At 73.4% G+C, this 56,044-nt stretch carries 53 protein-coding genes, 3 tRNA genes and 1 pseudogene (1 of these 57 cut by a window edge); 27 read left to right on the top strand and 30 right to left on the bottom strand.

The window, feature by feature from the left end:
- On the bottom strand, positions 1-638 hold the 5' portion of the coding sequence (locus tag H1A17_RS03360; protein ID WP_145917299.1) for a hypothetical protein. The gene continues 376 nt to the left of window position 1, outside the view; 638 of the gene's 1,014 nt are visible here — the first part of the coding sequence; its start codon is at positions 636-638; its stop codon lies beyond the left edge, outside the window.
- 123 nt (positions 639-761) lie between these two features.
- Here H1A17_RS03360 and H1A17_RS03355 point away from each other — a divergent pair, with 123 nt between their 5' ends.
- From H1A17_RS03355 to purD, 3 genes are all read left to right on the top strand, one after another.
- On the top strand, positions 762-2,051 hold the full coding sequence (locus H1A17_RS03355) for an adenylosuccinate synthase (RefSeq protein ID WP_145917300.1): 1,290 nt from the start codon (positions 762-764) through the stop codon (positions 2,049-2,051).
- Positions 2,052-2,246: 195 nt separating this feature from the next.
- Positions 2,247-3,173: a type IV toxin-antitoxin system AbiEi family antitoxin domain-containing protein gene (locus H1A17_RS03350; protein ID WP_194821033.1), complete on the top strand. Its 927-nt coding sequence runs from the start codon at positions 2,247-2,249 to the stop codon at positions 3,171-3,173.
- 240 nt (positions 3,174-3,413) lie between these two features.
- A complete protein-coding gene (purD, locus tag H1A17_RS03345) occupies positions 3,414-4,664 on the top strand; it encodes a phosphoribosylamine--glycine ligase (RefSeq protein ID WP_145917302.1) in 1,251 nt (416 codons plus the stop codon).
- 44 nt (positions 4,665-4,708) lie between these two features.
- On the opposite strand, the gene H1A17_RS03340 is transcribed toward purD, so the two are convergent.
- From H1A17_RS03340 to H1A17_RS03325, 4 genes are all read right to left on the bottom strand, one after another.
- Positions 4,709-5,884 carry a serine hydrolase gene (locus H1A17_RS03340; protein ID WP_228542842.1) on the bottom strand — a complete coding sequence of 392 codons (1,176 nt, stop codon included), beginning with the start codon at positions 5,882-5,884 and terminating at the stop codon, positions 4,709-4,711.
- 93 nt (positions 5,885-5,977) lie between these two features.
- Positions 5,978-7,543 carry an AMP-binding protein gene (locus H1A17_RS03335; protein WP_145917303.1) on the bottom strand — a complete coding sequence of 522 codons (1,566 nt, stop codon included), beginning with the start codon at positions 7,541-7,543 and terminating at the stop codon, positions 5,978-5,980.
- A 149-nt stretch (positions 7,544-7,692) separates the two neighbouring features.
- Positions 7,693-8,907 (bottom strand): acyl-CoA dehydrogenase family protein, encoded by a 1,215-nt coding sequence (locus tag H1A17_RS03330; RefSeq protein ID WP_145917304.1) that lies wholly within the window; start codon positions 8,905-8,907, stop codon positions 7,693-7,695.
- A 2-nt stretch (positions 8,908-8,909) separates the two neighbouring features.
- Positions 8,910-9,362, bottom strand: a complete 453-nt coding sequence (locus H1A17_RS03325; RefSeq protein ID WP_145917305.1) for an SCP2 sterol-binding domain-containing protein — start codon at positions 9,360-9,362, stop codon at positions 8,910-8,912.
- 78 nt (positions 9,363-9,440) lie between these two features.
- On the opposite strand from H1A17_RS03325, the gene H1A17_RS03320 reads away from it, so the two are divergent.
- A complete protein-coding gene (locus H1A17_RS03320; RefSeq protein ID WP_194821032.1) occupies positions 9,441-10,079 on the top strand; it encodes a TetR/AcrR family transcriptional regulator in 639 nt (212 codons plus the stop codon).
- A gap of 16 nt (positions 10,080-10,095) precedes the next feature.
- Here the strand turns inward: H1A17_RS03320 and H1A17_RS03315 are convergent, their stop codons facing one another.
- The 7 genes from H1A17_RS03315 to H1A17_RS03285 form a co-directional block, all read right to left on the bottom strand.
- Positions 10,096-10,713, bottom strand: coding sequence for a DedA family protein (locus H1A17_RS03315; protein WP_145917307.1), 618 nt, complete (start codon positions 10,711-10,713; stop codon positions 10,096-10,098).
- Between the two features lie 73 nt (positions 10,714-10,786).
- On the bottom strand, positions 10,787-12,100 hold the full coding sequence (locus H1A17_RS03310) for an adenylosuccinate synthetase (protein ID WP_309236688.1): 1,314 nt from the start codon (positions 12,098-12,100) through the stop codon (positions 10,787-10,789).
- Positions 12,097-13,056, bottom strand: a complete 960-nt coding sequence (locus H1A17_RS03305) for a hypothetical protein (protein WP_194821031.1) — start codon at positions 13,054-13,056, stop codon at positions 12,097-12,099. The genes H1A17_RS03310 and H1A17_RS03305 overlap by 4 nt, the downstream gene beginning before the upstream one ends.
- A gap of 10 nt (positions 13,057-13,066) precedes the next feature.
- A complete protein-coding gene (locus H1A17_RS03300) occupies positions 13,067-14,107 on the bottom strand; it encodes a serine/threonine protein kinase (protein ID WP_145917310.1) in 1,041 nt (346 codons plus the stop codon).
- Positions 14,104-14,856, bottom strand: coding sequence for an NUDIX domain-containing protein (locus H1A17_RS03295; protein WP_194821030.1), 753 nt, complete (start codon positions 14,854-14,856; stop codon positions 14,104-14,106). The genes H1A17_RS03300 and H1A17_RS03295 overlap by 4 nt, the downstream gene beginning before the upstream one ends.
- Positions 14,857-15,003: 147 nt before the next feature.
- Positions 15,004-15,894: a MaoC/PaaZ C-terminal domain-containing protein gene (locus H1A17_RS03290; RefSeq protein WP_375372785.1), complete on the bottom strand. Its 891-nt coding sequence runs from the start codon at positions 15,892-15,894 to the stop codon at positions 15,004-15,006.
- 230 nt (positions 15,895-16,124) lie between these two features.
- Positions 16,125-17,573, bottom strand: a complete 1,449-nt coding sequence (locus H1A17_RS03285) for a 3-oxoacyl-ACP reductase (protein ID WP_145917313.1) — start codon at positions 17,571-17,573, stop codon at positions 16,125-16,127.
- Between the two features lie 56 nt (positions 17,574-17,629).
- On the opposite strand from H1A17_RS03285, the gene H1A17_RS03280 reads away from it, so the two are divergent.
- From H1A17_RS03280 to purB, 4 genes are all read left to right on the top strand, one after another.
- On the top strand, positions 17,630-18,922 hold the full coding sequence (locus tag H1A17_RS03280; RefSeq protein ID WP_194821028.1) for an acetyl-CoA C-acetyltransferase: 1,293 nt from the start codon (positions 17,630-17,632) through the stop codon (positions 18,920-18,922).
- Between the two features lie 143 nt (positions 18,923-19,065).
- Positions 19,066-20,010, top strand: coding sequence for a TNT domain-containing protein (locus H1A17_RS35455; protein WP_194821027.1), 945 nt, complete (start codon positions 19,066-19,068; stop codon positions 20,008-20,010).
- Between the two features lie 112 nt (positions 20,011-20,122).
- Positions 20,123-20,377 carry a hypothetical protein gene (locus H1A17_RS03270; protein ID WP_145917316.1) on the top strand — a complete coding sequence of 85 codons (255 nt, stop codon included), beginning with the start codon at positions 20,123-20,125 and terminating at the stop codon, positions 20,375-20,377.
- Positions 20,378-20,531: 154 nt separating this feature from the next.
- Complete coding sequence (purB, locus tag H1A17_RS03265; protein WP_145917317.1) at positions 20,532-21,956, top strand: adenylosuccinate lyase; 1,425 nt, start codon at positions 20,532-20,534, stop codon at positions 21,954-21,956.
- 310 nt (positions 21,957-22,266) lie between these two features.
- On the opposite strand, the gene H1A17_RS03260 is transcribed toward purB, so the two are convergent.
- Together H1A17_RS03260 and H1A17_RS03255 are read right to left on the bottom strand one after the other, a co-directional pair.
- Positions 22,267-22,833 carry a YbjQ family protein gene (locus tag H1A17_RS03260; protein WP_194821046.1) on the bottom strand — a complete coding sequence of 189 codons (567 nt, stop codon included), beginning with the start codon at positions 22,831-22,833 and terminating at the stop codon, positions 22,267-22,269.
- Between the two features lie 24 nt (positions 22,834-22,857).
- Positions 22,858-23,541, bottom strand: a complete 684-nt coding sequence (locus H1A17_RS03255; protein WP_194821026.1) for a DUF1986 domain-containing protein — start codon at positions 23,539-23,541, stop codon at positions 22,858-22,860.
- A gap of 463 nt (positions 23,542-24,004) precedes the next feature.
- Between H1A17_RS03255 and purS the strand changes: the two genes are divergently transcribed.
- The 4 genes from purS (at position 24,005) to H1A17_RS03235 (ending at position 28,580) form a co-directional block, all read left to right on the top strand.
- On the top strand, positions 24,005-24,265 hold the full coding sequence (gene purS, locus H1A17_RS03250) for a phosphoribosylformylglycinamidine synthase subunit PurS (RefSeq protein ID WP_145917320.1): 261 nt from the start codon (positions 24,005-24,007) through the stop codon (positions 24,263-24,265).
- Positions 24,262-24,945, top strand: a complete 684-nt coding sequence (purQ, locus tag H1A17_RS03245) for a phosphoribosylformylglycinamidine synthase subunit PurQ (RefSeq protein ID WP_088641952.1) — start codon at positions 24,262-24,264, stop codon at positions 24,943-24,945. Before purS ends, purQ begins: the two co-directional genes overlap by 4 nt.
- A gap of 70 nt (positions 24,946-25,015) precedes the next feature.
- The gene (gene purL / locus H1A17_RS03240) at positions 25,016-27,820 is read left to right on the top strand and encodes a phosphoribosylformylglycinamidine synthase subunit PurL (protein WP_194821025.1); all 2,805 of its coding nucleotides are present in this window, start codon (positions 25,016-25,018) and stop codon (positions 27,818-27,820) included.
- Positions 27,821-27,824: 4 nt separating this feature from the next.
- Positions 27,825-28,580 (top strand): 2-phosphosulfolactate phosphatase, encoded by a 756-nt coding sequence (locus H1A17_RS03235; RefSeq protein WP_145922501.1) that lies wholly within the window; start codon positions 27,825-27,827, stop codon positions 28,578-28,580.
- Positions 28,581-28,655: 75 nt separating this feature from the next.
- Here H1A17_RS03235 and H1A17_RS03230 read toward each other — a convergent pair whose 3' ends face one another.
- Positions 28,656-30,836, bottom strand: a complete 2,181-nt coding sequence (locus tag H1A17_RS03230) for a carboxypeptidase-like regulatory domain-containing protein (protein ID WP_194821024.1) — start codon at positions 30,834-30,836, stop codon at positions 28,656-28,658.
- Positions 30,837-30,986: 150 nt separating this feature from the next.
- On the opposite strand from H1A17_RS03230, the gene H1A17_RS03225 reads away from it, so the two are divergent.
- The 5 genes from H1A17_RS03225 (at position 30,987) to amcA (ending at position 35,692) form a co-directional block, all read left to right on the top strand.
- Complete coding sequence (locus H1A17_RS03225) at positions 30,987-31,340, top strand: sterol carrier family protein (RefSeq protein ID WP_145917323.1); 354 nt, start codon at positions 30,987-30,989, stop codon at positions 31,338-31,340.
- A 167-nt stretch (positions 31,341-31,507) separates the two neighbouring features.
- Positions 31,508-33,043, top strand: a complete 1,536-nt coding sequence (gene purF, locus H1A17_RS03220) for an amidophosphoribosyltransferase (RefSeq protein WP_145917324.1) — start codon at positions 31,508-31,510, stop codon at positions 33,041-33,043.
- A gap of 59 nt (positions 33,044-33,102) precedes the next feature.
- Positions 33,103-34,257, top strand: coding sequence for a phosphoribosylformylglycinamidine cyclo-ligase (purM, locus tag H1A17_RS03215; protein ID WP_088641956.1), 1,155 nt, complete (start codon positions 33,103-33,105; stop codon positions 34,255-34,257).
- Between the two features lie 129 nt (positions 34,258-34,386).
- Entirely contained in the window at positions 34,387-35,490 is a 1,104-nt protein-coding gene (gene amcB / locus H1A17_RS03210) for a cyclophane-forming radical SAM peptide maturase AmcB (protein WP_305070099.1), read from the top strand.
- The gene (gene amcA / locus H1A17_RS03205) at positions 35,459-35,692 is read left to right on the top strand and encodes a multiple cyclophane-containing RiPP AmcA (RefSeq protein WP_145917326.1); all 234 of its coding nucleotides are present in this window, start codon (positions 35,459-35,461) and stop codon (positions 35,690-35,692) included. The genes amcB and amcA overlap by 32 nt, the downstream gene beginning before the upstream one ends.
- Positions 35,693-35,873: 181 nt before the next feature.
- Here amcA and H1A17_RS03200 read toward each other — a convergent pair whose 3' ends face one another.
- Complete coding sequence (locus H1A17_RS03200; RefSeq protein ID WP_088641959.1) at positions 35,874-36,092, bottom strand: DUF3073 domain-containing protein; 219 nt, start codon at positions 36,090-36,092, stop codon at positions 35,874-35,876.
- Between the two features lie 340 nt (positions 36,093-36,432).
- Positions 36,433-37,515 carry a Glu/Leu/Phe/Val dehydrogenase gene (locus H1A17_RS03195; protein WP_194821023.1) on the bottom strand — a complete coding sequence of 361 codons (1,083 nt, stop codon included), beginning with the start codon at positions 37,513-37,515 and terminating at the stop codon, positions 36,433-36,435.
- Between the two features lie 214 nt (positions 37,516-37,729).
- Here H1A17_RS03195 and H1A17_RS03190 point away from each other — a divergent pair, with 214 nt between their 5' ends.
- Positions 37,730-38,569, top strand: a complete 840-nt coding sequence (locus tag H1A17_RS03190; protein ID WP_145917328.1) for a hypothetical protein — start codon at positions 37,730-37,732, stop codon at positions 38,567-38,569.
- A gap of 251 nt (positions 38,570-38,820) precedes the next feature.
- Positions 38,821-39,030 carry a BldC family transcriptional regulator gene (locus H1A17_RS03185; protein ID WP_007073996.1) on the top strand — a complete coding sequence of 70 codons (210 nt, stop codon included), beginning with the start codon at positions 38,821-38,823 and terminating at the stop codon, positions 39,028-39,030.
- A 103-nt stretch (positions 39,031-39,133) separates the two neighbouring features.
- Here H1A17_RS03185 and H1A17_RS03180 read toward each other — a convergent pair whose 3' ends face one another.
- Positions 39,134-39,523, bottom strand: coding sequence for a PPOX class F420-dependent oxidoreductase (locus tag H1A17_RS03180; RefSeq protein WP_145917329.1), 390 nt, complete (start codon positions 39,521-39,523; stop codon positions 39,134-39,136).
- A 43-nt stretch (positions 39,524-39,566) separates the two neighbouring features.
- Between H1A17_RS03180 and H1A17_RS03175 the strand changes: the two genes are divergently transcribed.
- Positions 39,567-40,349, top strand: a complete 783-nt coding sequence (locus H1A17_RS03175) for a bifunctional 2-polyprenyl-6-hydroxyphenol methylase/3-demethylubiquinol 3-O-methyltransferase UbiG (RefSeq protein WP_145917330.1) — start codon at positions 39,567-39,569, stop codon at positions 40,347-40,349.
- Positions 40,350-40,380: 31 nt separating this feature from the next.
- Here H1A17_RS03175 and H1A17_RS03170 read toward each other — a convergent pair whose 3' ends face one another.
- Positions 40,381-40,683, bottom strand: coding sequence for a hypothetical protein (locus H1A17_RS03170; RefSeq protein ID WP_088641963.1), 303 nt, complete (start codon positions 40,681-40,683; stop codon positions 40,381-40,383).
- A gap of 168 nt (positions 40,684-40,851) precedes the next feature.
- On the opposite strand from H1A17_RS03170, the gene H1A17_RS03165 reads away from it, so the two are divergent.
- Complete coding sequence (locus H1A17_RS03165; protein WP_194821022.1) at positions 40,852-41,706, top strand: 3-hydroxyacyl-CoA dehydrogenase family protein; 855 nt, start codon at positions 40,852-40,854, stop codon at positions 41,704-41,706.
- Positions 41,703-42,446, top strand: coding sequence for an enoyl-CoA hydratase/isomerase family protein (locus H1A17_RS03160; RefSeq protein WP_145917332.1), 744 nt, complete (start codon positions 41,703-41,705; stop codon positions 42,444-42,446). Before H1A17_RS03165 ends, H1A17_RS03160 begins: the two co-directional genes overlap by 4 nt.
- A 43-nt stretch (positions 42,447-42,489) precedes the next feature.
- On the opposite strand, the gene H1A17_RS03155 is transcribed toward H1A17_RS03160, so the two are convergent.
- Positions 42,490-43,842, bottom strand: a complete 1,353-nt coding sequence (locus tag H1A17_RS03155; RefSeq protein WP_145917333.1) for an ABC transporter substrate-binding protein — start codon at positions 43,840-43,842, stop codon at positions 42,490-42,492.
- 183 nt (positions 43,843-44,025) lie between these two features.
- Here H1A17_RS03155 and H1A17_RS03150 point away from each other — a divergent pair, with 183 nt between their 5' ends.
- Entirely contained in the window at positions 44,026-44,415 is a 390-nt protein-coding gene (locus H1A17_RS03150) for a hypothetical protein (protein WP_145917334.1), read from the top strand.
- A gap of 50 nt (positions 44,416-44,465) precedes the next feature.
- Here H1A17_RS03150 and H1A17_RS03145 read toward each other — a convergent pair whose 3' ends face one another.
- Complete coding sequence (locus H1A17_RS03145; protein WP_145917335.1) at positions 44,466-44,879, bottom strand: hypothetical protein; 414 nt, start codon at positions 44,877-44,879, stop codon at positions 44,466-44,468.
- Positions 44,880-45,005: 126 nt separating this feature from the next.
- On the opposite strand from H1A17_RS03145, the pseudogene H1A17_RS34170 reads away from it, so the two are divergent.
- A pseudogene (locus H1A17_RS34170) lies at positions 45,006-45,125 on the top strand (DUF2786 domain-containing protein); the annotation flags it as partial.
- A gap of 591 nt (positions 45,126-45,716) precedes the next feature.
- On the opposite strand, the gene H1A17_RS03135 reads toward H1A17_RS34170, so the two are convergent.
- From H1A17_RS03135 to H1A17_RS03095, 9 genes are all read right to left on the bottom strand, one after another.
- A complete protein-coding gene (locus H1A17_RS03135) occupies positions 45,717-46,241 on the bottom strand; it encodes an SRPBCC family protein (protein WP_194821021.1) in 525 nt (174 codons plus the stop codon).
- Between the two features lie 210 nt (positions 46,242-46,451).
- Positions 46,452-46,525 (bottom strand) — tRNA-Phe (locus H1A17_RS03130).
- Between the two features lie 102 nt (positions 46,526-46,627).
- Positions 46,628-46,704, bottom strand: a tRNA-Asp gene (locus H1A17_RS03125).
- A 31-nt stretch (positions 46,705-46,735) separates the two neighbouring features.
- A tRNA-Glu gene (locus H1A17_RS03120) sits at positions 46,736-46,808 on the bottom strand.
- A gap of 143 nt (positions 46,809-46,951) precedes the next feature.
- Entirely contained in the window at positions 46,952-47,740 is a 789-nt protein-coding gene (locus H1A17_RS03115; protein WP_194821020.1) for a polysaccharide deacetylase family protein, read from the bottom strand.
- A gap of 62 nt (positions 47,741-47,802) precedes the next feature.
- Entirely contained in the window at positions 47,803-48,756 is a 954-nt protein-coding gene (locus H1A17_RS03110) for a MerR family transcriptional regulator (protein ID WP_194821019.1), read from the bottom strand.
- Positions 48,746-49,372, bottom strand: a complete 627-nt coding sequence (idi, locus tag H1A17_RS03105) for an isopentenyl-diphosphate Delta-isomerase (RefSeq protein WP_145917340.1) — start codon at positions 49,370-49,372, stop codon at positions 48,746-48,748. The genes H1A17_RS03110 and idi overlap by 11 nt, the downstream gene beginning before the upstream one ends.
- A gap of 4 nt (positions 49,373-49,376) precedes the next feature.
- Positions 49,377-50,858: a phytoene desaturase family protein gene (gene crtI / locus H1A17_RS03100; protein WP_145917341.1), complete on the bottom strand. Its 1,482-nt coding sequence runs from the start codon at positions 50,856-50,858 to the stop codon at positions 49,377-49,379.
- A gap of 28 nt (positions 50,859-50,886) precedes the next feature.
- Entirely contained in the window at positions 50,887-52,041 is a 1,155-nt protein-coding gene (locus tag H1A17_RS03095; protein ID WP_145917342.1) for a polyprenyl synthetase family protein, read from the bottom strand.
- 64 nt (positions 52,042-52,105) lie between these two features.
- Between H1A17_RS03095 and H1A17_RS03090 the strand changes: the two genes are divergently transcribed.
- From H1A17_RS03090 to H1A17_RS03080, 3 genes are all read left to right on the top strand, one after another.
- Positions 52,106-53,017 (top strand): phytoene/squalene synthase family protein, encoded by a 912-nt coding sequence (locus H1A17_RS03090; RefSeq protein WP_145917343.1) that lies wholly within the window; start codon positions 52,106-52,108, stop codon positions 53,015-53,017.
- On the top strand, positions 53,014-54,336 hold the full coding sequence (locus tag H1A17_RS03085) for a deoxyribodipyrimidine photo-lyase (protein ID WP_194821018.1): 1,323 nt from the start codon (positions 53,014-53,016) through the stop codon (positions 54,334-54,336). Before H1A17_RS03090 ends, H1A17_RS03085 begins: the two co-directional genes overlap by 4 nt.
- 118 nt (positions 54,337-54,454) lie before the next feature.
- Positions 54,455-55,939 carry an NAD(P)/FAD-dependent oxidoreductase gene (locus tag H1A17_RS03080; RefSeq protein WP_194821017.1) on the top strand — a complete coding sequence of 495 codons (1,485 nt, stop codon included), beginning with the start codon at positions 54,455-54,457 and terminating at the stop codon, positions 55,937-55,939.
- Positions 55,940-56,044: the final 105 nt, after the last annotated feature.

The raw sequence follows: 56,044 nt of genomic DNA, 5'->3' as shown, positions 1-56,044 counted from the left end.
GCCTCGTCGGCGGCACCGAGCAACGCCCCGTCCAGGGTCACCGAACCGCCGTCGTTACGCAGCAGGTCGAGCCGGCGTACCCCGCCGTCGAGCACGGCCGCCGCCACCGCCGCCGGGTCCCGGGGCAGGCCGAGCTGCGCGGCCAGGTCCCGGTGCGGGCCACCCCGGGCCGGATCGAGCGGGAGTACGCCGATCGGCGGCAGGTCGGGCACCGTACGGTTCCCGGCCAACTCGGCGGGACGGCGGCTGGGCGGTGGGGCGTACCGGCGGACGAGTCGACGCACGACGGCGCGCAACTGGGCGTCGCTGGCGACGGCGACGACCAGCCGGACCTTGCTGTCCGGGTCGGGCCAGGCGAGGCCGTCGGGGCGGGCCGGGGCGTCCAGCCGGGCCAGCACCTCGTCGACCTCGGCGTCGGAGCGGGCGACGACGGTCTCCACCCGGGCGCCCCGCGCGGTCAGCGCGTCCGCGCAGGTCAGCACCGGTACGCGCGGCGTCTCGCAGCGCTCACCGTCCTGCGGCCCGGCCGGTTTCCCGGTGGCCTCGGGAGCACCGCCGCAGCAGGCGTCGCCGCTGCCGCAGCCCCCGCCGGGAGCGTCCCGCTCGGAGCCGAGGGTGAGCAGCACCACGTCGTACACTCCGGGCCTCCTGCCTCGCGACGTGAACCCCTGCCGGCCACGCCGTTTCTACTTGTTAGCCTGACACCCCGGGCTCGCCAACCGGTCGCCACCTGGCACCCGAGCCTTCTGGAGGCGGACAAGATGCCAGCGATCGTGCTCATCGGCGCTCAGTGGGGCGACGAGGGCAAGGGCAAGGTTACCGACCTGCTGGGTGAGCGGGTCGACTACGTCGTGCGCTACTCCGGCGGCAACAACGCCGGCCACACGGTGATCACGCCGGACGGGCAGAAGTACGCGCTGCACCTGATGCCGTCAGGCGCGCTCTCCCCGAGCGCGATGATCGTCATCGGCAACGGGGTGGTGGTCGACCCGAAGGTGCTGCTCGCCGAGATCGACGGGCTCGCCGAGCGGGGGGTGGACGTGTCCCGGCTCCGGATCTCCGGCGACGCGCACCTGATCATGCCGCACCACCGGGCGCTGGACCGGGTGGTGGAGCGCTACCTCGGCTCGGCCCGGATCGGCACCACCGGGCGCGGTATCGGCCCGGCGTACGGCGACAAGGTCGCCCGGATGGGCATCCGGCTCCAGGACCTGCTCGACCCGGGCATCCTGCGCAAGAAGCTGGAACTCGCGTTGCGCGAGAAGAACCAGCTGCTGTTCAAGGTCTACAACCGCAAGGCGATCGACGTCGACGAGACCGTCGAGGAGTACCTGCGGTACGCCGAGCGGCTGCGGCCGTACATCGCCGAGACCCGGGTGATGCTCTGGGACGCCCTGGACCGGGGCGAGACGGTGCTGCTGGAGGGTGCCCAGGCCACCATGCTGGACATGGACCACGGCACGTACCCGTTCGTGACCTCGTCGAACCCGACGGCCGGTGGGGCGTGCGTGGGTGCCGGCATCCCGCCCACCGCGATCAACAGGGTGATCGCGGTGAGCAAGGCGTACACCACGCGGGTGGGGTCGGGCCCGTTCCCGACCGAGCTGTTCGACGACAACGGCCAGCACCTGCGCAAGGTCGGCCACGAGTACGGCACCACCACCGGCCGGGAACGCCGCTGCGGCTGGTTCGACGCCGTCGTGGCCCGGTACGCGTGCCGCCTCAACGGCGTCACCGACCTGGTCGTCACCAAGCTGGACGTGCTCACCGGCCTGCCCAAGGTCCCGCTCTGCGTCGGGTACGAGATCAACGGCGAGCGGTTCGACGACATGCCGATGACGCAGACCGACTTCCACCACGCCACCCCGATCTACGAAGAGCACGACGGTTGGTGGGAGGACATCAGCAAGGCCCGTACCGAGGACGAACTGCCGGACAACGCCCGCCGCTACATCGCCCGCATCGAGGAAATCACCGGCACCCGGGTCAGCGTGGTGGGCGTGGGCCCCGGCCGCGAGGAGAACGTCGTCCGCCACCCCCTCCTCCCCTGATCTGCCCCCTCCGCCCTCCCCTCCCCGTCCCGCTGCGCCCCGTCCCGCTGGCCCCGGTGATCAAGAGGTTTGCGTCACGGATTCGCCGTCCGGTGACGCAAACCTCTTGATCACCTGTGGAAACCCGGGGGTTGTCCACAGGGTTATCCACAGGGGTGGAAGTGGGGGTGGGTGGGGCGTGAGGGTGGCGGGGTGATGCCGCTCGAAATTCTCCGTCGGGTCGCCCTCGGGCAGGACGGCCTGGTCACCACGACGCAGGCCCTCGCGGCCGGGCTGACCCGGGACCACCTCCGGCAGCTCTGCCGCTCCGGCCGGTGGACGCGACTGTCCCGTGGCTGTTACGCCCCCGCCGGGCAGCCACCGGACGCGGTCGCCCGGCGGGCCCGCATCCGGGCGGCGGTGACGAGCCTCGGCCCCGGAGCCTTCGCCGTCCTCGACAGCGCCCTCACGCTGCACGACATCGCCGGGCCGCGCCGACCCGCCGTCCACGTGTCGGTGCCGGTGGACCGGCCCCGGCCGCAACGGCACACCGACCCCACGCTCGTCGTCCACCAGTTCACCGTGGCCCCGGGCGACGTCGTCGACGTGGCCGGCATCCCCGCGACCTCGCCGTTGCGCACGGTGACGGACATGATTCTCCGGCTCGACCGGTACCCGGCGGTTTCCGTGCTCGACTCGGCACTGAACCGGGGGCTCGTCACCCCGGATGACCTGGCCACCGCGCCGGCGCTCGTCCGGGGTCGCCGGGGTGCCCCGGCCGCCCGCAGTCACCTCGCCGAGGTGGACGGTCGCGCCCAGTCGCCGCTGGAAACCTGGTCACGGCTGCGCTGCATCGACGGTGGAGTCCCGCCCGACGTGCTGCAACAGGAGGTCCGGGACGGGGACGGTCACCTGCTCGGCATCGGTGACCTCGGGTGGCGGGCGGCGCGGTTGATCGCCGAGGCCGACGGGGCGGGCCCACACGGCACCCCGGAAGCCCTGTTCGCCGACCGCCGCCGGCAGAATCTCCTGGTCAACGCGGGTTGGCGGGTGCTCCGGTTCACCTGGTCCGACGCGCTGCGCCCGGACTACATCCCGCACACCGTCCGTCAGGCCATGGCCCTCACCCGCTCCCGCCCCTAGGCCCTCGACGCCGCGCCGCTCCCGCCCCACGCCTCCCCTTCCTCTCGTCCCTCCCTCGGCCGGTGATCAAGAGGTTTGCGTCAGTTGATCAAGAGGTTTGCGTCAAAGTTGATCTTCAACGTGACGCAAACCTCTTGATCACCGGGGAGAGCCGGGGGGAGAGCCGGGGAGAGGGCGAGCGGGGGCGAGCGGGGGCGGGGCGGCGCGGGGGCAGGGGGGTGGTGGGTAGGATTCGTCGCCGTGCGCGTACTTCTTCTGGGTGGTGGCGGGCGGGAGCATGCGCTCGCGCTGGGGTTGGTCGAGGATCCGGCTGTCGAGGTCCTGTTCGCGGCGCCCGGTAACCCGGGGATCGCGGGTGTGGCGGAACTGCGACAGGTCGATCCGGTCGATCCCGCCGCGGTGGCCGGGTTGGCGGTGGAGGTCGGTGCCGACCTGGTGGTGATCGGGCCGGAGGCACCGCTGGTCGCGGGGGTCGCCGACGCGGTACGCGCCAAGGGCGTCCCCGTCTTCGGTCCGTCGGCCGCAGCGGCCCGGTTGGAGGGCTCCAAGACCTTCGCGAAGGAGGTCATGACGGCGGCCGGGGTGCCGACCGCCCGCGCGTACACCTGCACGGACGCGGAGAGCGTCGGACGGGCGTTGGACGAGTTCGGCACGCCGTACGTGGTGAAGAACGACGGGCTGGCGGCCGGCAAGGGCGTGGTGGTCACCGACGACCGGGCCGCCGCGCTGCGGCACGCGCAGGAGTGCGGCCGGGTGGTGATCGAGGAGTACCTCTCCGGCCCCGAGGTGTCCCTGTTCGTGGTGACCGACGGCGAGGCCGCCGTACCGCTGCTGCCGGCGCAGGACTTCAAGCGGGCCGGCGACGGCGACAGCGGCCCGAACACCGGCGGCATGGGGGCGTACGCGCCGCTGCCGTGGGCACCGCCGGGCCTGGTGGACGAGGTGATGGCTGACGTGGTCCACCCGACGCTGGCCGAGATGCGCCGCCGGGGCACCCCGTTCGCCGGACTGCTCTACGTCGGGCTGGCGCTCACCGCCGCCGGCCCCCGGGTGATCGAGTTCAACGCCCGCTTCGGCGACCCGGAGACCCAGGTGGTGCTGGCGCTGCTGGAGACCCCGCTCGGCGGGCTGCTGCACGCCGCCGCGACGGGCACGCTGGCCGCGCACCCGCCGCTGCGCTGGCGGGACGGCGCGGCCGTCACCGTCGTGGTCGCCGCCGAGGGCTACCCGGCCACCCCGCGTACCGGTGACGTGATCACCGGCGCCGACCACCCGGGCGTCATCCACTCCGGCACCGCCCGCCGGGCCGCCGACGGCGCGTTGCTCTCCGCCGGCGGCCGGGTCCTCTGCGGTACGGCCACCGGCCCGGACCTGACCGCCGCCCGCGACGCCGCCTACGCCCTGGTACGCGGCATCGAGCTGGCCGGCTCGCACCACCGCAACGACATCGCCGCCACCGCGATCGACGGCCGGATCACCGTCCCGGACTGACGACCCCCGCCGGCCCGACCGGCTCCCGACCGCCGGGCGGCACCTCAGAGCAGGGACAGGGCGGCGGCGATCACCCGTTGGGCGGTGGCGCTGAGTTCCTCGCCCTTGGCGTCGGTGCTGGTGATCGAGTACTCCACCCGGAACCGGCCGTCGCGGGTGGAGGCGACCCCGGCGAGGTAGCCGTACCGGGAACCGGTCTTGATCCACAGGGTTTCGCCGTCGGGCAGCGGGAACGCGGTGAGTCCGGCGCTGTAGCGGGCCGGCCCGCCGCCGACGTCCGGGACACCCGGCAGGGTGAACATCGTGCCGAGCTGGGCCGACGGCACCACCCGGCCGGCGAACAGCGCGGTGAGGAAGGTGTCCAGGTCGGTCAGGCTGGAGATGACGTTGCCGGCGGCCGGGGTGAAGGTCTGGCTCCAGGTGGTGACGTCGACCAGTTCGGTCCGACCGTCGCGGACGACGGCCTGGTAGCCGTGGGCGTGCGGGCCCCGGATGCGCGGGTCGTCGCCCGGCGCGTACGTGTCCTTCAGGCCGAGCGGTCGGGCGATGCGCCGGTCCAGTTCCGTCGCGTACGGGCGGCCGGTGACCTTCTCGATGAGCAGCCCGGCGACGATGTAACCCATGTTGGTGTAGTGCTGCCTCGTGCCGGGGTCGAACTCGCGGGGGTTGTCCAGCCCGAGCCGGACCAGCTGTCGTGGGGTCCACCTGTCGTACCGGTGGGCGAGTTGCCACTCGATGTCGTCCGGCACGCGTGGGCTGGGCAGGCCGCTGGTGTGGTCGAGCAGTTGCCGGACGCTGACCGGCGGGTAGTCGGCGGGGAGCAGCCCGGGGAGGAGCCGTTGCACCGTCGCGTCGAGGTCGATCCGGCCCTCGGCCACGAGTTGCAGCACGATGGCGGCGGTGAACGCCTTGGTGACGCTGCCGACCCGGAACCGGGCGTGCGGCGGCACGGGGGTCTGGCCGCGCAGGTCCCGCACGCCGGTGCTGCCGGTCCAGCAGCCGTCCGGGGTGGTGATCCGGACCTGGGCGCTGGTCGCGTCGGCGTCGGGTAACCCGGCTATCGCCTGCCGGACGGGGGTCGGGTCGAGGGTGCCGGGTCGGCAGCCCGCAGCCCCGCGCCGGTCACCGGCGGAGGCGGGAGACGGTACGGGGGCGGCGACGGCGAGCAGGGCACCGAGCGTCGTGGCGACGAGCACGGCCCGGCTATTCATGATCTTCATGGCGTCGAGCCTGCCGGTCGCGGGGAGCGACGACATCGGGGAGAGTCCCCCGCCGCACCCCGATCGTCGGCTCGGGGGGACCACCGGGGAGGATCAGCCGTAGTAGCGGCGGAGTTCGCGGGTGAGCACCTTGCCGGTGGCGTTGCGCGGCAGGTACTTCACGAAGATCACGTCCCGGGGTACGGAGAACCGGGCCAGGTAGCGTCGGACGTACTCGCGTACCGCCTCGGGGTCGAGGGTCTCGCCGGGGTGCAGGGCGAGGAACGCGGCCAGCCGTTGCCCGTACTGCGGGTCCGGCACGCCGAGCACGGCGGCCTCGCGGACCTGCGGCAGCCGGGCGAGCAGGTCCTCCAGCTCGGACGGGAACACGTTCTCCCCGCCGGAGACGATCATGTCGTCGGCACGGCCGTCGACGAAGAGCAGCCCGTCGGCGTTGACCCGGCCGAGGTCACCGGTGTCGAGCAGCCCGTCGTGGGTCTCCCGGCGGGCCCCCGAGGTGTAGCCCTCGAAGAGCATCTCGTTGCCGACGAAGATCCGGCCGACCCGCCCGGCCGGCACCGGCTTCCCGTCGTCGTCGAGGATCTCCAGGCGGGTGCCGTGCGGGGGGCGGCCGGCGGTGGTGGGGGCCCGGCGCAGCTCGGCGGGGCCGGCGATGGCGGCCCAGGAGACCTCGGTCGAGCCGTACAGGTTGTAGAGGACGTCGCCGTAGGTGTCCATGAAGCGGGTGGTGAGGCCGCCGGGCAGCGCCGAGCCGCTGACCGCGACCACCTTCAGCGCCGGCCGGGGCTCCGGCGGCGGCACGTCGAGCAGGCGCTGCACCATCACCGGTACGGCGAACAGCGCCTGACACCGGTGCGTCACGAGCGCGGCCAGCGTGGCGGCCGGGTCGAACCGGCGGTGCAGCACGATGCTGGCGCGCAGCGCGAAGGCGACCTGGAGTGCCGCGTATCCCCAGGTGTGGAAGATCGGGGCGGCGATCAGCACGGTGTCGTGGGTGTGCAGCGGGATGCGGTCGATGATGGACACCAGCGGGCCGAAACCGGGCGGGACGGGCCGGCGGGCCCCCTTGGGTGTGCCGGTGGTGCCGGAGGTCAGCACGATGGTCCGGCCGTCCTGGGCGGGCGGGGTGAGCCGGTCGCCGGGGAGCGCGGCGGCGATCAGGTCGTCGAGGCCGGGTTCGTCGACCCGGTGCACCTCGGCGGGGACACCCAGGACCCGCTCGGCGAACTCGGTGTCGTGCACCAGCACCCGCAGCCGTTGCTCCTCGGCGACGGTGGCGAGCTGCGCGGCGGACAGCCCGGTGTTGACCAGCACCGCGTCGGCGCCGAGCAGGGTGGCGGCGACGATGCCCTCGATGAGCCCGTGGTGGTTGCGGCACAGCAACCCGACCCGGTCCCCGGCCTGTACGCCGAGCACGCTGCGCATCGACCGGGCGAGCCGTTCGGCCCGGTGGAGCAGTTCCCGGTAGGTGAGTTCGTGGCCGTGCTCGTCGACGACGGCGACCCGGCCGGGGTCGCGGGCGGCGGCCTGCCGCAGTTCGCCGGCCATGCCCCAGCCCCACCGGCGCAGCGCGGTGAGTTGCGAGGCGACCCGGACGGGACGTCCGGGGGTGAGCAGTCCCCGCCTGGTCAGTGTGGCCACGATGAACGGCAGGTCCATCCGGCGACCTCCTTCGGGGTACGACGTGGGGCCCGGCCGGGGCCTCACCAGGGATTCCTTTCCGATCATGCGTCGTCGCCGGCCGACCGCCCAGTCGGCGTCGCCCGTGGTGGACGGGCGGTGACCGGGCGGTCGACCGGTGGCGACGGTCAGCGGATCTGGACGCCGGAGATGGCCCGGGAGATGACCAGCCGTTGGATCTCGGAGGTGCCCTCGAAGATGGTGTAGATCTTGGCGTCCCGGTACCAGCGTTCGACCGGGTGGTCACGCAGGAAGCCGGCCCCGCCGAGGAGCTGCACCGCCTTGTCGGTCACCGCGACGGCCACCTCGCCCGCCTTGAGCTTGGACATCGAGCCCTCGCCGGCGGTGAACGGCCGGTTGTTGCGGCCCATCCAGGAGGCCCGCCAGACCAGCAGCCGGGCGGCGTCGATCTCCATCTTCATGTCGGCCAGCGCGAACGCGACGGCCTGGTTCTCGATGATCGGCCGGCCGAACTGGACCCGGTCCTTCGCGTAGTCGAGGGCGTACTCGTAGGCGGCGCGGGCGACGCCGAGCGCCTGTGCGCCGACGGTCGGCCGGGACAGTTCGAAGGTGCGCATCGCGGCCTGGCCGCTGGCCCGCCGGCCGGACCGGGCGCGGGCCAGCCGCTCGTCCAGCGCGTCCTTCCCGCCGAGCAGGCAGCGTCCGGGCACCCGGACGTCGTCGAGGAAGACGTCGGCGGTGTGCGAGGCGCGCAGTCCCAGTTTCTTCAGCTTGCGGGTCGCGTGCAGCCCGGCCGTCCCCGGCGGTACGATGAACGCGGCCTGCCCGCGCGAGCCCAGCTCGGGCGCGACGGAGGCGGTGACCACGTGCACCCCGGCGATCCCGCCGTTGGTGGCGTACGCCTTCTGCCCGCTCAGCACCCACTCGTCGGTGGCCTCGTCGTAGCCGGCGCGGGTACGCATGGCCGCGACGTCGGAGCCGGCCTCCGGTTCGGTGGTGCAGAACGCGGCGACGGCGGGTTCGTCGACGGTGCCGAAGCACTGCGGCACCCATTCGACGAGCTGGTCGGGGGTGCCGGCGCCGTAGATGGCGGCGACGGCGAGCGAGCTGCCGAAGATGCTCAGCCCGATGCCGGCGTCGCCCCAGAAGAGTTCCTCACTGGCGATCGGCAGGGACAGCCCGGTGGGGTCGGCCCAGCAGGTGGCGAGGAACTCGAAGCCGTACAGGCCGATCTTCGCCGCTTCCTGGATGACCGGCCAGGGGGTTTCCTCCCGGGCGTCCCACTCGGCGGCGGCCGGGCGCACGACCTCGGCGGCGAAGCCGTGCACCCAGTCCCGCAGGTCCCGCTGTTCCTCGTTCAGGTCGAGCGAGAACTCGGCCATCGTCAGGCCTTGGGGATGTCGAACAGGTTGGCGATGTTGGCGGCCAGGCCCAGGTCACCCTTGGCCTTGAGCTTGCCGGTCATGAACATCATCACCGGGTTGGCCCCGCCGGAGACGATCTTCAGGAACTCGACCGGGCCCATGCTGAGGGTGAGCTTCGGGTCGCGGGTGGGGGTCTCCGAGACGGTGCAGGTGCCGTTCTCGATGACGATCTCGTAGGTGTCGCTGCCGCCGTCGGGCCGGCCGGTGATGTTCCAGTGGATGACCGCGCTGGTGGCGCCGGCGCGGTCGGCGCGGAAGATCTGCGGCATCCGGCCGAAGACCTCGCTGAGCACCTTGCCGCGCAGGTCGCCGGACATCACCTCGGCGATCTTGTCGTCCGGGGTGGACTTGACCAGCTGGGCGAACTCCTTGGGGCCGTAGTTGGCGAAGTTGGCCGGGTCGAAGTCAGTCATGGAAATTGCACCTCTCGGGGCGGACCGGTTCTGGTTACTCTAGCGTAACCTTACGCACGAGTAGGTATGCTCGCAAGGGTGTCCAGCACGCCGAGCTTCAAGCGCCTCCCCCGGGCCGTACGCGAGCAGCAGATGCTCGACGCGGCCGTCAAGGTCTTCTCCCGGCGCGGCTTCCACGCCGCCAGCATGGACGAGATCGCCGAGGACGCGGGCATCTCCAAACCGATGGTCTACGCCTACCTCGGCACCAAGGAGGAACTCTTCATCGCCTGCCTGCACCGGGAGACCGCCCGGATGATGCTGGCGATCGCCGGGGCCGCCGCCCCCGACCTCCCGCCCGACCAGCGGCTCTGGCGCGGCCTGCGGGCCTTCTTCGGCTTCGTCGGGGCGCACCGCGACGGCTGGGCCGTGCTCTACCGGCAGGCCCGCGGCTCCCAGCCGTTCGCCGCCGAGCTGGCCGCGATGCGCGCCCGGCTGGTCGACGTGGTCGCCGGGATGCTCGACCACGCGCTGCGCGCCCGGGACCGGGAGGTCGCCGCGACCGAACTGGAGGTCGTCGCGTACGCCCTGGTCGGCGCGAGCGAGTCGCTGGCCGACTGGCTCGCCGACCACCCGGAGGCCGAGCCGGAGAAGACCGCCACCCGGATGATGAACGTCGCCTGGCTCGGCGCGGCCCAACTCCTCGACGGGGTCACCTGGCGTCCCCCGGCGGACTGACGCCCCACCGGCGGGGTCAGCGGTGGGTGGCGGCGCGGTGGCGGGCCCGGTGACGCAGCCAGCGGACCAGCTCCAACAGCCCGGTGACGGCCAGCGACAGCCCGACGCCGACGAGCAGCCCCCGGACCGGGTCCCGCTCGAAGGCCAGCCCGCCGAAATATCCGAGCAGCCCGCAGTACAGGCCCCAGACGACGGCGGCGACGGTATCGAAGAGCAGGAAACGGGGCAGCGGGTAGCGCACCGCGCCCATGGTGAGCGTGACGGCCGTACGACCGCCCGGGACGAACCGGGAGGTGGTGAGGATCGAGCCGCCCCGCCGGTCCACCGCCCGGCGGGCCCAGTCCGACCCGGTCCGGCGGCGACTGCCGTCGGGCAGCCGGGCCAGCCGGTGCGCGCCCCCGCCCCGGCCGATGCCGTACGAGGCGTGGTCGCCGACGAGCGCGCCCACCGTCGCCGCCGCGATCACCGCGGTCAGGTTCGGCTCGCCGGTGGCGGCGAAGACCCCGGCGGTGATCACCACGGTCTCGCCCGGCACGACCGGGAAGAACGCGTCGACTGCGGTCACCACGAAGATCACCAGGTACACCCAGGGTGAGGTGACGGTGTGGTGGAGCAGGTCGAGCACCGACTGCATGCCCTCATGCTCGACGCTGGGCCGCCGGCCGGGGGCCCAGTCGCCGGATCAGGCCGCCGCCCCGGGCCCCGGATCAGCTCACCCGCTGGGGAGCCGGCAGCGGATCGGCGGCCGACCGGCCGTGCTCCCGCTTGCCGGCGGCGGTGGGGCCGTGCGAGGTGAGCACCACCGGGGCGGCCAGCGCCTCGGACACCGCCGCCGGCCAGTCGGTCGGCGGGGCGTCGTACACCGGGCGGGTGGTCAGCAGGCGGGCGGTGAGGGCCGCCTGCCGCTCCAGGTCGCCGGGCGGGCCGGGGCGCAACCGGTCGATGCCGTCGTAGCGGCGGCACAGCTTCAGCGCCGGGCGGGCCGGGCCGGGGCGGGTCAGGTCGAGGTGGGTGAGGGCGAGGCCGTCCACCCCGCCGGCCACGTCCAGGGCGTACCGGTGGGCGACGGCGTCGAAGTGGCCGAACCGGAACCGGCCCTGCCACGGGTTGGTCGGGTTGCGCGGGTCGGTCAACGGCAGCGTCCGGTCCTCGGTGACCAACGGACCGGGCCCGTGCCGGGTGGTCACCGTCCGCACCACCCCCAGCCGGTACGCCGACCCGGCCGCCCCCGCCTCGGCGAGCAGCGCCTCGGCGTTGGCGAAGGTGGTGGTGCTCCACGTGGTGTACGGGTGGAAGCCGTGCCATTCGTCCAGCAGCACCCCCTGCGCACCCTCGAACACCACAGTCCCCGCCCGCAGCACCCCGGCCAGGTACGACCGGTCGACGATCGCCACCCGGTCGGCGAAGCCGGTGAACGCCGGCAGGCAGTCCGCCACCGGCGGGGCGTCCAGCGGGCCGAGTTCGGCGGTCAACCGGTCCCGCAGCGCGGTGAGCCGGCGGCGCAGCAGCTCCCGGTCCCGGCAGTCGGCCACCCGGGGTGCCTCGTCGGGGTGGGCGAGCCCGTACCGGACGGACTCGCCCACCCCCAACCCGCAGGAGCCGTGCCGGTCGGCCCCCCGGGCGATCTCCCGGAGCCGGTTCGCGGCCCGGTGGTACGGCGTGGCCAGCAGCGCCTCCCCGTCGACGGTCAGCCGGTCGAGGGCGTCGGGCACCCCGACCGAGGCGAGGTGGTCGGCCTCGGCGGCCAGCGCCAGCGGGTCCACCACCTGCTGCCGGGCCAGGTGGGTACGCACCTCCGGGCGGAACGTCCCCGCCCCGAACTGGGCGAACGTGTGGTGCCTGCCGTCGGGCAGCACCACGTTGTGGGCGGCCTGCGCACCCCCGTTGAACCGCACCACGGTGTGCACGTGGCGGGTCGCGCAGAGCCAGTCCACGACGGTGCCCTTGCCGGCGTCGCCGTAACCGAGGTCGACCACGATCACGTGCCGGCCGGGCTGTCCGGGGTCGGGGAGGCCGGTCACAGCCGGGTCACCCCACCGGTCCGGCGCGACGCGGTGGGCAGCGTGGAGACCTCGGCGCGCCGGCCGCCGCCCAGCGTGGCCAGCGCCTTCGACACGGTACGGCCGGCGGTGGAGCCGGCCCGGTCCAGGTCGCGCAGCCCCTCGTCCAGGTCGATGGCCTGCTCGCCGAGGCCGACGGTGAGCGCGATGGTCTCGCAGACCGCGTCCAGGTCGTCGAGGACGACGGCGCGCTGCCCGAGCAGGTCCCGCCAGAAGTCGAGCACCTTGGCGTTGCCGGCGTAGTGGCTGCCGGCGGGGAGCAGGTAGTAGGTGTCCCAGCGGCGGGTCACCTCGTCGACGATCTGCCGCAGCGGCACGTCCTCGCCGAGGTCGTCGCCGATCAGCCGGCTCACCTCCCGCCGGCTGACCCGGGGGTACGCCAGCTCGTCGCCGATGATGAACAGGTAGCCGCGTCGGCCCCGCTTCTCCCAGCTGTCGGTGACCGTGTGCCGGGCCATGAAGTACATCGCCAGCTCGTACGACTCGGTCATCTGACCGCCGCCGCCGCCCTCCAGCACGATCCGGCCTAGGTCCTCGTCCATCCGGTTGTCCGACTCGAACTGCCCCACCTGCAACGGCACCCGGTCGCAGGTGGCGTCGCCGATCGCGCCGAACAGCACCTGCGGGTCGCGGGCGTAGCCCTGGCGCAGCAGCAGGCCGAGCAGCTGCGGCAGCTTGGCCTGGAGGGTGCGGGGCACGGTCCCCATCGAACCGGTCACATCGAACAGCACCGCGATGGGTGTCGACTGCGGGTGCTCGGCCGAGTCCCGGCTCTCCCGGACCGCGCCGCGCGGGTCGAGCGCCGGGTGCACGGTCCGGGCCCCGCTGTCGCTGTAGGAGAAGGCGCTCCTGCCCTTCTTCTTCCGGTAGCGGTCGGCGGCGTCGTACACGTCGGTGGACCAGATTCCGCTGCCCATGGCAGCCTCCCTAGGGGTTGAGGGTGAACGGTCGGAAGGTGCGCGGCCCGTAGAGCCGGTCGAGCACCTCGTCGAGTTCGCCGAGCAGTCGCCAGGCGTCGTCGGGTCGGGCGGCCAGCGCCGGGCGGCGGCAGCCGTCGGCGAAGGCGCGCAGTTCGCGGGGGGCGCGGTCGCCCATCAGCCAGCTCATGCACGTCGCGGCCATCGCCAGGTCGGTGCCGGGGCCGGCCGGCCGCCGCGCGGTGACCTCCGGCGGGTACCAGTCCTCGTGGCCGGGGACCAGCGCCGGGACGGTGCCGCCGTCGACGGCGGAGAAGCACCAGTCGACGAGCACCACGCCGTGCGCGTCCGGCTCGATCAGCACGTGCCGGGGGAGCACCGCGCCGTGCACCACGCCGGCCCGGTGGGCCAGGCCGAGGGCGACCAGCAGCCGCCGCCACATCCAGGCCGCGTCCCGGGCGTCCAGCCCGTCGGGGTACGCCCGGCGTACCGCGTCGAGGTCGTGCAGCCCGGGTACGGCGGCCAGCACGCTGATCCGGCGTTCCGCCCCGTTGGCGGCGTCGCGGTGCCGGAAGCTGTCCACCAGCCGGGGCACGTACGGCAGGTGGCGCGGGTCGCCGCGGTCCTCGATCTGCCGCAGCGCGTACGCCTCGCGGGCGACCAGGTCGTTGTCGGCCGGGTCGCGGGGCAGCTTGAGCAGCCGGTCCGCCCCGACGTCGTAGAGGTCGGCGAGGTCGCCGGCGTGGGCGAGCGCGCCGAGCCGGTATCCGCCGAGCACGACCGTCGCGTCGGTGGCGGTGCGGCCGGCGGGTGCGGGCCGGGCGGAGGCAGGACCGGCGGGGTCGGGTGTGCCGGTCGCCTGCCAGCGGGTGGTGACCTGGACGAAGGCGTCGGTGGCGGCGGCGCGTACCCGGGCGTCGAGCGCGCCCAGCCGGTCGGGGTGCAGGGCCGCGACCAACTCGCGGTAGCGCCGGGCCGGGGTGTCGACGCCGAACAGGTCGGCGTCGGTGCGGGCTGCCGCGACCAGCCGGATCGCCTCGTCGGTCCTCACCGGACGGTCTCCTCCCGGGCGGGGCGCAGCAGCGCCGGGTGCAGCAGCCGGGCGTCACCGGCCCGGTAGAGCCGGGCCCGGGGACCGCCCCGGGCGCCACCGCGTTCGGTGTTGCCGCCGGTGCTCTCGACGAAGCCGGGGACGGAGAGCACCTTGCGGTGGAAGTTGCCGGCGTGCAGCGGGTGCCCCCAGACCGTCTCGTAGACGCCGCGCAGCTCGGCGATGGTGAACTCCGGGCCGAGGAAGCGGGTGGCCAGCGGGGTGTACTCCAGCTTGGAGCGGGCCCGCTCCAGCCCGTCGTCGACGATCCGGGCGTGGTCGAAGGCGAGCTGCCGGCTGGGCAGGGCGGTGACCGGCAGCCACCCGGCCTCGTCGGCGTCGCTGTCGGCGACCGGGTCGGGCAGGTCGGGGGCGAAGGCGAGGTGGGCGACGGAGACGATGCGCATCCGGGGGTCCCGGTCCGGCGCGCCGTAGCTGGCGAGCTGTTCCAGGTGGACGCGGCGCAGCCGGTCGCCGCCGAGGCCGGTCTCCTCGGCGAGTTCACGGCGGGCCCCGGTGGCGAGGTCCTCGTCGGGCTGGACGAACCCGCCGGGCAGCGCCCAGTGCCCCTGGTACGGGGGTTGGCCACGCCGGATCAGCAGCAGGTGCAGCGCGCCCTCGCGGATGGTCAGCGCCACCACGTCCACGGTGATCGCGGTCGCGGGGTAGGCGCTGGGGTCGTACCCGGCGAGGAAGTCCTGCTCGTTCACGGCGTTCCTCTCAGGTTGAGAATTACTCGATCTGAGAACAACTTAGCTCACGAAGAAGTGCTCCGCAACCGGTGGAGCCGGCCCGGTGCCCGCCCGGTGCTGTGCGTCCCGTCACGCGGGCCGCACAGCACCGGGCGGCGTCCGGCCTCAGCGGACGGTGCCCACCAGGTGCGGGCGGCCCGTCCGGGCGTCGTGCAGGGCGAAGTCCCAACCCGGGACGGCGCTGAACGCCACCATCGAGGGCAACGGCACCGGCAGCTTGAACCCCACCTCCACCGTGTACGCCTCCGGCAGCCGGCTCTCCAGCGCGGCCAGGCAGCGGGCCTTGCTCCACATGCCGTGCGCGATCGGCCGGGGGAAACCGAACAGCCGCGCCCCCAGCCGGGAGGTGTGGATCGGGTTGTGGTCCCCGGAGACCCGGGCGTAGTCCGTACCCACCCGGGGGGTGAGCCGCCAGTGCGCGGTGGCGGCCGGCGGTGCGGGCCGCTCGCCGGGGTCCCGCCCGGTGACGCCGGCCCCGCGCTCCCGACCCAGGTACGTCGACACCCCGCGCCACACCTCCTCGCCGTCGACCGATCCGACCAGGACGACGTCGATCTGCCGCCCCCGGGCATGCGGTCGCAGGTGCTCGGCGTGCGCGACGAAGTCCCACGGCACGTCGGCCGGGACCGGTCGGCGCACCGTGATCCGGTTGCCCACGTGCACCACCCCGGCCAGCGGGAACGGGAACTCCGGCAGGGTCATCAACCGCAGCGCCAGCGGGAACCCCAGCACGTGCGGGTAGGTCGCCGGCAGCGCGTCGGCCAACCGGAAACCGCACACCCGGTCGTACTCCGCGAGGTGGGCCCGGTCCACGGTGACCCCGGCGACGGCCAGCTCGACCGGGGGTGCGGCGTCCGGCCGGCGGGACCGGCCGATGCCGGGCACCGCGTCGCGCAGCGCCCGCCGGTAGAGCGCGCCCGGTCGGGGCAGCCCCGGCAGCACCACCCGGGCCTGCGCCGGCGGCTCGCCGTCGTGGCCGCCCGACCGGCCCGTCAGGTCCTCGGTGACGGCCGCCGTCGGGCCCGGGGCGGGCGGGGGTGCCAGGTCCCGGGAGGCGTACGCCGACAGGTCGTGGGTCTCGTCGACGCCCGCGTCCGGTGCCGGGCCGGCGGCGCGGGCGGCAGCCAGCGCGGCCGGTGAGATGACCTCGGTCGGCCCCTCGATCAGGTCGTTGACCGACAGTTCGCCGTCGTCGGAGTCCCCGGGTCGGTTCCTGCGCCGTGCCATCACGCCCCCAGCAGACTCTGACCGCAGACCCGGACCACGTTACCGCTGACCGCCGCCGAGGCCGGCCAGGCCAACCAGCCGATCGTCTCGGCGACGTCCACCGGCAGGCCGCCCTGCGCGAGGCTGTTCATCCGGCGACCGGCCTCCCGGATCACCAGCGGAATGCGGGCGGTCAGCCGGGTCTCGATGAACCCGGGCGCGACCGCGTTGACGCTGATCCCGCGTTCGACCAGCGCCGGGGCGAGCGCGTCGACCAGGCCGATCACCCCGGCCTTGCTGGTCGCGTAGTTGGTCTGCCCCCGGTTACCGGCGATCCCGGCGATCGACGATACGGCGACCAGCCGCCCGCCCTCGGGAATCAACCCCCGCTCCAGCAGCACGTCGTTGATCCGTTCCTGGCTGGAGAGGTTGACGTCGAGCACCGCGTCCCACCGGTCGGCGTCCATCCGGCCCAGCGTCCGGTCCCGGGTGATGCCGGCGTTGTGCACCACCACGTCGATCCGGCCGTGCCGGTCGGCCAGGTGGTCGGCGAGCCGGGTGGGGGCGTCCGCGCCGGTCAGGTCGAGCTGTACGGCGGTGCCGCCGATCTCGTTGACGACCGCCGCGAGGGCGTCGCCGGCCGCCGGGACGTCCAGCGCGACGACCTGCGCGCCGTCGCGGGCCAGCACCCGGGCCACCGCCGCGCCGATGCCCCGGGCCGCGCCGGTGACCAGCACGACCTGCCCGGCCAGCGGCCGGTCCCAGTCCGCCGGGGCGGCGGCCGGCCCGGTGCCGACCCGGACCACCTGCCCCGAGACGTACGCCGACCGGCCGGAGAGCAGGAACCGCAGGGTCGCCTCCAGGCTGGTCGCGGTGCCGGCGTCCCCGTCCGGGGTGACGTACACCAGTTGGGCGGTGACACCGCGACCGAACTCCTTGCCGATGCTGCGGGTCAGCCCCTCCAGGGCCCGCTGGGCGGTGGCCTCCCGGGCCGAGCCGCACTCGGCCGGCGGGGTGCCCAGCACGATCACCCGGCCGCTGGGCAGCACCGAGCGGGCCTGCGGGTGGAAGAAGTCGTAGAGCTGGCGCAGGCCGGTGGAGCCGGTGACGCCGGTGGCGTCGTAGACCAGGGCACCGAACCGGGCGGGCGTCCCGTTCCCGGTCGCCGCGCTGGCGGCGGCCGATCCGCCCGGGGTGTCCGGGTCGGCGGCTGCGGCGGAGCCGTCGTGCCCGACGGCGGGTGGGGTGGCGCCGGTTCCGGTGCGCACGTCGACCCCGGCGGCGGTGAGGATGGCGGTGACCGGCCCGGTGAGCCGGCCGCCGGCGGCCGCGCCGAACAGGACCGGGCCGGGCAGCAGCGGGTCGCCGGGGGTGTGCCGGCGCAGTCGCGGTGGGTCGGGCAGCCCGAGGCGCTTGACCAGCGCGCGGCCGGCCCCCGATTGGACGAAGCTCGCGTACCTGTCGGTCATAGGCGTAGCCTACTGGCCAGTAGGTTGTGGGCAAGTCCTGAAACGGAGGCGGGATCGTGCAGAGCATCCGGCGGGTCGCGGTCATCGGCGGCAACCGCATCCCCTTCGCCCGGTCCAACTCCCGGTACGCCAGCGCGTCCAACGCCGACCTGCTCGGCGCGGCGCTGGACGGGCTGGTCGCCCGGTTCGGGCTGGCCGGGCAGCGGGTCGGCGAGGTGGTGGCCGGGGCGGTGCTCAAGCACGCGAAGGACTTCAACCTGACCCGGGAGGTGGTGCTCGGCTCGAAGCTCGACCCGCACACCCCCGCGTACGACATCCAGCAGGCGTGCGGCACCGGCCTGGAGGCGGCGATCCTGGTCGCCAACAAGATCGCCCTCGGGCAGCTCGACGTGGGCATCGCCGGTGGCGTCGACACCACCTCCGACGCGCCGCTGGCGATCAACGAGGACATGCGCCGTACCCTGCTGAAGCTCAACAGCGCCCGGACCCTCGGCGAGCGGCTGAAGATCGCCGCCAAGCTCCGCCCGCACCAGCCGTTCCGGCCCGAGCTGCCGCGCAACGCCGAGCCCCGGACCGGGCTGTCGATGGGCGAGCACGCCGCACGCACGGCGCTGCGCTGGCAGATCGACAGGCGGTCCCAGGACGAACTGGCCCTGCGCTCGCACCAGCGCCTCGCCGCCGCGTACGAGCGGGGGTTCTTCGACGACCTGATGACGCCGTACCTGGGTCTGACCCGGGACCAGAACCTCCGGCCCGACACCAGCCTGGACAAGCTCGGCGCGCTCCGGCCGGTCTTCGGCACCCGGGGCCCGGACGCCGAGCAGGCCACCATGACCGCCGGCAACTCGTCCCCGCTGACCGACGGAGCGTCCACCGTGCTGCTCGCCTCCGAACAGTGGGCGCGCGAGCACCAGCTCCCCGTGCTGGCCTGGTTCTCCTGGTCGGAGACGGCGGCTGTCGACTTCGTACACGGCGACGAGGGGCTGCTGATGGCCCCCGCCTACGCGGTGCCCCGGATGCTGGACCGGGCCGGGCTGACCCTCCAGGACTTCGACTTCTACGAGATCCACGAGGCGTTCGCGTCGCAGGTGCTGGCCACCCTGGCCGCCTGGGAGTCGCCGGAGTTCGGCAAGGACCGGTTGGGACGGGACGCCCCGCTGGGCGCGATCGACCGGAACCGGCTCAACGTCACCGGCTCGTCGCTGGCCGCCGGGCACCCGTTCGCCGCCACCGGGGGCCGGATCGTGGCCACGCTGGCCAAGCTGCTCGCCGAGAAGGGCAGCGGGCGTGGGCTGATCTCGATCTGCGCGGCCGGCGGGCAGGGCGTCACCGCCATCCTGGAGCGCTGACCCCGGGCTTCACCGCCCGGCGCGGGTCTCGCCTCCCGCCGGGACGGGGCACCCATCGGGGGATGAACCACCCAAAAGCTCACTTTCACGTGCTGACCTCCGCAGGATGAGGGCGCTACTCGTCCCGTTCCAGGAGGTTTGTGGTGAAACGCAGCCGTTGGCTTCTCGCCGTGCTCTCCAGCGCGGCCCTGGCCCTCCTCCCCGGGGCCGCCCCCTCGGCCGGCACGCCGGGCAGTACGGCCCGGGCCGCCACGCTTGTCGACGACACCTCCCGGGGGCCGGACGGCAACCGCCCCGGCTCCCCGGGGACGGACGACGACCGATCCGGCCACGGCGGGCAGCCCACCGCCCGCGCCGAACACCGCCGACCCCGCACCCCGCAGCCGCCGCCGGACACACCGAGCCTGTGCCGGCCCGGCCTGCCGCCGGACGCCCCGCAGACCACCCGGTTCTACGACGACAACCGGCTGCTCGGGCCGGCCGTGCTGCCGACGGAGAGCCCGGTCGGCCCGCTGCTCGCCGGCTACCGGCGGTTCGGTGCGCAGACCGAAGCCCAGTGGATCGGCAACTACACCGTGAACGGGGCCGGCACGGCGCTGGTCTTCCCGCCCGAGAACGGCTTCTTCCTCGGCCCCGACGGCAAACCGGTGAAGCAACGGCAGACCATGCTGCCCGGCTACCGGCTCGACCGGTTCGGCTTCACCGGCGGCAGCTTCCTGGCCCCGCTCGGCACCCCGTTCAGCTCCCGCTCCCTCGCCCCGCAGAGCCTGAACACCCCGCCCACCCCGCCGGCCACCACGCCCGCCGCGCCGCTGGCGAACTACCACACCTACTGCGTGCTGACGCCCTTCGACGTCGACTCCGGCCCGATCGCCCCCTGGTTCGCCCAGCCCGGCATGGGCACCCAGTTCCAGCTCAACCCGGCGTACGTGCCGGAGGCCGGCAAGCTGCTCACCGTGCAGTGGCTCCTCGACCACCACGTCATCGTCGAGGAGTATCTCGGGGGAAGCACCCCGCCGTGCGCGGCCGACGCCGTGCCGCGTCAGGGTGGGCGGGGCGGTGGGCTGCGTACCGCCCCGGTCTGCTGATCCGCCGCCGGCCCGACCTGGTCGGCCGCCGGCTCGGTCCGGTCCGGCTGGGCCGGCTGGTGGCTGCCGGGCCGGTCGCCCGGCGGCCTGTCGACGCACCCTGGAGGTCATCGTGGATCGGCACGAGCTGCGTAACGCCCTATTCGCGACCGGGATCTCCCCGGACGCCTTCGAACTGGAGGGGGTGCACGAGCACGTTCCCCTGCCACCCGACTTCTGGTTCCTCCGCCGCTCCGCCGACGGGCGGTGGGAGGTCGGGGCGTACGAACGTGGGGTGTACGACGTCCGCCTGACCTGCGACACCGAGCAGGAGGCGTGCGCGGGGTTGTGGCGGGCGCTGACCGGTCGGCCCGAGGGCGCGGGCTGAGGCCCGGCCTCGCCCGGGTGATCCACTCATCGGAGGCGGAACAGCGGTGTCCCCGCCCGCGCGATACCGCTGCTCCGCCTCCCGGGAGCCGATCATTCCGCCCCGCGGCGGCCCGACCAGGGCGGCGGCCGTCGGGTAGGAGAGAATGAGGTACGTGACGACGATCCCGAACGTGCTCGCCCACCGGTACGCCTCACCCGAACTGGTCGCCCTCTGGTCCCCGGAGGAGAAGGTGCGGATGGAGCGGCGGCTCTGGCTCGCCGTGCTCCGCGCCCAGCGGGACCTCGGCGTGGCGGTGCCCGACGGCGTGGTCGAGGCGTACGAGCGGGTGGTCGACCAGGTCGACCTGGCCTCGATCGCCGAGCGGGAGCGGGTCACCCGGCACGACGTGAAGGCCCGGATCGAGGAGTTCAGCGCGCTCGCCGGGCACGAGCACGTGCACAAGGGGATGACCTCCCGCGATCTCACCGAAAACGTCGAGCAGCTCCAGGTGCGCGCCTCGCTGGAGCTGATCCGGGACCGCGTGGTGGCGGCGCTGGCCCGGCTGGCCTGGCTCGCCCACGAGCACTCCGGCCTGGTGCTGACCGGCCGTTCGCACAACGTCGCCGCGCAGGCCACCACGCTGGGCAAGCGCTTCGCCTCGGCGGCGGAGGAGCTGCTGATCGCGTACGAGCGGCTGGAGGACCTGATCGGCCGCTACCCGCTTCGCGGCATCAAGGGCCCGGTGGGCACCGCCGCCGACCAGCTCGACCTCTTCGACGGGGACGCGGAGAAGGTGGCCGAGCTGGAGCGTCGGGTCGCCGGTCACCTCGGCTTCGCCCGGGTGCTGGACAGCGTCGGGCAGGTCTACCCGCGTTCGCTGGACTTCGACGTGCTCGCCGCGCTCGCGCAGGTGGCCGCCGCGCCGTCGTCGCTGGCCACCACGATCCGGCTGATGGTCGGTCAGGAACTGGCCACCGAGGGCTTCAAGCCGGGCCAGGTCGGTTCCAGCGCGATGCCGCACAAGATGAACACCCGCTCGTCGGAGCGGGTGAACGGCTTCGCGGTGATCATCCGGGGTTACCTGTCGATGGTCGGCGAGCTGGCCGGGGACCAGTGGAACGAGGGGGACGTCTCCTGCTCGGTGGTGCGCCGGGTGGCCCTGCCGGACGCGTTCTTCGCCGCCGACGGGCTGTTCCAGACCTTCCTCACCGTGCTCGACGAGTTCGGGGCGTACCCGGCGGTGATCAGCCGGGAGCTGGAGCGCTTCCTGCCCTTCCTGGCCACCACCAAGATCCTGGTCGCGGCGGTGCGCCGGGGCGTCGGCCGGGAGGTCGCGCACGAGGTGATCAAGGAACACGCGGTCGCCGTCGCCCTCGCGATGCGGGAGAAGGGTGCCCCCGACAACGACCTGTTCGACCGGCTGGCCGCCGACTCCCGCCTCGGCCTCACCCGCAGCGAGATCGACACCCTGGTCGCCGACCCGACCACCTTCACCGGCGCCGCCCAGGCCCAGGTGGACGCGATCACCCGCCGCATCACCACGGTCGTCACCGCCCACCCCGAAGCCGCCACCTACTCCCCACCCCCCATCCTCTAACCGCCCCCCCGCCCCCCGCCCCACCCTCCTCCGTCCCCCCGCCCCCCGTCCCCGGTGATCAAGAGCTTTACGTCACCACCGGAGATCAACCAGCCCCAAACCTCTTGATCACGCCCCTCCAGGCCCGGCCGGGCGTCGGCTCTGCCCGGTGATCAAGAGGTTTGCGTCAGTGGTGGAGATCGAATTGGCGTAAAGCTCTTGATCACCGGGGCGAGGCGGGGACCAGGCCAGGCGGGGAGCAGGGGTCAGCGGGAGCAGGGGTCAGGCGGGAGTCGGGGCGAGGCGGGGCCAGAGGGCCGGGGCGGGTGGGTCAGGGGTTGCGGGTGGGGGTTTCGGCGGCGGAGGAGAGGTTGGGGGCGCTCGCCGGTTCGGCGATGCCGCCGGGGGCCTCGGCGAACCCGGGGTCGTGGGCGGTCTCGGCGGCGACCAGGGGCTGGTCGTGCGGCATGACGTCGGGGGCCTTGGGTACCACGATCACGGCCGTGCCGTAGGCGCAGATCTCCATCCACATCTCGCCGCAGTCCCGGCTGTCGAAGCGCATCCCCACCACGGCGTTGGCCCCGATGCGCAGGGCCTCCTCGCCGAGCCGGGCCACCGAGTCGGTGCGCCAGCGGGTGAGGTTGTCCGGGGCCATCGGGTCGTACGCTCCGCCGCGCAGGTTCTTGACCCCCTCGCGGTACGGGTTCCGGGTCCGCGCCATCGACGACACCACTTCGCCGAGGATCTGGCGGATCTCGTAGCCGGGCAGTTGATCCGTCGTCACGACCAGCACGGTTCCGATGCTGTCAGCAGCGGTACGGCGTCGAAGCGTGCCGTACGCACCTGGTCGGATGCTGCAAAACCAGGCGGCGCGGACGGCCGGCGCGCGACCGGCCATCCGCACCGCGCGGGGTGGTAACCGTCAGACACCGGCCGTCGAGGTGATCCAGGCCCGGTTGTACGCGACGCTGCCGTAGTTCTGGATGCTCGACCCGTCGGCGGTGGAGGCGACCCCGACCTGCCGGCCGTTGTAGAACTGCGGGCCGCCCGAGTCGCCGCGCCACGCGTTGCCGTTGACCCGGGTGCTGCGGATCGCCTGCCCGCCGTACGCGTCGGTGGCGTTGGTGCTGGTCACCTGCACCGAGGCGGTCTTGAGCTGGCTGGACGCCCCGCAGCCGCTGTAGCAGGTCATGCCCCAGCCGTAGATGGTGTTGGTGGAGCCGACCGGCGGGTTGCTGCTGGCCAGGCTGACCGCGGTGGTGCTGACCGTGCTGGACAGCCGCAGCAGGGCGAGGTCGTTGCGGGTGTAGGAGGCGCTGACGGTGCGGGTGGTGCCGCCCGAGGCGTAGTAGACGCTGCCGACCCGGACGGACATGGTGCCGCTGACGCAGTGCCGGGCGGTGAGCACCCACTGGGCGGAGATGACGCTGCCGGAGCAGGTGAACGACCCGTTGCTGAAGACCGCGGCGGCCCAGGGGGCGGAGGAGACGGTGCTGCCGCCGATGATCGGCTGCGGGCCGGCCGGGGCGGCGGTGGCCCCGGAGGCGGCGACGAGGACACCGGCGAGGGCGGTGGTGAGCACCGCGAGCGTGGAGCGGAGACGCATCGGGGGGACTCCTTCGGTTCGGGCCCGGGGTCGCCGGGCGTGGTCGGGCGTCCGGGGCGGGGGTGGCCCTTCGTGGACGCCGACCAGGCATCGATGTTTGACGATTGAGGCTAGGGGGCGGTGAGCGGCTTCACAAGGCTGACATCGAGATCGCCCAATGTGACAGAAATGACCCGGGATGTGCTCGTCCCTGTTTGTCGGATACCGGTCGCAAATCTGGCGTTGAGCCGCGTATTGCCTGCTCAGGTAGGGTGTGTCGGAGCGACGCGGCGACGATCGGCAACAAATCCGTATCAGAGCGGCAACGAACGGATCTCGACCGCCCGTCCCGGCGGCCGGTAATGTCGATCACTGCCTGAACTGCGCCCGGCCGGTGCGTCCGGACCGGAATCTGCCAGGTACGCTGGCTGCGCTCGCCCGTAGTGGGCCGGCACCCAACTGCGTACACAGTCAGGAGTGCCCAGTGCCTCGCGTCGTCGTCGACGTCATGCTCAAGCCCGAGATCCTCGATCCTCAGGGCCAGGCCGTCGCAAACGCGCTGCCGCGGCTCGGCGTCAGTGACGTCGCCTCCGTCCGGATCGGCAGGCGGATCGAGATCGAGTTCACCGGCGAACCGGACCTGGACCGGGCCCGGGAGATCGCCGACAAGCTGCTCGCCAACCCCGTCATCGAGGACTTCACGGTCCGGGTCGAGGCCGACGAGACCGCGGACGCGAACTCGTGACCGCCCGCGTCGGAGTGGTGACCTTCCCCGGCTCGCTGGACGACGGGGACGCCGCCCGCGCCGTGCGGATCGCCGGCGCGGAGCCGGTCCGGCTCTGGCACGGTGACCCGGAGCTGCACGGGGTGGACGCCGTCGTCCTCCCCGGTGGCTTCTCCTACGGCGACTACCTGCGCTGCGGGGCCATCGCCCGGTTCGCCCCGGTGATGGAGACCCTGGTCGACGCCGCCCGGGGTGGCCTGCCGGTACTCGGCATCTGCAACGGCTTCCAGATCCTCTGCGAGGCCCACCTGCTGCCCGGCGCGCTCACCCGCAACCAGCACCTGCACTTCCGCAACCGCGACCAGGTCCTGCGCATCGAGTCGGTCGGCACCGCCTGGACGAACACCTTCCAGCCCGGCCAGGAGATCCTCATCCCGGTCAAGAACGGCGAGGGCTGCTACGTGGCGGACACCGCCACCCTCGACGCGCTGGAGGCCGAGGGGCGGATCGTCGCCCGCTACGTCGGCGGCAACCCGAACGGCTCGCAGCGGGACATCGCCGCGATCACCAACGCCGCCGGCAACGTGGTCGGCATCATGCCCCACCCCGAGCACGCGGTCGAGGCGCTCACCGGCCCCTCCCTGGACGGTCTCGGCTTCTTCACCTCGGTGCTCAAGCACCTGGTGGGGACGCCGGCGTGACGGTGCGCGGCGGCAACATCGGTCGGCTCCACCGCCCCACCGGCGGGTACGAGCGCAGCGAGGAGAGGTCATGACCACCCACCAGGACCCGGCCGTTCGGGCAGCCGCGGGCGTCGCCCCGGCGGAACCGCACGCGGCCGTCGCGCCGCCGGCGGTCGCCGCCCGGCCCGACGGTCCGACGCCGGTCACCGACTGGGCCGACGGCGTGGACACCGTGCAACGGGCCGCCGGCACCGGCGACGAACTCCAGCCGTACGCCGAGCTGGGCCTGCGCGACGACGAGTACGACCGGATCCGGCACATCCTCGGCCGCCGCCCCACCCAGGCCGAGCTGGCCATGTACTCGATCATGTGGAGCGAGCACTGCTCCTACAAGTCGAGCAAGGTGCACCTGCGCCAGTTCGGTGAGAAGGCCCCGCCGAGCGACCGGCTGCTCGCCGGCATCGGGGAGAACGCGGGCGTCGTCCGGGTCTCCGACACGCTGGCCGTCACCTTCAAGGTCGAGTCGCACAACCACCCGAGCTTCGTCGAGCCCTACCAGGGCGCGGCGACCGGTGTCGGTGGCATCGTCCGGGACATCCTGGCGATGGGTGCCCGCCCGGTCGCGGTGATGGACCCGCTGCGGTTCGGTGCGGCCGACCACCCGGACACCGCCCGGGTGCTGCCCGGCGTGGTGGCCGGCGTCGGCGGCTACGGCAACTGCCTCGGCCTGCCCAACATCGGCGGCGAGCTGGTCTTCGACCCCTGCTACCAGGGCAACCCGCTGCTCAACGCGCTCTGCCTCGGCGTGCTGCCGGTCGACCGGTTGCAGAAGAAGGACGCCGCCGGCCCCGGCAACATCGTGGTGCTGCTCGGCGCGAAGACCGGCCGGGACGGCATCGGCGGCGTGTCGGTGCTGGCCAGCGCCACCTTCGACGAGGGCAGTGAGCAGCGCCGCCCGTCGGTGCAGGTCGGTGACCCGTTCATCGAGAAGCTGCTGATCGAGGCGTGCCTGGAGCTGTACGACGCCGAGCTGGTCGTCGGCATCCAGGATCTCGGCGGCGCGGGTCTGACCTGCGCGCTCACCGAGACCGCCGCGTCCGCCGGCACCGGGATGCGGGTCTGGCTGGAGCGGGTCCCGCTGCGCGAGCCGTCGATGGAGCCGCACGAGATCCTCGCCAGCGAGTCCCAGGAGCGGATGCTGCTGGTGGTAACCCCGGACAAGCTGGAGGCGGTGCTCAAGACCGCCGACAAGTGGGGCGTGCTCGCGACCGCGATCGGTGAGGTCACCCCGCCCGCCCCCGACGGCCGGCCGGGCCGGCTGCTGGTCACCTGGAACGACCACGTGGTCGTCGACGTGCCGCCGGGCTCGCTGGTCGACGACGGCCCGGTCTACGCCCGCCCGATGCGGGAGCCGGCCGACCTGATCCTGCTCCAGGCCGACCGGGCCGAGACGCTGCCCCGGCCGAGCAACCCGGAGGCGCTGCGGGAGACCCTGCTGCGCATGATCGCCTCGCCGAACCTGGCCGACAAGACCTGGGTCACCGAGCAGTACGACCGGTACGTGCTGGGCAACACCGTGCTGGCCCAGCCGGAGGACTCCGGCGTGATCCGGATCGACGAGCGGACCGGCCTCGGGGTCGCCCTCTCCGTCGACGGCAACGGCCGGTACGCCCGCCTCGACCCGTACCAGGGGACGAAGCTGGCGCTCGCCGAGGCGTACCGGAACGTGGCGGTGACCGGCGCGAAGCCGATCGCCGTGACCAACTGCCTCAACTTCGGCTCGCCGGAGGACCCGGGCGTGATGTGGCAGTTCGCCGAGGCCGTCCGTGGCCTGGCGGACGGCTGCCTGGAGCTGGGCATCCCGGTGACCGGCGGCAACGTCAGCTTCTACAACCAGACCGGTGCCGCCGCCATCCACCCGACCCCGGTGGTCGGCGTGCTGGGCGTGCTGGACAACGTGGCCGACCGGGTGCCGATGGGCTTCGTGCCCCGGGCCAACGGTGACCACGACCAGGTCTACCTGCTCGGTGACACGCACGTGGAGCTGTCCGGTTCGGAGTGGGCCTGGGTGACGCACGAGCACCTCGGCGGCATGCCGCCGCAGGTCGACCTGGGCCGGGAGCGGCAGCTCGCCGAGCTGATGGCCGAGGCGGCCCGGGTGGGTCACCTCAGCTCCGCGCACGACCTGTCCGACGGCGGCCTGGCCCAGAGCCTGGTCGAGTCGAGCCTGCGCCGGGGCGTCGGGGTCCGGATCGGCGTGCCGGAGCGGTTCGCCGACGGTTCGCTGCCGTTCGTCTTCCTGTTCAGCGAGTCGGCCGGCCGGGCGTTGGTGACCGTGCCCCGGGGACACGAGAAGGCGTTCACCGCCCTCTGCGACGAGCGGGGCGTGCCGTGGGAGCAGATCGGCGTGACCGACCCGGCGAGCGGTGCCCTGGACGTGCACGGCCAGTTCCGGATCGGTCTGGACGAGCTGCGGGCCGCGCACACCGCGACCCTGCCCCGGCTCTTCGGCGGCCCGGAGGCGGCCCAGGTGCAGGTCGAGGCGGTCCGGACGGGCACCACCACGATCGCGCCGGCCACCGCCACGCAGCCGGTGGACGTGCCGGAACGGCAGCAGCCGGCGGACGCGGACGACCCGGCCGCCGAGGTGGTGGCCGCTCCGACGGGCGCCGCCCCGGGGCCGGGCGACCCGGAGACCGGCGCTGCCGCGCCGGAACCGGGCACCGCGTCGACGTCGGACGCCTCCGCCGGTGCGGACGCCGCGTCGGAGGCCGGTGGGCACGATGCCGACGGACCGGCGGCCGGGCCCGCCCCGCAGTCCGGCGCGGACGACGCGACGGCCTCCGACACCGGCGACGGTGACGGGCAGCGCCCGACGCCCGATCAGCGCTGAGGCGGTGGCCTCGGCCGTCCACGTCCAACCCGGATCGGGTGCCCGCTTCGACTGGGGGCTGACCGGGGCGGCGGAACTCGGCCGGGTCTGTGCCGTACTGGTGGTGGTGGACGTCCTGTCGTTCACCACCGCCGTCGAGGTCGCGGTCGCCCGGGGGGTGCGGGTCCACCCGTTCCCCTGGGGCGAGCAGGCGGCCGACTACGCGCAGCGGGTCGGCGCGGTGGCGGCGGTGGGCCGTCGACAGACGACCACCGCGCACCCGTGGTCGCTGTCCCCGGCGGCCCTGGGCAGCGCGCCCGTCGTCGCCGACCTGGTGCTGCCGTCGCCGAACGGCTCCGCGATCAGCGCCGCCGCCAGCGCCACCGGCCGGCCGGTGGTCGCGGCCTGCCTGCGCAACGCCCGCGCCGTCGGGCGGTGGCTGCACCACCAGGGGTACGGCACGACGGACGCCCCGGTCGGGGTGATCGCCGCCGGTGAACGCTGGCCGGACGGCACCCTGCGCCCCTCGGTGGAGGACCTGCTGGGCGCGGCCAGCGTGCTGGACGCCGTCTCCGGGGTGCCCGGTGGGCTGTCCGTGGAGGCGGCGATGACGCTCGCCGCCCTGGCCAGCACCCCGGACGTGCCGGCGGCGGTACGTGGCTGTGTCTCCGGCCGTGAGCTGATCGAGAGCGGCTTCGCCGGGGACGTCGAGGCGGCCGTCCAGCGGGACGTCTCGACCGTGGTTCCGGTGCTCCGTCAGGGTGTCTTCTCGGCCGGCTGACCCCGGCCCGGAAACGACAGTGGGCCGCCCCGACACGTATCGGGGCGGCCCACTGTCGTCGCTGTCGCGGGTGGGTCAGTCGTCCAGCCAGTCGAGGCGGCGTCCGCCACGCTCCGGGGGCGGGCCGTCCGGCCGGGCCCGACCGGACGGGGGCTGGTCGCGACCGGGCTGGCCCTGCTCGCCGTAGTAGCCACCCTGCTGCTGGTCGTAGCCCTGCTGGTCGTACCCGCCGCCGCGCTGCTGCGGGGGTTCCTGGCCGTAGCCGCCCTGCTGCTCGGCAGCGTAGCCACCGGCCTGGCCGTAGCCGCCGCCCTGCGGGGAGCCGTAGCCGGGCTGCTGGTCGTAGCCGCCGCGCTGGTCGTAGCCGGCCGGCTGGTCGTATCCGCCCTGGTGGGCGCCACCCCGCTGGTCGTACCCGCCGCCGCGTTGGTCGTAGCCGCCCTGGTGGGCACCCGTCGGCTGGTCGTACCCGGCCTGCTGGTCGTAGCCGCCGTGCTGGCCGCCCTGGTGGGCACCGGTCGGCTGGTCGTAGCCGCCGCGCTGGCCGCCGCCGTAGCCCTGGGCCGGCCCGGCGTCGTATCCGGCCTGCTGGCCGTAGCCGCCGCCGGAGTAACCGCCGGTCGGCTCGGCACCCCGGCCGTAGCCGCCCTGCTCGGACTGGCCGTAGCCGCCCGCGCCCGGCTGGCCGTACGCGTCCGGCTCCGGCTGGTAGGTGCTCGTCGGGTACGGGTCGGCTGCCGGCGCGTACGCGGTGCTGTCGCCGGTGTACCGGCCGGTGGGCTCGTCGTAGCGCTGGTCGCCGCCGTAGCCGCCGGCCTGCTCCTGCGCCGGGTAGCCGGCACCGGCCGTCGCGCCGTAGTCCCGGCCGCCGTATCCGCCACCGGAGGCGGGCGCGTTGCCGTACCCGCCGCCCGACGCGGGCGCGTTGCCGTAGCCACCCCCGGAGGCGGGCGCGTTGTCGTAGCCACCGCCGGAGGCGGGTGCGGCACCGTAGCCGCCCGGCTGCCCGCCGTATCCGCCCTGGCCGGCGGGCTCGTCGCCGTAGCCGCCGGCGCCGGCCCAGTTGTCCTGCGGTGCGCCGTAGGGCTGCGGTGGCGCGCCGTACGGGTCCGGCGGGACGTCGTCGACGACCGGACGCTGCAACATCGTCGGCGCGTCACTCAGCGCGGAACTGCCGACCATCGTCGGGTCGGGGCCGGCACCGACCCGGTTGACCACCCGGGTCTGGTCGTCGGTGCCGCGTGGGCTCCGGGGACCGGGGACACCACCGGCCGCAGCGGCGCCGGCCGGTCCGTTCCCGTCGTCGTCGGCGTTCTTGCGGCGGATCCAGAGCAGCACGATGGTGCCGACGCCGGCCGCCACCAGCAGACCGCCGAGCAGAATGATCAGGAAGGAGCCGAACCCGCTGTCGTCGTCCTGCGACGCGGCCTGCTGCTGCCCGCCGGTCGGTTCGGTGCTCTCCTCGGTGGTCTCCTCGGTCGTCTCCTCCGAGGGGGTCGGCTCGACGGAGGTCGACGGGGTGGCGCTCGGGCTCACCTCGACCTTCAACGCCAGGCTGATCCGCTGGTTGCTCAGGCTCTGCCCGGCCCCCGCGCTGATCGGCTTGGTGGCGACGACGCCGTCCTTGCTGGCCCCGAGCACCATCGAGCCGGGCGCGATCGGGTTGGAACTCGACCCGGTGATCCGGAAGTTGCCGCTGCCGTCGCTCGTGGTGTTGAACTGCTTGCCGGTCGAGTCCTCCAGCCCCACCACCGCGTTGGGCACCGCGTCGCCGGTGGCCGCCACGACCACCTTGCCGGAGATCGACTTCACCGTCGGCTTGTCCTGCGGCGCGGTGGTCTGCGGCGCGGCCCTGCCCTTGACGCTCAGCTGGAAATTGGCGGTCGTCGGGTTGGACTGGTCGGGGCGGACCTGGACGGTGACCGTGGTGCTGGCGTCTCCGGCGTTGTCGTTGGCGCGCAGGGTCAGCAGCTGGGACTTCGGCTGGTCACCGTTGAAGCTGAGCTGGCCGCAGCCGGAGCAGCTGACGCCGGAGGGCAGGCCGGTCAGACTGATCTGTGCGTTCTGGTCACCGTCACCGGGAGTGACCTGAACGGTCACCGTGGTGTCGCTGCCGGCGTTGACGGTCACCGACCCGGGCTGGACGGAGGCGCTGGCTGCCAGGGCGGGTGTGGCGGGGACGGTGAGCAGGGCGCCGGCCACCAGGGCTACGACCACACCGGCCCGCTGCGTCCAGGCACGTCGGTGTGTTGACACGTCCACCGCCTTCCGGTCTGACTTCCCCGGCGGGGGCCGGGGATCATCACGGTACGAATACGCCGTCGGCAACTATGCCTTGTCTGACCGGATCGGCGCGACCCAGGGGCCAGCGTGGCGTCCGGCGGCCCCGGGTCGTATCGTCCCGTCGTGTCCTCTCCGCACATTAAGTCCGCCGTGGTACTGGCGGCGCTGACGGCGCTCGATGAGGGGCGTACGCCCGAACGACCGGTGTACCGCGAGGCGGTCCGTACCCTTCTGACCGCCCTCGCGGAGCGTGCCCCCGGCCGATCGGTGGAGGTGCGTGTCCCACCTTACGGTGCAGTTCAGTGCGTTCCGGGGCCCCGACACACCCGGGGCACCCCGCCGAACGTGGTGGAGATGACGCCGGACACCTGGCTGGCGCTGGCCACCGGACGGCTGTCGTGGGCGCAGGCGGTCACGGACGGTCGCGTACAGGTGAGCGGAAACCGGGCGGATCTCTCTGACCATCTGCCGCTCTAGCTGCACCGTTCCGCCCGAAGGGGTGACGGGGTGGAGGCGGATCGTGACTTTCTGTATTGACTCGTGTTCGCGTACACTGTCAGGCGACGACAGTGGTCCAGGGCCGAAAGGCGCGGAGCAGCCCCCGGCTCCGCCAGGCCAGTCCAGACCAGCATGAGGGAGCGGCAGTGCCCCGAGGCGATGGCCGGCTGAGCCACGACCTTGACCCCCAGCGACCCGGCCCCCAGGACGCCTGTGGCGTCTTCGGCGTCTGGGCCCCGGGTGAAGAGGTCGCCAACCTCACCTATTTCGGACTCTACGCACTCCAGCACCGCGGCCAGGAGGCCGCCGGCATCGCCGTCAGCGACGGCTCGGGAGTGGTGGTCTACAAGGACCTGGGCCTGGTGGCCCAGGTGTTCGACGAGCCGACCCTGAAGAGCCTGCGCGGCCACCTGGCGATCGGGCACGCGCGTTACTCCACCACCGGCGGCTCGACCTGGGAAAATGCCCAGCCGACCATCCGTTCGACCACCTCCGGCACCACGATCGCCCTGGCGCACAACGGCAACCTGGTCAACACCGCCGAGTTGCAGAAGGAGGTCGCCGAGCGTGGCCTGCTCGACGACGGGGCCACCAACGACACCTCCCTGGTGACCATGCTGCTGGCCAGCCGCCCCGACCTGTCGGTGGAGGCCGCCGCGCTGGAGGTGCTGCCGCAGCTGCGCGGCGCGTTCAGCTTCGTCTTCATGGACGAGTCGACCCTCTACGCCGCCCGCGACCCGCACGGTGTCCGCCCGCTGGTGCTCGGCCGGCTGGAACGCGGCTGGGTGGTGGCCAGCGAGACCGCCGCGTTGGACATCGTCGGCGCGAGCGTGGTCCGGGAGGTCGAGCCGGGCGAGCTGATCGCGATCGACGAGGAGGGCCTGCGGTCCAGCCGGTTCGCCGCGCCGGAGCCCAAGGGCTGTCTCTTCGAGTACGTCTACATCGCCCGCCCGGACGCCACCATCGCCGGCCGCAACGTGCACGCCGCCCGGGTGCAGATCGGCCGGCAACTCGCCAAGGAACACCCGGTCGAGGCCGACCTGGTGATCCCGGTGCCCGAGTCGGGCACGCCGGCCGCCATCGGGTACGCCGAGGCGTCCGGCATCACCTACGGCGCCGGCCTGATGAAGAACCCGTACGTCGGGCGTACCTTCATCCAGCCGTCGCAGACCCTCCGCCAGCTCGGCGTACGACTCAAGCTCAACCCGCTGCGGGAGAACGTGCGGGGCAAGCGGCTGGTCGTGGTCGACGACTCGATCGTGCGTGGCAACACCCAGCGGGCGATCGTCCGGATGCTCCGCGAGGCGGGCGCGCTGGAGGTCCACGTCCGGATCTCCTCCCCGCCGGTGAACTGGCCGTGCTTCTACGGCATCGACTTCGCCACCCGGGCCGAACTGCTGGCCAACGGGTTGGACAACGAGGGCATCCGGCGCTCGATCGGCGCCGACACCCTCGGTTACGTCTCGCTCCCCGGTCTCATCGCCGCGACCGAACAGCCCAGGAGCAGGCTCTGCCGGGCCTGTTTCGACGGGGAGTACCCGATCGACCTGCCGGCCGGGAACCTGATCGGCAAGCACGTGCTCGAAGGGGTGGGCCGGCGGGTCGCCGACGCCCCGGACACCTCCGAGCACCACACACCGCTCGTCGCCACTCCGGGCGGCGCGACCGCCCACCGCCCGTAGCACACCGGGGCCGTCCGGCCACCGTCGGCGCGGCACCGAGAACCACAAAGGGGAGAACCGTGACCTACGTGTCCGAGCGCAGCGGCGCAGGAAGCAGCCCGAGCGGCGCCGGTGGCGACCGCCAGCCCTGGACGGCGGGGACCGGCCGCACCACCCGCAAACGCTCGGTTTCGTACGCCGACGCCGGGGTGTCGATCGAGGCGGGCGACCGGGCGGTCGAGCTGCTCAAGTCGAAGGTGAAGGAGACCCGGCGGCCGGAGGTCATGGGCGACCTGGGCGGCTTCGCGGGCCTGTTCCGGCTGGACACCAAGAAGTACAAGAACCCGATCCTGGCGTCCTCCACCGACGGGGTGGGCACCAAGCTGGTCATCGCCCAGCAGCTCGACATCCACGACACGATCGGCATCGACCTGGTCGCGATGGTCGTGGACGACCTGGTGGCGTGCGGGGCCGAGCCGCTGTTCCTGCTCGACTACATCGCCACCGGCGAGGTCGTGCCGGACCGGGTCGCCGAGATCGGCGCGGGCATCGCCGACGGCTGCCGGTACGCCGGCTGCGCGCTGCTCGGTGGCGAGACCGCCGAGCACCCGGGCGTGCTGCGTCCCGACGAGTACGACGTCTCCGCCACCGGGGTCGGCGTGGTCGAGGAGAGCGAGATCCTCAGCCCGGACCGGGTCGAGGTGGGCGACGTGGTGATCGCGATGCGCTCGTCCGGCCTGCACTCCAACGGCTACTCGCTGGTCCGGCACGTGCTGCTCGGGGCCGGCCGGATGCGGCTGGACGTGGTGATCGACGACTTCGGCCGGCAGCGCACCCTCGGTGAGGAGCTGCTCACCCCGACCAAGATCTACGCGCAGGACTGCCTGAAGCTGATCACCGAGGCGGAGGTGCGCTCGATCGCCCACGTCACCGGCGGCGGCATCCCCGGCAACCTGGTCCGGGTGCTGCCCGAGCACGTCGACGCGGTGGTCAACCGGGCCACCTGGAAGCCGCAGCCGATCTTCGACCTGATCCAGTCCAAGGGCCGGATCGAGGACCCGGAGATGGAGTCGACGTTCAACATGGGCGTCGGCATGTTCGCCATCGTCTCCGCCGAGGACGCCGACCGCGCGCTGGCGACCCTCGCCGGCCGGGGCGTGGACGCCTGGCAGGCCGGCGAGATCATCGAGGGCACCGGCAACGTGCAGATGATCGGCCAGCACACCCGGGGCTGATCGGCGGGGCTGCTCGGCCGGATGCCTGGTCGGGGGTTCACCCGAGCGGCCATCGCCGCCTAGCCTGAAGGACACTTCGGGCACGGGGGAGGAGGGTCGATGGCTGCTCGGTGCCGGTCCGTGACGGGCATGCAGGGGATCGCGGCGATCCCGTCGTACGTGGTGATGCAGCCGACGACGCTGTGCAACCTGGACTGCGCGTACTGCTATCTGCCGCACCGGGCGGCCGACCGGCGGATGCCGGTGGCGGTGGCCGGGGCGGTCGCTGCCGCGGTGACCCCGTGGGTGGCGCGGGGCCGGTTCTCGGTGGTCTGGCACGGCGGTGAGCCGCTCGCCGCCGGCCGGGACCACCTGGCGGCGCTGATCGCCGAGTTCCCCGCCGGGGTGGAACACCACGTGCAGACCAACGCCACCCTGATCGACGACGCCTGGTGCGCGTTCTTCGCCACGCACGGGGTGCGGGTGAGCGTGAGCGTGGACGGCCCGGCCGTCCGCAACGGGGACCGGGTGACCCGGGCCGGCGCCCCGGCGTACGACCGGATCGTCCGGGGGATAGCGGCGTTGCGTCGGCACGGTCTGCCGTTCTCGGCGCTGGCGGTGGTGAGCCGGCCGACGCCGGGGCTCGCCACCGAGTTGTACGACTACTTCCTCGACCTGGGTTGTGACGTGCTCGGGCTGAACATCGAGGAGACCGAGGGGGTCAACACCCGCAGCAACGCGCACGACGCGGCGACGGTGACCGCGTTCTGGGCGGAGCTGGTGGCGGCCTGGCGGCGGGCGCCCAGGGTGCACCTGCGGGAGGTCGAGTGGTCGTTGCGGTACGCGGCGGCGGTGTTGGCCGGCACGGAGGGCGACCTGCTGCCCCGGCAGCTCGACCCGATCCCGACGATCGGGTACGACGGCTCGGTGACCGTGCTCTCCCCGGAGCTTGCCGGCTTCACCGACGCCCGCTACGGCGATTTCAGCAGCGGTAACGTGCTGGCCACCCCGCTGGCCGAGATCCTGGCCGGGGCGGCGGGCACGGGCTGGGTGGGTGAGTTCCTCACCGGCGTCGAGGCGTGCCGGTCGTCCTGCCCGTACTTCGGCTTCTGCGGCGGCGGCCACGCGGCCAACCGCTACTTCGAGCAGGGGCGGTTCGACGGTACGGAGACCGAGCACTGCCGCAACAGCAAGATCCGCCTATTGGAGGGAGTGTTGGAGCATGCCCGAGACCACGAGTCACCGGCCACCTGAGCGGGTCGGGGCCGGCCCGGACCAGGTCACCGACCGGGTGCGGGAGGCCGCTGGGGGACTCTCCGCCCTGCTCCACGAGGCCGAGGCCGCCCGTCGTCACCGCGCGGAGGTGTCGGGCGCGGAGGGTGCCGGTGCGGTCTGCGCCTGGAACCATTTCGAGAACATCCCGACCTTCTACAACTGGAACAACCGGCCGCGCTGAGCGGGGGTGACCGGCCTCGCCGTACGGTGACGGGCCACGGACACCCCGATCAGGGACCGCGCCGACCGGCCGGAGTGTGCTCCGGGACGGCGTGGTCCCTGATCGTCGGTCGTGACGCTGCTCTGGTCGGGCACATGCGTGAGCACGCGGAGAGTTGCCGCGTGCTCAGTGTGACCGGAGGTCAGCGGGTCGGAGGAGCCCAGGGGTCCGGGTCGTCGTCCGCATGATCCTCATCGTCGTCGTCGACATACTCTTTGTAGTCGTCGTCGAAGTGCTGCTCAGACTTCCCACCAGCACCCGCCAGTTCGCGCTGCAAGGCGGTGAGGTCGGTGTTCGGGGAGTGGTACTTCAACTCCCGCGCCACCTTCGTCTGCTTGGCCTTAGCACGGCCGCGCCCCATGGCTCGACCCCCTCGCACAGAATGCGGGGCAGCCCGAAGGCGGGCCCCGATGACGTCAGGCATCTCTCGTGGCTCTTACGGTACATGGGGATGCCACCGTTCGGCACCTCGGGTTACCGTCTGCCGGCCCTGCGCGTCGCAGTCACCCGGTCGTCACCGAGTGTACCCGGTAAGGGGTGAGCCTAGGACCGCCCGTGACACCGGTCAAACCGCCCGAAAAGCCGTGAAAGGCCATGCTATCGCGCGGTCGACCCCCCGGAGGCCGGCAGCCGTACGGATCCGGCCCGGTACGCCCGGTGGCGTCCCGGGCGCGGACCGTCGCCGCGCCCGGGACCTGCCCTCAGCCCAGGTGGATGGTGCGCAGCCGACCCACGTCGGCCATCCGGCGCTCGGCCAGCCGGTCGGCGGCCACCGCCGGGGGCACCCCCTCGTCGTCGGCCAGCCGGAGGATCTGCCGGGTGGTGTCGAAGATCCGGGTGGCCCGCAGCTTGGCCCGGTCGAAGTTGAAACCCTCGATCTCGTCCGCGACCTGGATGACCCCACCGGCGTTGACCACGTAGTCGGGGGCATAGAGGATGCCCCGGTCGGCGAGGAGCTTCTCGATGCCGGGATGGGCGAGCTGGTTGTTGGCCGCGCCGGCGACCACCCGGGCCCGCAGGGCCGGCACGGTGTCGTCGTTCAGGGCGCCGCCCAGCGCGCACGGGGCGTACACGTCGATGTCGGTGGCGACCAGCGCGGTGGTGTCGGCGACCAGGGCGACCCCGGGGTGGTTGGTCCGCGCCCACTCCAGCGCGCGGGGGTCGACGTCGGTCGCCACCACCTCGGCCCCGTCGTCGACCAGGTGCCCGGTCAGGTGCCTGCCGACCTTGCCCAGCCCGGCCACCCCGACCCGACGTCCGCGCAGGCTCGGGCTGCCCCAGACGTGCTCGGCGGCGGCCCGCATCCCCTGGAAGACGCCCCAGGCGGTGAGGACCGAGGAGTCACCCGCCCCGCCGTGCTCCACGCTGCGACCGGTGACGTACCGGGTCTCCCGGGCGATCACGTCCATGTCGGCCACGTAGGTGCCCACGTCGCAGGCGGTGTAGTAGCGCCCGGCCAGGGACTGCACGAACCGCCCGTACGCGCGCAGCAGCGCCTCGCTCTTGACCTGGTCCGGGTCACCCCAGATGACCGCCTTGCCGCCGCCCAGGTCCAGCCCCGCCAGCGCGTTCTTGTACGCCATCCCGCGCGACAGGTCCAGCACGTCGGCCAGCGCCGCCTCCTCGCTGGCGTACGGGTAGAACCGGGTGCCGCCCAGCGCGGGCCCCAGCGCGGTCGAGTAGATGCCGATGATCGCCTTGAGGCCGCTCTGCCTGTCCTGGCAGAAGACGACCTGCTCGTGACCGGCCGGTCCGGGGTCGTCGGTGCTCACGAATACGCCCATGGCTCGCTCCTGGTGTCGGTGTGCGCCCTTGTGGGGCGCGGACCTGGTCGGCCGGCGGGGATGCTGCCGGCGCTGGTCAGCCTAATATCGGTCGGGAACCGTGCCGTCGTCCACGTCGCGTGCGACCGGGCCGGCCGGGGCCGCCCGCCGGCGGCGTTCCGGTCGCGCACGACGGCAGCGGCACCGGTGCGGGGTTTCGTGGGAGGATCGCGCGGTGCCGTCGCTCTTCGCTTCTTACCTGCGCGTGTACGAGCCGCTGACCGCCTTCGACCGGGACCGTCAGTCGTACTGGCGGCGCTACGTGCGGGAGGGGCGGGCGGTGGCCCCGTTGGAGGGGCCGGGCCGGCAACGGACCTCGGTCATCGCGGCGCTCGGCGCGGGCTGGACGAGACTGCCCGACCTGCCCGACGAGGCGTACGTGCTGGAGGTCGACGACGCGCTGCTGGTCTGCCCGTGGAACCTGCGGGTCCGGGTGGCCGAGGCGGCCCTGAGCGCCCGGGAAGGGGTGCCGTCGGTGATCGCCGACGCGTTCGTCCCGCCGATCCTTGCCGGGCAGGCCAAGACCGTGGTGGAGGACTGGCGCAGCGGCGCCCGGGTGCTGGAGCACGGGGTGCCCCGGCTGCACGAGCAGATCGCCACCTGGGGCGTGCCGCTGCGGTGGTTCGTGCTCTTCGAGGCGGGTGAGCGGGAGCTGGTCACCCGGCCGGAGCGGCGGGCGCTGCGCTACCGCACGGAGATCTCCAAGGCCCGTCGGCGGGCTTCGCGGGCGCTGTCGGTGCTCAAGAAGTCGATAGGTGCCGCGCCGATCACCGAGGCGGTCGAAGAGGCCGCCCGCTGGCTGGAGGAGTTCCACCCCCGGTCGGTGGTCGAGTTGGACTACGGCGGCCTGGTGCAGTTGCTCTCCGACGAGACACTGGCCGCGGACGACTCGCCGGAGCTGGTGGCGGGCGGCCTGGCCGGGCTTTCCCGGGGCGAGACGGACGAGGCGTCGGCGGCGTACGACCGGTTGGTGGCGCGGTGGCGGGCGATCCAGTTGCTGGAGCGGTGCAATTGACCAGATATCGCCCATTCGTGCTGTCAATTATGAGTCACTCTCGTAGTTAACGCATCACGAACCGTGATCATGAGTCCGAATAAGGTACTTTCTGCCGTGTAAAAGTCAGATAAATCGGGCATGGTTCATCCGTCCGTCTAGGGACCTTCGGCCGTTCGGCCCATGTCGGACATCGGGGACTAGCCGGACCATGGGAGACGCGTCGGCCGGCGGGACCCCGGCCGATGTCTATCCATGTGGAGGAGTGACCGATGGCATCGCGAACGCACGAACCAGAGCCGCTACTCACGCCGGCCGAGGTGGCGTCGATGTTCCGTGTCGACCCGAAGACGGTGACCCGGTGGGCCAAGGCGGGGAAGCTCAGCGCGATCCGAACCCTGGGCGGACACCGTCGGTACCGTGAGTCGGAGGTGCGGGCGTTGCTACAGGGCCAGATCCCCCAGCAGCGCCAGGGGGACTGACCCGGTCAGAACGTTACGGACCCCAGGGGCGGTTGGACGTCGCAGCAGCGACGCACCACCGCCCCTGAGTCGTCTCCGCCCCTCCGCAGCGATCCGGTCCGGGTCACTGCGGCGGAGCGGTCAGACTGATCCGGATGCCGACGGTGCCCGCCTCGCCCCGGCGCAGCCGGCTGCCGAGCAGGGTCAACCGGCCCAGCAGCCGGTACTTGCGCTTGAGCAGGTCGCGTACCCGGCTGCTCTCCTGCGGCCCGCAGAGCACCGCGTGCCCCGGCACCGCCTCACCCAGCGGACGACCGCGCACGTCACACGGGGCCACCGTCACCGTGCCGTCCCGCCTGATCCGCTTGACCTTGCCCGAGTCGGCGACCGTCCAGACCGCCAGCGTGTCGCCGTCGCGGACCGCCCAGACCGGGGTGGACACCGCACGGCCGTCCTTGCGGAACGTCGTCAGCAGGACGTACTTCTCCGCCGCCAGGCGGTCCAGGTCGGTCACGCCGCCCAGGATACGGTGGAGGGACCCGGATAGCGTGCAGGTCGTGACCGGAGAACCTCGACTCGGCGACGTGTTCGGCGAACTGCTGCGCGACGCGTACGCGGTGCACACCGGGATCGGCCCCCGGCCGCTGGTCGGCGGGCGGCTGCCCCGACCGGTCATCGAGATCATCGAACGGGACGACGGGCTGGTCAACGGGGCCCCCGCCGCGCACTACCTGGACGGGCCGGAACACTGGCAGCCGTACGACCACCGGGCCGTGGACCGCACCCGGGGCGCCACCCTGGACGTCGGCGTCGGGGGCGGGCGGATCGCGCTGGTGCTCCAGGAGCGCGGCATCCCCGTCACCGGGCTGGACACCTCACCGGGGGCGCTACGGGTCAGCCGGCACCGGGGCGTCCGGGACCTCGTCCTCGGCACCGTCGACGAGCACGTCGCCGACGGCCGGCGCTACGACACGTTCCTGCTGCTCGGCAACAACCTGGGGCTGTTCGAGGGGCGGGATCGGGCACCGGCGTTCCTCGCCGCGCTGGCCGCCCTGGCCCGGCCCGGCGCGCAAGTCATCGCGCACGGCACCGACCCGTACGGCACCACCGACCCGGTGCACACCGGCTACCACGAGCGCAACCGGCAGCGGGGTCGGCTCGGCGGGCAACTGCGGCTGCGGCTGCGCTACCGCGAACTCGGCACCGACTGGTTCGACTACCTGGTGTGCTCCGCCGAGGAACTGGCCGAACTCGTCCGGGGCACCGCGTGGCGGCTGACCGACGTGGACGACCGCGACGCCCCGTACTACCTGGCCACCCTGCGGTTGCGCGGCAGATGAGCGGGGGCCCGGTCGGGCCCCCGCCCACCGGTCAGACCTGGACGGTCGGCGGGAGCTGCTCCGGGGGGAGGCCACCGTCGCCGTCGACCACCTCGTCCGGGGTGCCGTCCTCGTCGATGTCGACCATGGTGATGTCGACCTTGCCGTCGCCGTCGGTGTCGAACTGGAACAGGTCCGCCCGGCCGTCGCCGTCGGTGTCCACCACCCACACGTCGGTCTTGCCGTCGTTGTTGGTGTCGGCGCGGAGCAGGTCGACGCGCTCGTCGCCGCGCGTCTCCACGACCGCCGTGCCGTCGGTGGTGCCGCTGTCCACGGTCTCCGGTGCCTGGCTCATGTCGACTGGTTCCTTCCCTTGACGTTGGGCCGTCAGTACCCGGTGCGGCGGTCCCCCACGCATGCCGCCGGGAACGGTGCTGCATAGGGTCGCACCCATGAGCCAGCGGAGCGAGCGGCAGGGCGTGCCGGAGACCCCGCACGCCGCCGTGCGCAGTGAGGGAGCGTCATGAGTCGTCTTGTCGTCGTCGGGGCCGGCACGATGGGGCTCGGCATCGCCTACGTGGCAGCCGGTGCGGGCTACGCGGTCGAGCTGGTGGAGGTGGACCGGGGCCGGGCCGAGGCCGCCGCCGTCCGCCTCGACGAGCTGGGCGCGCGGGCGGTGCAGCGGGGGAAGCTCGGCGTCGACGCCGCCGCCGCGCAGCGGGCCCGGATCACCCTGCGGGGTGCGCTCGCCGAGGTCGCCCCCGCCCCGGAGGTGATCGTCGAGGCGGTGCCCGAGCGGCCCGACCTGAAGCGGTCGGTGCTCGCCGAGGCGGAGCGGCTGCGCCCGGCGCTGCTGGGCAGCAACACCTCCAGTATCCCCATCGGCGAGTTGGCCGAGGGGCTGGCCCGCCCGGAGTCCTTCCTCGGGCTGCACTTCTTCAACCCGGTCTGGGCGATGGCCCTGCTGGAGGTGGTGGTCGGCGCGGCCACCGCACCGGAGACCACCGCGGCGGCCGTCGCGCTCGCCGGCCGGCTGGGCAAGGACCCCGTCGTCGTACGCGACCTGCCCGGCTTCGCCACCTCCCGGCTCGGGGTGACCCTCGGCCTGGAGGCGATCCGGATGGTGGCCGACGGGGTGGCCGCACCGGCCGACGTGGACAAGGCGATGGTGCTCGGCTACCGGCACCCGGTCGGCCCGTTGGAGCTGACCGACCTGGTCGGCCTGGACGTGCGGCTGGACATCGCCCGCACCCTCCAGGCCGCCTACGGTGGCCGGTTCGCGCCGCCGCCGCTGCTGGTCGAGATGGTCGTCGCCGGGAAGCTCGGTAAGAAGTCCGGCCAGGGCTTCTACACGTGGAAGGACGGTCGGCGGCAGTGAGCGGACTGCGGGTGGAGGAACTGCCCGACCGGGTGGTGGTGACGCTGGACCGGCCGGAGAAACGCAACGCCATCGACGCCGACCTGATCGGCGCGCTGCACGACGTCTGCGCCGCGCTGGAGGCCCGGCCCCGGCTGCTGCTGCTCACCGGGGGCGCGGATGGCCTGTTCGCCGGTGGCGCCGACATCGGCCAACTCCGCGAGCGGGGCCGGCTGGACGCCCTCGCCGCGATCAACTCGGCCGCCTTCGCCCGGCTCCGGGCGCTGCCGATGCCGAGCGTGGCCGCCGTGGACGGCCCCGCGCTGGGCGGCGGCGCGGAGCTGGCGTACGCCTGCGACCTGCGGGTGTGCACGGCACGGGCGGTCTTCGGCCAGCCGGAGGTGCGGTTGGGCATCCTGGCCGGCGCGGGGGCGACCCACCGGCTGCCGGCCCTGGTCGGTGAGGGCCGGGCCAAGGAACTGCTCTTCACCGGCCGCCGCGTCGACGCCGACGAGGCGTTGCGGATCGGCCTGGTCAACCGGGTGGTGGCCGAGCCGGCCGAGCTGCTGCCCACGGCACATGGGCTGCTCGACGAGATGGCGAAGGGTTCCGCGCTGGCGTTGCGGCTGACCAAGCTCGCGGTGGACGCCCCGCCCGGTGCCCACCCGCAGCTCGACCTGGTCAGCCAGGCGGTGCTCTTCGAGGACGAGGAGAAGCACCGCCGGATGACCGACTTCCTGGAGCGTCGCCGACCCCGGTGAGCCGGGACGGGGCGGCACCGGACCGGTGCCGCCCCCGCCGACGTCAGTGGCGGATCGGCACGCCCGCGTCCGCCAGCGCCTTGATCAGTCCGGCGGACTCACCGAAGCCGATGACCAGCACCGCCTCCGGCTTGTAGTTCTTGATCTCGCCGGCCAGGCTGCCGAAGTCGACGGGTGGGGCCTTGGCGTCGGCCGGCGGCTCGTAGGTGAGCAGCTTCACCCGGTCGCTGCCGAAGCCGGCCCGCTCCAGCTCGGCGCGGACGGTCTCCTGGAGGCCCTCGCCGTAGGAGTCCTTGCGGGCCACCACCACGATCCTGTGCGGGCCGTCCCGGAGGATCACGTCGGCCAGCGCCCGGCCCTGGAGGCTGTCCGGCGGGGCGGTCCGGAAGTAGAGGCCCTTGTCGTCGGCCTGGCTCAACCCCGCGTCGGTGTTGGACGGCGAGAAGAGGATCTTGCCGGCCGCCACCACGTCCGGCAGCACGGCGGCGGAGATCCCGGACGCGGCGGCCCCGATGATGACCTGCACCTTGTTCTTGACGTGCGAGGCCACGGTGGCCTTGGCCACGGCCGGGTTGGTGCCGTCGTCACCGTCGAACCAGGTCACCGGGTCGCCGAGCACCCCGCCCGCGGCATTGATCTCCTTGATCGCCAGCGCCACGCCGGCGGCCAGCGGCGGGTAGGCCAGGGCCAGGTCGCCGGTCTTCGGCAGCAGGCCACCGATGATCAGCGGGGAGCCGTCGCTGCGGTCGTTGCGCCCGCCCCGCTGCTTCTTCGGCTTCGGTGCGGCCTTGGTGCTCACCCCGGACTCGTCCCCGGCGCCGACGAACTCGGTCTTCGCGTCGTTGATCTTCTGGTTGTCGAAGTGCAGGGTGGCGTAGCTGGCGGTGGCCGGCTCCCCGAGGTCGGTGAAGCCGGCGCGGTTCAGCGACGGGCCGCGGTACTCGATGTCCTGACCGTCCCGGGCCAGGGCCAGGCAGCTCGCCGCGTCCGTGCAGCGCTGGCCGTTGGTGGTCACCCCGACGATCTGCTTGGCGATGTCGGCCGGATCGGTGCTGCCGGCGAGTTGGGCGGCCAGCGCACTGATCATGACCGCGTCGTACGACTCCGCCGCGTAGAGATAGTCGGTCAGCTTCGCGTCGACGGTGCGGAGCCGCTGCTTGAAGTCGTCGCTGAGCGGCGTGAGCGGAGTGGTGCCCTTCATGCCGTCGACGAGGTCGGCCCGGTCCTTCAGCTCGGCGGCGAAGGAGTTCTGCATGTTGCCGTCGGTGCCGTACAGACGCACCTGCGGGGTGGCCGCCTCCTCGGGCTTGTCGGTCGTCCCGCACGCGCTGACGGCGAGCAGCAACGACGCACAGGCCGCCAGGATGGCCGCGCGCGGGCCGCGGGTTACGAGCATGGTGGTCCTTCCTCCGGCGCAGGTCCGGTGCGCACCATAGCGTGCCGGCGGGGACCGTGGGACCAGGGAGGCGGCCCTCGTCGCCGGCCCGACAGTGCAACGCACGCTCCGTCACGCTGTCCCGGCAGGTGGTCACCGTTTGCGGCGTCCGCCCGCTTGACCTGGCGTCCTACTGTGCCGCAGGTGACCGACGTACCGGATCAGACGCTCGCCGACGCTACCGCCGTACTCCATTCGGCGCTGACCGGGGACGGCGCCGCCGTGGTCGGCACATTCGACGCCGTGGTGGACCGGTCGGGGCTCGCCGGGGCGTACACGGTCGCCTGGACCCTGGCCGCGACGATGGTCGGTGACCCGCCGCCGCCCGGCACGTGCGCGCTGGACTTCCCCGGCATCGACGAGGCACGGTACGACACCCGCTGGGTGGCCCGGTTCGTCAGCGCGTACGCCAACCACGACGCCGACACCGGCGAGGCGCTGTTCGGGGCGGCGGTCGCCGACGGTCAACTGCCGGACTGCCTGCTCACCCTCGCCGGCTCGGCGGTGGCGACGCTGCGCAGCCGGGCCGGCTGACCCGCCCGGCCCCACCGCCCGTCCCCCGGCGGTAGGGCCGGCGGCGGGGCTCAGTACGCGTGGTACGCCACCAGCGGCTCGTACTCGTAGCGCAGGTTGGAGAAGCGGACCTTGAAGTTCGCGCCGTCGCGCACGTTGGTGGCGACGGTGATCCAGTCCGACTTCGCCGGCAGGTAGGTGAGGTAGTTGCACTTGTTGGTCTTGTCGATGAAGACCACGCACGCCTCGGTGCCGAACTCGCTGCTGTTCTTGACGTTCACGTCCTTGCACCGGGTGCTCGCCTTGTACGGCCCGGCGTCCCCGCCCCACCCGCCGGCCTGGAAGTACGAGCGGACCGCCCCGCCGTAGCAGGTCGCGGCCGACGCGGAGAGGTTCGTCTCCCCGGCGGCCTGCGCGGGTGTGCCGAACCAGAGCAGGGGCAGGGTGGCGACGAGCGCGGTCAGGCGGGCGGGCCGGGATGCCATGGTGGTGCCTCCAGGGGAAGAGGGGGACCCTGAGTCGCGGACAGGGCGCGGTGAGTGGCGATGATATATGTCTATCTCTGATCCCGCTGTGACAGACCGGTGAACCTTCTGTGGTACCAGTGACGCATGTCCGAGGCGATGCTCAGCAAGGTGCGCAAGCTGCTGGCCCAGGCCGAGGACCCGGCCTGCACCCCCGCCGAGTCGGCCGCGTTCACCGCCAAGGCCACCGAGTTGATCGCCCGGTACGGCGTCGACCGGGCCCTCCTGGCCGCCCGCGACCCCACCACCGACCCGGTCGGCGACCGGGTGATCGACGTCGTCGCCCCGTACGCCCGGGACAAGGCCGGCCTGCTCGCCGCAGTGGCCGACCCGCTGCGCTGCCGGTGCGTCCGTCGACCGGACGGCAGCGGGTTCACGCTGCACCTGTTCGGCTTCGCCAGCGACCTGGAACGGGTCGACCTGCTCTTCACCTCGCTGCTCGTACAGGCCGCACACGGGCTCGCCGGCACCGCCGTGCCCTCCGGTGAGCAGCCGGCCGCCTTCCGCCGCTCCTGGCTGGCCGGCTTCGCCCGGGTGGTCGCCGAGCGGCTCCGGGCCGCCGAGGCGGGTGCGGTGGCCGAACGCGGCACACCGTCGGTCGCGCTGGTGCTGGCCGACCGCTCGGACCGGGTGGCCCGCCGGGTCGCCGAGGTCTACCCCCGGCTGCGTACCGCGCCGACCTGGGCGGCCCCGACGCGGTCCGCCACCCGACCGCCCGGACGCCCCTCGGCGGCCCACCCCGCTGACCGGCCCGGTTCCCCCGCGTCCTGCCGGCGGACGCCGGCCGCGCGAAGTCGCTCACTGTGCTCCGGGGGCGGTCCGGGTCAGGGTGTCCAGGTAGCGGCCGAGCAGCTCGTGCCAGCCGGCGGTCAACGCCGCGCGGTAGCCCTCGGCGGCCTCACCGTGCCGGTCGAAGTGGCGGTGCTCCAACTCGATGCGGGTCTGCCCGGACTCGTCCGGCAGGAACAGCACCTCCACCTCGCTGGCCCGCGCCGGATCGGGCACCGGCACCCGGTCGGGGCCGAGCTGCCAGGTGAAGACGAGCCGACGCGGCGGGTCCCAGGTGAGCACCCGCCCCCAGTCGCCCCGGAAGCCGTACGGACCGATCTCGTAGAGCATGCCGCCGGCCCGGGGTTCCATCCCCAGCTCGGCCAGCGCCGCCGGCCCGGACCAGGTGTACTCGCGGACCCACCAGTCGGCCAGCGAGCCGGTGAAGACCGCGAACGCCTGCTCCGCCGGGGCGGGGACGAGGAGGGTGCAGCGCAGCGAGTACCGGTCGACGTCCTGATGGACGCCCTCCGGATCTGGCTTCTCCTGTCCCATAGGCCCGGACCATACCGGCTGGGGGTGCGCTCCGCAGCGCCGTGTACCGGCTCTTTCCGGTCAGTGGGCACCCGCGACCCAGCGAGGCTCCTGGATGTCCCGGGGTGTGCCGCCACGGCGGTGGTCGATGGCGGGCCAGGGCCGGATACACGAAAACGGTGACCGCGTTTCCGCAGGTCACCGCTCTCTGTAGCCCGGCGAAAGGCTATGTGGCCAGGGGCGGGGTCGAACCGCCGACCTTCCGATTTTCAGTCGGACGCTCGTACCAACTGAGCTACCTGGCCTGGTACTCCGGGACATGGTACCCGGCGGGCGGGGTTTCCGCCGACAGGGTGCCGCGTCCCGATACGCAGAACGCCGCGCATTGGTACACGCGGCGTCGGCGCTGGCGGTCCTGACGGGACTTGAACCCGCGACCTCCGCCTTGACAGGGCGGCGAGCACTCCAACTGCTCCACAGGACCTTGCTCTGTTGCCTCCGGCTGAGCCGGACCGTGCCCCCAACGGGATTCGAACCCGTGCTACCGCCTTGAAAGGGCGGCGTCCTGGGCCGCTAGACGATGAGGGCGGCCCCGCCATCATTGCACACTCGCAACTTCAAGCGGACTTGCTCCCATCCGGCCCCGCCGGAGGCATGAGAAGCATATGCCATGCCCCGGCGGTCGGCCAAACCGGTATGCCCGCCGGGGTGCGGCCCGGCAAAGTAGCAGGTCAGCGAGGTGGCGCGATGCCGAAACGGCGCTTGAGGTCGCCGATGACGTGCGGCACGGCGCTCAGCGTTCGGCTCCGGTCGCCCCCGCCGTCGTGCATCAGCACCACCGCGCCGGGGCGGGCGGCGCCCGTGATCCGCCCGGAGATGACCCCGGCGGCGGGCTTCGCCCAGTCCTGGGGGTCGACGGTCCAGTGCAGCGACCGCATGCCGAGTTCCTTGGCGACCTGCACCACCTCCGGCGTCCACCGGCCACCGGGCTGGCGGTAGAACGGCACCTTCGCGCCCGGCACCGCCTTGGTGATGGCCTGGTTGGTGCGGACCAGGTCGGCCCGGATCTCGGCGACCGGCCGGCGACCCAGGTCGACGTCGTGGTGCCAGCTGTGGTTGCAGAGCTGGTGCCCCTCCCGGACGATCCGGGCCACCAGTTCCGGGTGCTTGCGCACCTGGGTGCCGACCACGCAGAACGTCGCCTTCACCTTGTGCGCCCGCAGCTGGTTGAGCACCCGGGGCGTCCAGGTCGGGTCGGGACCGTCGTCGAAGGTCAACGCCACCGCGCGTACCCCGGTCGCCTTGCGCAGCCCGGCGGGGAGCGTCTTGGGCTTCGGCCGGAGCCGGGGCTTCGGCTTGGTGGTGGGCAACGGCTTCGGGGACGGGGTGTGGGCCGGCTCCGGTGCGGTGGTGGTCGGGGCGGGCGCCGCTGCCGGCCGGACGTTCCGGTGCTGGTCGCCGCAGCCGACGACCAGCAGGAGCAGGCCGAGGGCGACCGCCAGAACGGGGCGTGAACGCATCGTCACTCCGGGGGATGGGGTACGCGGACGGCCCCGACGGTAGTTCACGAAAGCGAAATATGTCAGGCCCGGTCGGCCCCCGTCGACTGGTCCAGCGAGTCCCGTACGGCCAGCGCGAGCGAGACCGCCTCGGCCAGGTCGACCGGGCGGACCACCCCGGCGGGCAGCGTGTCGGCCCGCCAGCCCGGCCCGGCGGCGAGCACCAGCAGCGGCCGGCGGGGCACCGCGAGCAGTGCGGACAGCTGCGCCGGGTCGGCGGTCGGCCGGGTGTGCGACCAGACCACCACGGCCGCCGGCCCGGTCCGGTTGACCGCCTCGACGAGCGCCGCCGCCGGCACCCGGGCACCGAGCATCCGGTAGGCCACCCCCGCTTCGGCCAGCGCCGCGGCGAGCGCCTCCAGCGGCAGGGTGTGCTGCTCCTCGTCGGCGCAGGAGAGCAGGATGCGGGCCGGCCCGGTGGCCCGGCCGGACCGGGCGACCGCCGCGAACGCCTCGGAGACGCACCGGGACATCAGGTGTTCCACGTCGATCAGGCCGGCGGTGGCGACGTGCCGTTCGCCGATGCCGGCCAGCACCGGCCGGAGCAGCCCCTCCCAGGTGGCGACGACCCCGTCGGCGGCCAGGGCGTGTGAGATCGTGTCGCTGATCACCGCCGCGTCCAGCCGCATGGCGGCGCGGGCCAGCCCCCGGGCCGCCGGGCCGGCCCGGCCGACCGGGATGGTCTGCCCACCGCCGTCGCGGCCGGCGCCCGCCCGTAGCCGGGAGGCGACCCCGGGACCGGGGACGACCGGGCTCTGTTTCGCCCAGCGGGCCGCCTCCGCCGGGGTGACCCCCTCGGCGGTGAGCTTGCGCATGATCTCCAGGCGGGCCAGGTCGGCCGGCGTGTAGCGCCGGTGGTGGCCCGGGACGTGCTGGCTGGGGCCGAGGCCGTAGCGCTGGTGCCAGGTGCGCAGCGTGGTGACCGCCACACCCAGCCGGCGTGCCACGGCCCCCGCGCTCAGCGGCTCATCGACCACCCGACCGCTCCGACGCGTCGTCCACCCGGTCGCCGGACGGGGTGGCGGAGGCGGCACGGGGGCTGCCGGTGGGGCCGCTCGGGGCCGGGTGCAGCAGTCGGCTCACCACCCCGCCGAGCCAGGGGGCGTACGTGCGCGGGTCGGCGTCGATCTCGGTCATCAACCGGGTCGGGTCGGCCCAGCGCAGTTCGGCCACCTCGTCCGGGTCGGGCCCGAGGGGCAGGTCGACCGGCACGTCGGCCCGGAGCACGTGGTCGTACTCGAACTCGACCCGACCGGTGGCCGGGTCCTCGGCGTAGTAGAGGTAGACGCCGACCTCGGTCAACGAAACCGGTCCGGTGCCCAGCTCCTCGGCGAGCCGGCGGTTGGCCGCCTCGGCCAGGGATTCGCCCGGCAGCGGGTGCCCGCAGCAGGAGTTGGCCCAGCGCAGCGGGAACCGGGTCTTGACCGGGGCCCGTTGTTGCAGGAGCACCCGGCCGTCCGGGTCGACCAGCAGCACCGAGAAGGCCCGGTGCAGCCGTCCGGGCGCCTGGTGGGCGGCGGCGACGGTGGCCTCGCCGAGCGCCTGGCCGGTGTCGTCGACCAGCTCGACGAGGTGGCCCTCCCGGGACTTCACGCGGTCACCGACCCGCGCCGGTGATGCGGTTGGCGGCCAGCTTGCCGGAGATCAGCACCATCGGCACGCCCACGCCGGGCTGGGTGCCGGAACCGGTGAAGACCACGTTGGGCAGGCTGCGGTGCAGGTTGGACGGGCGGAACGGCCCGGTCTGGAAGAGGCTGTGCGCGGCGGCGAACGGCGTACCGGCGGCCATTCCCTGCTCCTCCCACTCGGCGGGGGTGATCGTACGCAACACCTCGATGCCGGCGCCGAACCCGACGTACCCGCGCTCCTCCAGGGTGGTGACGAGCTGGTCGGCGTAGCGCCGGCTCAGGTCACCCCGCCAGTCGAACGGGGCCCGGTCGAGGTTGGGCACCGGGGCCAGCACGTAGTAGGTGTGCCGGCCGGCCGGGGCGACCGACGGGTCGGTCCGGCTCGGGTTGGTGACCAGCAGCGACGGGTCGGTCATCAGCTCGCCGCGCCCGATCACCTCGTCGAAGGTGCCCTTCCAGGACCGTCCGAAATGGATGTTGTGATGAGCGATCTTCCCATACCCCTGCGTCGATCCGACGTGCAGGACGACGCAGGACGGCGAGTAGGTCAGCTTCCGGCGTCGGCCCCCGGGCAGCAGGTCGCGGTAGGCGACCGGCAGGTCCGGGTTGAGCACCACCACGTCGGCCGGGATCAGCTCGCCGTCGGCGGTGACCACGCCGGTGGCCCGGCCGTTGGCGGTCTCCACCCGGGCGACCGTGGTGTCGTAGCGGATCTGGACGCCGTGCTTCTCGGCCGCGCCGGCCATCCCCCGGGAGACCGCGTGGATGCCGCCGCGCGGGAAGTAGACCCCGGCCACCGAGTCGAGGTAGGCGATGACGCTGTAGATGGCCAGCGCGTCGTGCGGCGCGAGCCCGGCGTACATCGCCTGGAAGGAGAAGATCCGCTGGGTGCGGGGATCGGAGAAGAACTGGTTGATCTTGGTCTGGAGGCGGCGGAACGCCCCGTTCGCCAGCAACTTCAGCAGGTTGCCGGTGAGCAGGTCGGTCGGGGCGTCCAGGTTGCGGTCGATGAAGTCGGCCCGCTCCCAGTTCCACAGGTTGCGGGCGTACTCGACGAACCGCAGGTAGCCGTCGGCCTCGCGGGGGCCGCAGACCCGGGAGATCTCGGCCGCCATCCGGGTGGTGTCGGTGATCACGTCCAGGGTGGAGCCGTCCGGGTAGTAGGCCCGGTAGGCGGGGTCGAGCGGGGTCAGGTCGAGCCAGTCGTGCAGCTCCTCACCGACCGCGCCGAGCGCCTCGGCGATCAGGTCGGGCATGGTGAGCACGGTGGGGCCGGTGTCGAACTCGTACCCGTCGACGCTGAGCCGCCCGGCCCGGCCGCCCGGCACCGGTTCGCGTTCCAGCACGGTCACCTGCCGGCCGCTGCCGGCCAGGTGCAGCGCGCACGCCAGCCCGCCCAGGCCCGCGCCCACGACCACCACCCGGTCCGTACGTCCCGTCACGGTCCGCACGCGACCACCTCCTTCACGAAGTTGCCCATCATGCCCGCCGCGCGGTGGCGGCGGTGGCGAGACCGGTCAGCGCGGTGCGCGCGGTCTCGTCGATCGACGCGGTCCCCAGCGCGGCCAGCGCGTCGGCGACCCGGTCGGAGATCATGTGTTCCACCCGGGCGACCGCCCCGGTGTCGGCGACGAGTTCGGCCAGCCGGGCCAGCTCCCGGCCACCGGTGACGCTGCCGGCCCGCTCCAACGCCCGCCGCTGGCTGCCGGTGGCGAGCTGCCGGGCGAGCATCAGCAGCGTGGTCGGCTTGCCGGTGCGCAGGTCGTCGCCGGCCGGCTTGCCGGTGGTGACCGGGTCGCCGTAGACGCCGAGCAGGTCGTCGCGGAGCTGGAACGCCTCGCCGACCGCCAGCCCGTACCTGGTGTACGCGGCGATCAGCGGCGCGTCGGCGTCGGTGCCGGCCAGGCAGGCGCCGAAGAGCAGGGGACGCTGCACGGTGTAGCTGGCCGTCTTGTAGCGCGCCACCCGCAGCGCCCGGTCGACCGACCAGTTCGCCGCGTCGTTCTCGCCGAGCACGTCGAGGTACTGCCCGGCGATGGTCTCCACCCGCATCTGGTCGTAGCAGCGCCGCACCTCCATGAGCCGGGACGGCGGCATGGTGGCGTGGGCGAGCAGCCGGTCGGCCCAGACCAGGCAGAGGTCGCCGATGAGGACGGCGACCGACTCACCGAACCGGTGCGGGTCGCCGGTGTGGCCGGCGGTGACGTGCCGCTCGGCGGCGGCCCGGTGCGCGGTGGGCAGGCCGCGTCGGGTGTCGGAGGCGTCCATCACGTCGTCGTGCACCAGGGCGAAGGTGTGCAGCAGTTCCAGCGCGGCGAGCGCGGGCAGCACCGTGGGCAGCGGCTCGTCCCCGCCCACCACCCCCCGCCAGCCCCAGTAGGCGAAGGTCGGGCGTACCCGCTTGCCGCCGGCCAGCACGCAGTCACGTGCCGTCGCGGCGAAACCACCCATCGCTGCGTCGATCTCGGTCAGCGCGTCGACCTCGCGGGCGAGAAACGCCGACAGGGTGTCGTCGACGCCGTTGACCAGGTCACGGGCGTAAGCGGCCAGTACGCCGCGGACCGGATCGTCCGTCGCTCCCGGCTGTGCCGGCGCGACGCGGAGCGCATTACCCGCAACTGCGTCGTTGGCCATGTGGGGGAGCGTACCCTAGGGTTACGAGTTGCGTCGATTGCTGCGTCGAATCCGAGGAGGCCCGGTGGACACCGATCTCACCGCTGCCTATGCCCGCTCCCGGGAGCTGCACAAACACCACGGCCGCACCTACTATCTCGCCACCCGGCTGCTGCCCGCTTGGAAACGGCGGCACGTGCACGCCCTGTACGGATTCACCCGCTACGCCGACGAGATCGTCGACCGCACCGAGGACCTGCCGCCCGCCGAACGCGCCGCCCTCCTGGACGCCTGGGGTTCCCGCTTCGTCGCCGGACTGCACGGCGAACCGGTCGACGACCCGCTGCTGCCGGCGGTGCTGCACACCATCGCCGTGTTCGACCTGGACCGCGCCGACTTCGCGTCGTTCCTGCGCAGCATGGCGATGGACCTGACCGTCATGTCGTACCCGACCTACGACGACCTGCTCGACTACATGGAAGGGTCGGCGGCGGTCATCGGCACCATGATGCTGCCCATCCTCGGCAGCTCCGACCCGGCCGCCGCCCGGGAGCCGGCCCGGCAACTCGGGTTCGCCTTCCAGCTCACCAACTTCATCCGGGACGTCGCCGAGGACCTCGACCGGGGCCGCACCTACCTGCCCGACGAGGACCTGGCCAAGTTCAACGTCACCCGCGAGGACCTGCTCGCCGCGCGGGCCGCCGGCCGCAGCACCGACCGCATCCGCGACCTCATCGAGTACGAGGTGACCCGCGCCCAGGCCCACTACGCCGCCGCCGCGCCCGGCATCACCCTGCTCGCCCCCGCCTCCCAGGCGTGCATGCGCACCGCCTACGCCCTCTACGGCGGCATCCTCGACGAGGTCGCCGCCCAGGACTACGACGTGTTCGTCCAGCGGGCCGTGGTGCCCCAGCGGCGACGACTCGCGGTGGCGGCGAAGGCGCTGCTCACCCGTACCGGCACCCCGGTCGCGGTGCCCGGCCCGGCGGTGTCGTGAGCGGCCGTACGGCGGTCGTGCTGTTCACCCGCGACCTGCGGGTGCACGACCACCCGGCACTGGCGACGGCCTGCGCCGCGTTCGACCGGGTGGTGCCGCTGTACGTCCTCGACCCGGCACTGGCCGGCCACTCGCCCAACCGCAACCGGTTCCTGCACCAGTGCCTCGCCGAACTGCGGGACACCCTGCGCGCGCTCGGCGGTGACCTGTTGGTCCGCCGGGGCGACCCGGTGGCCGAGACGATCCGGCTCGCCCGCGAGGTCGACGCCGAAGGCATCGGCCTCTCCGCCGACGTCAGCCGCTACGCCCACCGCCGCGAACGCCGGCTGCGCGCCGAATGCGACAGGCACCGGCTGTTCCTGCGGCTGTTCCCCGGCGTCACCGTCGTCGAACCGGGCGAGCTGCGACCCGGCGGCGGCGACCACTACCGGGTGTTCACGCCCTACCACCGGGTCTGGTCGGGGGCGCGGTGGCGGGAGGAACTGGCCGCGCCCCGGCGGGTCACGCTGCCCGACGGGGTCGCCGTCGGTCGACTGCCGGCGGCACCGAAGGGGGAGTCGCCGGACGCCGCGGCCGGCGGCGAGTCCGTCGGGCAGCGCCGGCTCACGCAGTGGTTGCCCACCCTCTCCCGGTACGACGACATCCACGACGACCTGGCCGCCGACGAGACCTCCCGGCTCAGCCCGTACCTGCGGTTCGGCTGCCTGTCCCCGCTGACGGTGGCGAACCGGGCCGACGACCGGGGGCACCCGTTCGTCCGGCAGCTCTGCTGGCGGGACTTCTACCACCAGGTCACCGCCGCCTTCCCGGAGATCGCGGCCAAGGCGTACCGGCGCGGGGCCACCGAGGACTGGCGGTACGACGCGGCGGCGCTGGACGCCTGGGCCGACGGCCGCATCGGCATGCCGATCGTGGACGCCGGCATGCGCCAACTGCACGCCGAGGGCTGGATGCACAACCGGGCCCGGCTGATCACCGCCGGCTACCTGACCAAGGTGCTCGGCCTCGACTGGCGGCCCGGCCTCGCGGTCTTCTCCCGCTGGCTGCTCGACGGCGACGTGCCCGACAACTCCGGCAACTGGCAGTGGGTGGCCGGCACCGGCAACGACAGCCGCCCGTACCGGGGACTCAACCCCGTCCGCCAGGCCGAACGCTACGACCCCGACGGCGGGTACGTGCGCCGCTGGGTGCCCGAGCTGGCGACGGTCGCCGGCAAGGCCGTGCACCAACCGTGGCGGCTGCCCCCCGAGGTACGCCGCACCCTCGACTACCCGCCGCCGCTGGAGGTGCCCGGCGCCGACCCGGTCTGGCTCCGCTGACACCGGCCCGGGTGGTGCTGGGCTGGTCCGACATCGCCGGGCCGGGTCCGCCGCCCGGGAGCGGGAAATCCGGGATGGACCGGTGGCCGGGGGCGGGGCCGTGCGGAATGCTGGCGGGATGGCAGAGCCGGAACTGGTGGACGTGGTCGTGGTCGGGCTCGGCGTGGGCGGCGAGGAGGTGGCCGGGCGACTCGCCGAGGCCGGCCTCAGCGTCGTCGGCGTCGAACGGGACCTGGTCGGCGGGGAGTGCCCGTACTGGGGCTGTATTCCCAGCAAGATGATGATCCGGGCGGCGAACGCGCTGGCCGAGGCCCGTCGGGTCGACGGGCTGGCCGGGTCGGCGCAGGTCCGGGCCGACTGGGCCCCGGTAGCGAAACGCATCCGGGAGGAGGCCACGGACACCTGGAACGACCGGGCCGCCGTGGACCGGTTCACCGGCAAGGGCGGCCGGTTCCTGCGTGGCAGCGGCCGGTTGGACGGCCCTGGCCGGGTCCGGGTCGGTGACCAGGTGTTCCGGGCCCGGCACGGCATCGTCCTCGGCACCGGCACCCGCCCCTCGATCGCACCGATCGACGGGCTGGCCGACACCCCGTACTGGACGAACCACCAGGCGATCGAGGTGGCGGAGCTGCCGGCGAGCCTGCTGGTCCTCGGCGGTGGGGCGATCGGGGCGGAACTGGCGCAGGTCTTCGCCCGGTTCGGGGTCCGGGTGACCGTGCTGGAGGCGTCCGGCCGGATCCTCGCCCTGGAGGAACCCGAGTCGTCCGAGGTGGCCGCCGCCGCGCTGCGCGCCGACGGGGTGGAGATCGCCACCGACGTCAAGGCCGAGCGGATCGACCACGACGGCGACACGTTCACCGTGCACGCCGGTGACCGGTCGTTCAGCGCCGAGAAACTGCTGGTGGTCACCGGCCGCCGGGCCCACCTGGACGAGCTGGGGCTGGACACCGTCGGGATCGACGCCGGCCAGCGCTACCTGCCGGTGGACGACCGGATGCACGTCACCGACGGGATCTGGGCGGTCGGCGACGTCACGGGCGAGGGCGCGTTCACCCACATCGCCATGTACCAGGCGTCGATCGTGGTCGCCGACGTGCTCGACCGGGTCCGGCGGGCCGGGGCCGGCCCCGACGCCAGCGGCACCGCCAGCGTGGTCGGTGGCGCGATGGGCGCGGCCAGTGCCGTCGGGGGGTCGATGGGCGCGGCCGGCCCCAGTGGTGCCGCCGGCACCGTGCCCCGCGCCGACTACCGGGCACTGCCCCGGGTCACCTTCACCGACCCCGAGGTGGGCGCGGTCGGGCTCACCGAACGGCAGGCCCGCGAGCGGGGCATCAACGTGCAGGTCGGGTTCACCGAGCTGTCGTCGTCCACCCGGGGGTGGATCCACAAGAGCGAGCCGGGCGGCTTCATCAAGGTGATCGCCGACGCCGACCAGGGGGTGCTGATCGGGGCGACCTCGGTCGGCCCCGCCGGGGGCGAGGTGCTCTCGGCGCTGGTGGTGGCGGTGCACGCGGCCGTACCGGTCAGTCAGCTCCGGCACATGATCTACGCGTACCCGACGTTCCACCGGGCCATCCAGAGCGCCCTGGACGACCTGAGCTGAGCCCGGCGGGCCGGCCGGCACGGCTCACCGCCGCGCCGGCCGGCCCGCCCGCATCCGGTGCCCCCGCCCGGCGGTACGCCCGGCCGGGACCGCTCAGTGGCCCCT

Origin of the sequence: Micromonospora sp. S-DT3-3-22, from assembly GCF_015354745.1 — a bacterium.
GTDB classification, from domain to species: domain Bacteria; phylum Actinomycetota; class Actinomycetes; order Mycobacteriales; family Micromonosporaceae; genus Micromonospora; species Micromonospora wenchangensis.
This window is presented reverse-complemented; position numbering and strand designations above follow the sequence as displayed.

Bases quoted from the DNA above. Each gene is read 5' to 3' on its own strand.
- H1A17_RS03355 (WP_145917300.1), top strand. From the start codon at position 762: ATGCCAGCGATCGTGCTCATCGGCGCTCAGTGGGGCGACGAGGGCAAG.
- H1A17_RS03350 (WP_194821033.1), top strand. From the start codon at position 2,247: ATGCCGCTCGAAATTCTCCGTCGGGTCGCCCTCGGGCAGGACGGCCTG.
- H1A17_RS03340 (WP_228542842.1), bottom strand. From the start codon at position 5,884: ATGAAGATCATGAATAGCCGGGCCGTGCTCGTCGCCACGACGCTCGGT.
- H1A17_RS03335 (WP_145917303.1), bottom strand. From the start codon at position 7,543: ATGGACCTGCCGTTCATCGTGGCCACACTGACCAGGCGGGGACTGCTC.
- H1A17_RS03330 (WP_145917304.1), bottom strand. From the start codon at position 8,907: ATGGCCGAGTTCTCGCTCGACCTGAACGAGGAACAGCGGGACCTGCGG.
- H1A17_RS03325 (WP_145917305.1), bottom strand. From the start codon at position 9,362: ATGACTGACTTCGACCCGGCCAACTTCGCCAACTACGGCCCCAAGGAG.
- H1A17_RS03315 (WP_145917307.1), bottom strand. From the start codon at position 10,713: ATGCAGTCGGTGCTCGACCTGCTCCACCACACCGTCACCTCACCCTGG.
- H1A17_RS03305 (WP_194821031.1), bottom strand. From the start codon at position 13,056: ATGGGCAGCGGAATCTGGTCCACCGACGTGTACGACGCCGCCGACCGC.
- H1A17_RS03285 (WP_145917313.1), bottom strand. From the start codon at position 17,573: ATGACCGACAGGTACGCGAGCTTCGTCCAATCGGGGGCCGGCCGCGCG.
- H1A17_RS03260 (WP_194821046.1), bottom strand. From the start codon at position 22,833: ATGGCCGGTCGCGCGCCGGCCGTCCGCGCCGCCTGGTTTTGCAGCATC.
- H1A17_RS03255 (WP_194821026.1), bottom strand. From the start codon at position 23,541: ATGCGTCTCCGCTCCACGCTCGCGGTGCTCACCACCGCCCTCGCCGGT.
- purL (WP_194821025.1), top strand. From the start codon at position 25,016: ATGACCACCCACCAGGACCCGGCCGTTCGGGCAGCCGCGGGCGTCGCC.
- amcB (WP_305070099.1), top strand. From the start codon at position 34,387: ATGCAGGGGATCGCGGCGATCCCGTCGTACGTGGTGATGCAGCCGACG.
- amcA (WP_145917326.1), top strand. From the start codon at position 35,459: ATGCCCGAGACCACGAGTCACCGGCCACCTGAGCGGGTCGGGGCCGGC.
- H1A17_RS03200 (WP_088641959.1), bottom strand. From the start codon at position 36,092: ATGGGGCGCGGCCGTGCTAAGGCCAAGCAGACGAAGGTGGCGCGGGAG.
- H1A17_RS03195 (WP_194821023.1), bottom strand. From the start codon at position 37,515: ATGGGCGTATTCGTGAGCACCGACGACCCCGGACCGGCCGGTCACGAG.
- H1A17_RS03185 (WP_007073996.1), top strand. From the start codon at position 38,821: ATGGCATCGCGAACGCACGAACCAGAGCCGCTACTCACGCCGGCCGAG.
- H1A17_RS03170 (WP_088641963.1), bottom strand. From the start codon at position 40,683: ATGAGCCAGGCACCGGAGACCGTGGACAGCGGCACCACCGACGGCACG.
- H1A17_RS03165 (WP_194821022.1), top strand. From the start codon at position 40,852: ATGAGTCGTCTTGTCGTCGTCGGGGCCGGCACGATGGGGCTCGGCATC.
- H1A17_RS03155 (WP_145917333.1), bottom strand. From the start codon at position 43,842: ATGCTCGTAACCCGCGGCCCGCGCGCGGCCATCCTGGCGGCCTGTGCG.
- H1A17_RS03145 (WP_145917335.1), bottom strand. From the start codon at position 44,879: ATGGCATCCCGGCCCGCCCGCCTGACCGCGCTCGTCGCCACCCTGCCC.
- H1A17_RS03135 (WP_194821021.1), bottom strand. From the start codon at position 46,241: ATGGGACAGGAGAAGCCAGATCCGGAGGGCGTCCATCAGGACGTCGAC.
- H1A17_RS03115 (WP_194821020.1), bottom strand. From the start codon at position 47,740: ATGCGTTCACGCCCCGTTCTGGCGGTCGCCCTCGGCCTGCTCCTGCTG.
- H1A17_RS03095 (WP_145917342.1), bottom strand. From the start codon at position 52,041: ATGGCCAACGACGCAGTTGCGGGTAATGCGCTCCGCGTCGCGCCGGCA.
- H1A17_RS03080 (WP_194821017.1), top strand. From the start codon at position 54,455: ATGGCAGAGCCGGAACTGGTGGACGTGGTCGTGGTCGGGCTCGGCGTG.